This window comes from Vibrio sp. AH4, assembly GCF_030710545.1.
In the GTDB taxonomy this organism is placed as follows: Bacteria; Pseudomonadota; Gammaproteobacteria; order Enterobacterales; family Vibrionaceae; genus Vibrio; species Vibrio metoecus.
Genome location: NZ_JALAIV010000001.1, coordinates 2726991 through 2784661, shown reverse-complemented (window position 1 = coordinate 2784661; position 57671 = coordinate 2726991). Strand labels below are relative to the sequence as shown.

54 protein-coding genes (2 of these 54 cut by a window edge) are annotated in these 57671 nt (G+C 45.9%); 32 read left to right on the top strand and 22 right to left on the bottom strand.

Annotation, left to right across the window (positions count from 1 at the left end; genetic code table 11):
• Positions 1-1785: the 5' portion of a transcription-repair coupling factor gene (gene mfd / locus MKA69_RS12750; RefSeq protein WP_305848174.1), read on the bottom strand. It extends 1683 nt beyond the left edge of the window; 1785 of the gene's 3468 nt are visible here — the first part of the coding sequence; the start codon lies at positions 1783-1785; the stop codon falls past the left edge of the window.
• A gap of 2 nt (positions 1786-1787) precedes the next feature.
• On the bottom strand, positions 1788-2363 hold the full coding sequence (locus tag MKA69_RS12745; RefSeq protein WP_000999600.1) for a PilZ domain-containing protein: 576 nt from the start codon (positions 2361-2363) through the stop codon (positions 1788-1790).
• Positions 2364-2538: 175 nt separating this feature from the next.
• On the opposite strand from MKA69_RS12745, the gene lolC reads away from it, so the two are divergent.
• From lolC to lolE, 3 genes are read left to right on the top strand one after another with little or no spacing between them, the layout of a single operon-like run.
• Positions 2539-3747, top strand: coding sequence for a lipoprotein-releasing ABC transporter permease subunit LolC (gene lolC / locus MKA69_RS12740; RefSeq protein ID WP_000468905.1), 1209 nt, complete (start codon positions 2539-2541; stop codon positions 3745-3747).
• Complete coding sequence (gene lolD / locus MKA69_RS12735) at positions 3740-4426, top strand: lipoprotein-releasing ABC transporter ATP-binding protein LolD (protein ID WP_305848173.1); 687 nt, start codon at positions 3740-3742, stop codon at positions 4424-4426. The genes lolC and lolD overlap by 8 nt, the downstream gene beginning before the upstream one ends.
• A complete protein-coding gene (gene lolE, locus MKA69_RS12730; RefSeq protein ID WP_055030655.1) occupies positions 4427-5671 on the top strand; it encodes a lipoprotein-releasing ABC transporter permease subunit LolE in 1245 nt (414 codons plus the stop codon).
• A 154-nt stretch (positions 5672-5825) separates the two neighbouring features.
• Here lolE and MKA69_RS12725 read toward each other — a convergent pair whose 3' ends face one another.
• A complete protein-coding gene (locus tag MKA69_RS12725) occupies positions 5826-6356 on the bottom strand; it encodes a DUF2062 domain-containing protein (RefSeq protein ID WP_009355280.1) in 531 nt (176 codons plus the stop codon).
• A gap of 8 nt (positions 6357-6364) precedes the next feature.
• Between MKA69_RS12725 and MKA69_RS12720 the strand changes: the two genes are divergently transcribed.
• Genes MKA69_RS12720 through kdsB form a run of 5 tightly spaced genes read left to right on the top strand, consistent with a single transcriptional unit; the run spans position 6365 to position 12315 of the window.
• Positions 6365-8608, top strand: coding sequence for a DNA internalization-related competence protein ComEC/Rec2 (locus tag MKA69_RS12720; protein WP_305848172.1), 2244 nt, complete (start codon positions 6365-6367; stop codon positions 8606-8608).
• Positions 8609-8638: 30 nt separating this feature from the next.
• The gene (gene msbA, locus MKA69_RS12715) at positions 8639-10387 is read left to right on the top strand and encodes a lipid A ABC transporter ATP-binding protein/permease MsbA (protein ID WP_000052162.1); all 1749 of its coding nucleotides are present in this window, start codon (positions 8639-8641) and stop codon (positions 10385-10387) included.
• Between the two features lie 2 nt (positions 10388-10389).
• Entirely contained in the window at positions 10390-11397 is a 1008-nt protein-coding gene (lpxK, locus tag MKA69_RS12710) for a tetraacyldisaccharide 4'-kinase (RefSeq protein WP_305848171.1), read from the top strand.
• Positions 11378-11557 (top strand): Trm112 family protein, encoded by a 180-nt coding sequence (locus tag MKA69_RS12705; RefSeq protein ID WP_000350067.1) that lies wholly within the window; start codon positions 11378-11380, stop codon positions 11555-11557. Before lpxK ends, MKA69_RS12705 begins: the two co-directional genes overlap by 20 nt.
• Positions 11557-12315, top strand: a complete 759-nt coding sequence (gene kdsB / locus MKA69_RS12700) for a 3-deoxy-manno-octulosonate cytidylyltransferase (protein WP_000011323.1) — start codon at positions 11557-11559, stop codon at positions 12313-12315. Before MKA69_RS12705 ends, kdsB begins: the two co-directional genes overlap by 1 nt.
• Positions 12316-12408: 93 nt before the next feature.
• On the opposite strand, the gene MKA69_RS12695 is transcribed toward kdsB, so the two are convergent.
• The 6 genes from MKA69_RS12695 to pflA form a co-directional block, all read right to left on the bottom strand.
• On the bottom strand, positions 12409-13959 hold the full coding sequence (locus MKA69_RS12695) for a SpoVR family protein (protein WP_305848170.1): 1551 nt from the start codon (positions 13957-13959) through the stop codon (positions 12409-12411).
• Positions 13960-13971: 12 nt separating this feature from the next.
• Positions 13972-15243 carry a YeaH/YhbH family protein gene (locus MKA69_RS12690; protein WP_000046687.1) on the bottom strand — a complete coding sequence of 424 codons (1272 nt, stop codon included), beginning with the start codon at positions 15241-15243 and terminating at the stop codon, positions 13972-13974.
• Between the two features lie 146 nt (positions 15244-15389).
• Positions 15390-17324 (bottom strand): PrkA family serine protein kinase, encoded by a 1935-nt coding sequence (locus MKA69_RS12685; RefSeq protein WP_000021519.1) that lies wholly within the window; start codon positions 17322-17324, stop codon positions 15390-15392.
• 242 nt (positions 17325-17566) lie between these two features.
• Positions 17567-18067: a YfbU family protein gene (locus MKA69_RS12680; protein ID WP_055030326.1), complete on the bottom strand. Its 501-nt coding sequence runs from the start codon at positions 18065-18067 to the stop codon at positions 17567-17569.
• Between the two features lie 120 nt (positions 18068-18187).
• Positions 18188-18853 (bottom strand): energy-coupling factor ABC transporter permease, encoded by a 666-nt coding sequence (locus MKA69_RS12675; RefSeq protein ID WP_055030653.1) that lies wholly within the window; start codon positions 18851-18853, stop codon positions 18188-18190.
• A gap of 67 nt (positions 18854-18920) precedes the next feature.
• The gene (gene pflA, locus MKA69_RS12670) at positions 18921-19661 is read right to left on the bottom strand and encodes a pyruvate formate lyase 1-activating protein (RefSeq protein ID WP_000103940.1); all 741 of its coding nucleotides are present in this window, start codon (positions 19659-19661) and stop codon (positions 18921-18923) included.
• Positions 19662-19958: 297 nt separating this feature from the next.
• Here pflA and MKA69_RS12665 point away from each other — a divergent pair, with 297 nt between their 5' ends.
• Positions 19959-21839, top strand: a complete 1881-nt coding sequence (locus MKA69_RS12665; RefSeq protein WP_305848169.1) for a methyl-accepting chemotaxis protein — start codon at positions 19959-19961, stop codon at positions 21837-21839.
• Between the two features lie 15 nt (positions 21840-21854).
• On the opposite strand, the gene MKA69_RS12660 is transcribed toward MKA69_RS12665, so the two are convergent.
• From MKA69_RS12660 to MKA69_RS12650, 3 genes are all read right to left on the bottom strand, one after another.
• Positions 21855-22841, bottom strand: coding sequence for a lipid A deacylase LpxR family protein (locus tag MKA69_RS12660; protein ID WP_000836396.1), 987 nt, complete (start codon positions 22839-22841; stop codon positions 21855-21857).
• A 178-nt stretch (positions 22842-23019) separates the two neighbouring features.
• The gene (gene pflB / locus MKA69_RS12655) at positions 23020-25296 is read right to left on the bottom strand and encodes a formate C-acetyltransferase (protein WP_000840429.1); all 2277 of its coding nucleotides are present in this window, start codon (positions 25294-25296) and stop codon (positions 23020-23022) included.
• A gap of 263 nt (positions 25297-25559) precedes the next feature.
• Positions 25560-27101 (bottom strand): DUF3360 family protein, encoded by a 1542-nt coding sequence (locus MKA69_RS12650; protein ID WP_001286258.1) that lies wholly within the window; start codon positions 27099-27101, stop codon positions 25560-25562.
• A 590-nt stretch (positions 27102-27691) separates the two neighbouring features.
• Here MKA69_RS12650 and MKA69_RS12645 point away from each other — a divergent pair.
• The 4 genes from MKA69_RS12645 to MKA69_RS12630 all read left to right on the top strand — a co-directional run bounded on the left by MKA69_RS12645 (position 27692) and on the right by MKA69_RS12630 (position 30895).
• The gene (locus tag MKA69_RS12645) at positions 27692-28462 is read left to right on the top strand and encodes an ABC transporter ATP-binding protein (RefSeq protein WP_000133008.1); all 771 of its coding nucleotides are present in this window, start codon (positions 27692-27694) and stop codon (positions 28460-28462) included.
• A 123-nt stretch (positions 28463-28585) separates the two neighbouring features.
• Entirely contained in the window at positions 28586-29362 is a 777-nt protein-coding gene (locus MKA69_RS12640) for an ABC transporter substrate-binding protein (protein ID WP_000759082.1), read from the top strand.
• Between the two features lie 112 nt (positions 29363-29474).
• Positions 29475-30215, top strand: coding sequence for an ABC transporter permease (locus tag MKA69_RS12635; protein WP_000933483.1), 741 nt, complete (start codon positions 29475-29477; stop codon positions 30213-30215).
• A gap of 2 nt (positions 30216-30217) precedes the next feature.
• Positions 30218-30895, top strand: a complete 678-nt coding sequence (locus MKA69_RS12630) for an ABC transporter permease (RefSeq protein ID WP_305848168.1) — start codon at positions 30218-30220, stop codon at positions 30893-30895.
• A gap of 56 nt (positions 30896-30951) precedes the next feature.
• On the opposite strand, the gene xthA is transcribed toward MKA69_RS12630, so the two are convergent.
• Positions 30952-31758: an exodeoxyribonuclease III gene (xthA, locus tag MKA69_RS12625; protein WP_055027979.1), complete on the bottom strand. Its 807-nt coding sequence runs from the start codon at positions 31756-31758 to the stop codon at positions 30952-30954.
• Positions 31759-31955: 197 nt separating this feature from the next.
• Between xthA and MKA69_RS12620 the strand changes: the two genes are divergently transcribed.
• Positions 31956-34076 (top strand): methyl-accepting chemotaxis protein, encoded by a 2121-nt coding sequence (locus MKA69_RS12620; RefSeq protein WP_305848167.1) that lies wholly within the window; start codon positions 31956-31958, stop codon positions 34074-34076.
• Here the strand turns inward: MKA69_RS12620 and rsmS are convergent.
• Genes rsmS through dinG form a run of 4 tightly spaced genes read right to left on the bottom strand, consistent with a single transcriptional unit; the run spans position 34073 to position 37706 of the window.
• Positions 34073-34270: a pleiotropic regulatory protein RsmS gene (rsmS, locus tag MKA69_RS12615; protein ID WP_055027978.1), complete on the bottom strand. Its 198-nt coding sequence runs from the start codon at positions 34268-34270 to the stop codon at positions 34073-34075. The two genes, MKA69_RS12620 and rsmS, sit on opposite strands and share 4 nt — an antisense overlap.
• Positions 34271-34819 carry a primosomal replication protein gene (locus tag MKA69_RS12610; RefSeq protein WP_055030319.1) on the bottom strand — a complete coding sequence of 183 codons (549 nt, stop codon included), beginning with the start codon at positions 34817-34819 and terminating at the stop codon, positions 34271-34273.
• Entirely contained in the window at positions 34819-35595 is a 777-nt protein-coding gene (locus tag MKA69_RS12605) for a TSUP family transporter (RefSeq protein ID WP_305848244.1), read from the bottom strand. The genes MKA69_RS12610 and MKA69_RS12605 overlap by 1 nt, the downstream gene beginning before the upstream one ends.
• A gap of 35 nt (positions 35596-35630) precedes the next feature.
• On the bottom strand, positions 35631-37706 hold the full coding sequence (gene dinG, locus MKA69_RS12600) for an ATP-dependent DNA helicase DinG (protein ID WP_055064964.1): 2076 nt from the start codon (positions 37704-37706) through the stop codon (positions 35631-35633).
• A gap of 509 nt (positions 37707-38215) precedes the next feature.
• Here dinG and MKA69_RS12595 point away from each other — a divergent pair.
• Entirely contained in the window at positions 38216-39181 is a 966-nt protein-coding gene (locus tag MKA69_RS12595) for a porin (protein ID WP_055044438.1), read from the top strand.
• 72 nt (positions 39182-39253) lie between these two features.
• Complete coding sequence (locus MKA69_RS12590; protein ID WP_055044439.1) at positions 39254-39886, top strand: DUF2057 family protein; 633 nt, start codon at positions 39254-39256, stop codon at positions 39884-39886.
• A gap of 46 nt (positions 39887-39932) precedes the next feature.
• Here MKA69_RS12590 and MKA69_RS12585 read toward each other — a convergent pair whose 3' ends face one another.
• From MKA69_RS12585 to MKA69_RS12570, 4 genes are all read right to left on the bottom strand, one after another.
• Complete coding sequence (locus MKA69_RS12585) at positions 39933-40394, bottom strand: YchJ family protein (RefSeq protein WP_305848166.1); 462 nt, start codon at positions 40392-40394, stop codon at positions 39933-39935.
• Positions 40395-40456: 62 nt separating this feature from the next.
• Positions 40457-41671 carry an EAL and HDOD domain-containing protein gene (locus MKA69_RS12580; protein WP_000877810.1) on the bottom strand — a complete coding sequence of 405 codons (1215 nt, stop codon included), beginning with the start codon at positions 41669-41671 and terminating at the stop codon, positions 40457-40459.
• Positions 41672-41768: 97 nt separating this feature from the next.
• Positions 41769-42509: a UDP-2,3-diacylglucosamine diphosphatase gene (gene lpxH / locus MKA69_RS12575; protein ID WP_305848165.1), complete on the bottom strand. Its 741-nt coding sequence runs from the start codon at positions 42507-42509 to the stop codon at positions 41769-41771.
• Between the two features lie 40 nt (positions 42510-42549).
• The gene (locus MKA69_RS12570) at positions 42550-43044 is read right to left on the bottom strand and encodes a peptidylprolyl isomerase (protein WP_305848164.1); all 495 of its coding nucleotides are present in this window, start codon (positions 43042-43044) and stop codon (positions 42550-42552) included.
• Positions 43045-43189: 145 nt separating this feature from the next.
• Between MKA69_RS12570 and cysS the strand changes: the two genes are divergently transcribed.
• The 16 genes from cysS (at position 43190) to nadA (ending at position 57307) form a co-directional block, all read left to right on the top strand.
• Positions 43190-44569: a cysteine--tRNA ligase gene (gene cysS / locus MKA69_RS12565; RefSeq protein WP_305848163.1), complete on the top strand. Its 1380-nt coding sequence runs from the start codon at positions 43190-43192 to the stop codon at positions 44567-44569.
• A gap of 97 nt (positions 44570-44666) precedes the next feature.
• Entirely contained in the window at positions 44667-45188 is a 522-nt protein-coding gene (gene ruvC / locus MKA69_RS12560) for a crossover junction endodeoxyribonuclease RuvC (RefSeq protein ID WP_000111365.1), read from the top strand.
• A 97-nt stretch (positions 45189-45285) separates the two neighbouring features.
• The gene (gene ruvA / locus MKA69_RS12555; RefSeq protein ID WP_000580357.1) at positions 45286-45900 is read left to right on the top strand and encodes a Holliday junction branch migration protein RuvA; all 615 of its coding nucleotides are present in this window, start codon (positions 45286-45288) and stop codon (positions 45898-45900) included.
• A gap of 56 nt (positions 45901-45956) precedes the next feature.
• A complete protein-coding gene (gene ruvB / locus MKA69_RS12550) occupies positions 45957-46961 on the top strand; it encodes a Holliday junction branch migration DNA helicase RuvB (protein WP_000568496.1) in 1005 nt (334 codons plus the stop codon).
• 458 nt (positions 46962-47419) lie between these two features.
• Complete coding sequence (cydA, locus tag MKA69_RS12545; RefSeq protein WP_000568059.1) at positions 47420-49006, top strand: cytochrome ubiquinol oxidase subunit I; 1587 nt, start codon at positions 47420-47422, stop codon at positions 49004-49006.
• A gap of 17 nt (positions 49007-49023) precedes the next feature.
• Positions 49024-50160: a cytochrome d ubiquinol oxidase subunit II gene (gene cydB, locus MKA69_RS12540; protein WP_000460770.1), complete on the top strand. Its 1137-nt coding sequence runs from the start codon at positions 49024-49026 to the stop codon at positions 50158-50160.
• A gap of 12 nt (positions 50161-50172) precedes the next feature.
• Positions 50173-50280 carry a cytochrome bd-I oxidase subunit CydX gene (gene cydX / locus MKA69_RS12535; RefSeq protein WP_000270285.1) on the top strand — a complete coding sequence of 36 codons (108 nt, stop codon included), beginning with the start codon at positions 50173-50175 and terminating at the stop codon, positions 50278-50280.
• Positions 50273-50578, top strand: a complete 306-nt coding sequence (gene ybgE / locus MKA69_RS12530) for a cyd operon protein YbgE (protein ID WP_055044443.1) — start codon at positions 50273-50275, stop codon at positions 50576-50578. Before cydX ends, ybgE begins: the two co-directional genes overlap by 8 nt.
• Before the next feature lie 168 nt (positions 50579-50746).
• The gene (ybgC, locus tag MKA69_RS12525) at positions 50747-51154 is read left to right on the top strand and encodes a tol-pal system-associated acyl-CoA thioesterase (RefSeq protein ID WP_001091424.1); all 408 of its coding nucleotides are present in this window, start codon (positions 50747-50749) and stop codon (positions 51152-51154) included.
• On the top strand, positions 51144-51827 hold the full coding sequence (gene tolQ, locus MKA69_RS12520) for a protein TolQ (RefSeq protein WP_000123076.1): 684 nt from the start codon (positions 51144-51146) through the stop codon (positions 51825-51827). The genes ybgC and tolQ overlap by 11 nt, the downstream gene beginning before the upstream one ends.
• 3 nt (positions 51828-51830) lie before the next feature.
• Positions 51831-52274: a protein TolR gene (tolR, locus tag MKA69_RS12515; protein WP_000929540.1), complete on the top strand. Its 444-nt coding sequence runs from the start codon at positions 51831-51833 to the stop codon at positions 52272-52274.
• A gap of 17 nt (positions 52275-52291) precedes the next feature.
• Complete coding sequence (gene tolA / locus MKA69_RS12510; RefSeq protein ID WP_055034664.1) at positions 52292-53362, top strand: cell envelope integrity protein TolA; 1071 nt, start codon at positions 52292-52294, stop codon at positions 53360-53362.
• A gap of 13 nt (positions 53363-53375) precedes the next feature.
• Positions 53376-54728 (top strand): Tol-Pal system beta propeller repeat protein TolB, encoded by a 1353-nt coding sequence (tolB, locus tag MKA69_RS12505; protein ID WP_081022372.1) that lies wholly within the window; start codon positions 53376-53378, stop codon positions 54726-54728.
• A 31-nt stretch (positions 54729-54759) separates the two neighbouring features.
• Positions 54760-55278 (top strand): peptidoglycan-associated lipoprotein Pal, encoded by a 519-nt coding sequence (pal, locus tag MKA69_RS12500; protein ID WP_001176616.1) that lies wholly within the window; start codon positions 54760-54762, stop codon positions 55276-55278.
• Positions 55279-55293: 15 nt separating this feature from the next.
• Complete coding sequence (gene ybgF, locus MKA69_RS12495; RefSeq protein WP_000492448.1) at positions 55294-56067, top strand: tol-pal system protein YbgF; 774 nt, start codon at positions 55294-55296, stop codon at positions 56065-56067.
• 178 nt (positions 56068-56245) lie between these two features.
• Entirely contained in the window at positions 56246-57307 is a 1062-nt protein-coding gene (nadA, locus tag MKA69_RS12490) for a quinolinate synthase NadA (RefSeq protein WP_000018293.1), read from the top strand.
• A gap of 71 nt (positions 57308-57378) precedes the next feature.
• On the opposite strand, the gene MKA69_RS12485 is transcribed toward nadA, so the two are convergent.
• Positions 57379-57671, bottom strand: the 3' portion of a protein-coding gene (locus tag MKA69_RS12485) for a YecA family protein (protein ID WP_305848162.1). It continues 280 nt past the right edge of the window; 293 of the gene's 573 nt are visible here — the last part of the coding sequence; its start codon lies off the right edge, out of view; it ends in the stop codon at positions 57379-57381.

The following is a 57671-nucleotide window of genomic DNA, read 5'->3' as shown; positions in this document are numbered from 1 at the left end:
ATATTGTTCGCGGTCGAGGTGGAATTTAAAGCCCGGTTTGATTTCGCGCTTGGCATACACATCCAATAGCTCTGCTGCGACATCGCGCACTTTTTCAGCCGCTTTACGGCGAGCTTTGACCCACGCCTCGCCACCCAGTTTATGTAATTGGGCGGCTTCTTCTGCACCACCGGAATAACGGCTGATCAGGTTGAGTGACGAAACTGGGACATACAGCTTGGCTTCGTTTTGATACTCCAGCATCACGTATTCGCTGACCATGCCACCCGCTTCGAGAGTTTGTAACCCTAGGTAGCGACCAATCCCGTGATCGATATGTACCACAGGTTGCCCCGGTTTAAGCTCGGCAAGGTTGCGGATCACCGCATCGCTGTTGGTGACGGTTTTGCGATCTTTTTTGCGGCGACGTTGAATCACCCGATCGCCGAGTAAATCGCTTTCACAGATCAGGGCAACTTGGTTGTCGCCATAAATAAATCCGTGCTCTGCTGAGCCGAGTACCAGTGAGAATTTTTCGGCTTGCTGGCAGGCAATGCTGAATTCACTCTGGCTTTGCGGGCGTAACTTGATGCGTTGCAAAAGTTCAAGCAATGCTTCACGGCGGCCTTCAGATTCGACCGAGAAAATGATTTTGCCAACAAATTGCTCACTAAACTGGCGCAGTGCTGCCAAAGGCTCTTTGTTTTGATGCTCAACGGCCAATACGGGTAATGGTTGCACTTGGGCATTTATTCGGCCGGCGCGCAGTTCGATGGGTGAGCTGGTCAGTTGGACTTGCGGCAGAGTTTTAAAGTGGGTAAATAGCTCATCTTTACGCAACCAAAGCTCATTCGGTGGCAGCAGTGGGCGCAGTGGGTCGATATTGCGCTGGTCGTAACGGTAATCGACATCAGCCAAAAATTGGTCGATGGATTTTTCCAACTCGCCCACGACCAAGAGCTGGCTGTTGGAGGGGAGATAGTCAAATAAGGTTTCGCTGTGATCAAAGAACAACGGCTGCCAGTATTCAATCCCCGCTGGCCAAGTGCCTTTGGAGACTTGGCTATAAATCGATTCAGGCTCACGGCGCGCTTCAAAGCGCTGACGCCAACGGTTACGAAACTCTTCAATTGCGGCGGCGGTGGTCGGGAATTCATGTGCCGGCAACAGGCGAATTTCATCCATTTCCGCAATCGAACGTTGGTTCTCCGGATCGAAAGTGCGAATGGTGTCGATTTCATCATCAAAAAAATCAATCCGAAATGGGTCACTGCTGCCCATCGGGAAGAGATCGAGGATCGAACCGCGACTTGCGTATTCACCTGGACCAAAAACCTGATCGACATGGCGATAGCCGCTGTTTTCCAACTGGAGGCGCAGCTTATCGAGCGAGAAAAGATCACCTCGTTTAACAATTAAGGTGTGTTGCAACAAGAAATCACGGGGTGATTGGCGTTGCAGTAAAGTGCTGACTGGCACAATTGTGATGCCACGAGTCAAGCTTGGCAGTTGATACAAGCGCGAAATGCGATCGGAAATGATGTCTTGATGCGGCGAAAAATTATCGTACGGTAGCGTTTCCCAGTCGGGGAAAAGAGCCACTTCACTTTGGCTAAACTGTTCAATTTCGTGCAGCAGTTTGAGTGCCGTTTGCGGGTCCGGTACGGCCAGCAAAGTATGGCTAGTATGGGCATTCGCCAATTCCGCGATCGCTAAGGCCAGACTAGAGCCGTGTAAGTTGCCGATGGCTTTTTTGTCTCCGGCACCTTGCGCCGAAAATAGAGAGAGTAGGGAGTGTGTAGTCATAGTCACGCTTGAGGTTTTTCTCGGTCTAGTGAGCGTTGACGCAGCAGGCGCTGCTGTTGATATAAGGCGGCTTTGATCAGTAAATCCTGATCCACATCGCGCAGCAGATCATACTTCAGTGTTACTAAGGTGTGTTCTGATTGTTGGCTACATTCGATGACGCTGGCGTAGCAGTATATGGCGGCCGCAGGGTATTCCAAAAACAGTTTAACACGGACTTTTTGCCCCAAAGCTAATGGTGATTTGGCCAGATAGGTCAACTGGCTTGCCCCAAAGCGGGTTGTCGCGCTGCGCGAGTGGGGATCGACTTGCTGGGACAACATAAAAGTCAAGAGCAGGTTGAGCTTTGAGTTTTGCGCTTCAAGCAATTGCAGGACACTTTTGAAATCACTGTTTTTCAGCTCCATGCGCGCGCTGTCACTGAGTTGCTCTAGCTGACTAAATTCGCTGGCGACCACAAAAGGCGCTGGGATCTCGGCTTCAAAAATCTCATGAGAAGGGAGGGTGAAAGGGTCCGCCAACGGCTCCACATTGATGGTTAGCGCGTGGTGAACAGTAAAGAATTCTTGGTCATTCATAGAGGGTTCCTTCTCACATCTGTGTTGATTATCGTCATAAGCAGTAACTAATCAAGGTATGTCCTTGTTATCGGTGTGAAATAAACGTCCTCTTACACAGATTTGGCAAAGAAAAGCTACAACCGCGGAGGGATTCTCGCTACATTAACGCCATTCTATTCCTATGGTTGGATTTATGTTTCATCCGATATCGGTTTTTATTGGTTTGCGCTATTTACGCGGTCGTTCTGGTGATCGTTTTAGCCGTTTTGTCTCTTATATGTCGACGGCAGGGATCACGATCGGCGTAATGTCTTTGGTGACCGTGTTATCGGTGATGAACGGTTTTGAGACACAACTGAAATCGCGCATTTTAGGCGTTTTGCCCCAAGCGGTGGTGACGCAAGATGTGGGTAAAACCGCCTTTGCCAATCAACCGCCAGCTTTCATCTCCGCACTGTCTACGCTACGCGCGCCTGAACCTTTGGTGCGCAGTGAGGCGGTAGTACAAAGTGCATCACAATTGGCAGCAGGGTTGTTGATTGGTATTGAACCGCAACAAAATGATCCGATTGAACAACACCTGATTGCTGGACATGTCACGGCTTTACAAGCGGGTGAATACCAACTTTTTCTCGGTCATTTATTGGCGCGCAGTCTCAATGTTACGGTGGGCGATAAAGTGCGTCTGATGGTGACAGAAGCGAGCCAATTCACTCCGTTAGGCCGCTTACCCAGTCAGCGTAACTTTACGGTGGCGGGCATTTTTAACACGGGGTCGGATGTGGATGGGCAACTGATGGTGACTCATCTGCGTGATGCCGCCAAATTACTGCGCTATGACGCACAGACAATTTCAGGTTGGCGACTGTTTTTTGATGACCCGTTTGTGGTCAGCACTCTGGCAAAGCAACCGTTACCAGACGGTTGGCAATGGAGCGACTGGCGTGAGCAACGCGGCGAATTGTTTCAAGCGGTGCGTATGGAAAAGAACATGATGGGATTAATGCTCGGTCTTATCGTGGGGGTTGCTGCGTTTAACATCATTTCGGCGTTGATCATGGTGGTGATGGAAAAGCAGGCCGAAGTGGCAATTTTGAAAACCCAAGGGATGCAGTCACAACAAGTGCTCGCCATTTTTATGGTGCAAGGCGCGAGTAGTGGGGTGATTGGCGCGCTAGTGGGCGGAGGTCTTGGTGTGCTGCTAGCCGCCAATCTCAATAGCCTGATGGAGGCGTTAGGGGTAGCCCTTTTCTCAGTGGGCGGGGCTTTGCCTGTGGTGATCGAGCCACTACAAATTGTTTTAGTTATTGTTCTTGCGATTGTTTTAAGCCTATTGGCAACGCTGTTCCCAGCCTATCGCGCATCTTCTGTTCAACCCGCTGAGGCGTTACGTTATGAATAACCTTTTACGTTGTCATGAGGTTTGCAAAACCTACCAAGAAGGTGAGTTGCAAACTCAGGTTCTTAAAGGGGTGAGCTTTGAGTTAAAGCGGAGTGAGTTGGTATCGATCATTGGCTCTTCTGGCTCAGGAAAAAGCACCCTACTGCATATCTTGGGAGCATTGGATGATGCCAGTGAAGGTCAGGTAGAGTTTCTTGGTCAGCCATTACATGCGCTGAGTTCCAATAAGCAAGCCAAAATTCGCAATCAGCACTTGGGATTTGTTTATCAGTTCCACCATCTGTTAGCGGATTTTTCGGCGTTAGAAAATGTCGCGATGCCTCTGTTGATTGGTGGAATGAATGTAGCAAAAGCGAAAGCGCAAGCCCAAAGCCTGCTTGAGCGAGTTGGCTTAGGTCATCGCTTAGTCCATCGCCCATCAGAGTTGTCTGGTGGTGAGCGGCAGCGTGTCGCCATTGCGCGCGCGTTAGTCAATAAACCCGATTTAGTGTTAGCCGATGAGCCAACGGGCAACCTTGATCATAAGACGGCATTGTCGATTTACGATTTGATGCGTGAGCTGAATCGAGAATCTGGCACGGCATTTTTAGTGGTGACCCATGATGGTGAGTTAGCCGCGAAAATGGATCGCCAGATGCACATGAAAGATGGGCTACTCACCGATATGACGGGGGCCTAAGTGTTTTCCTCTTTAGCTCTGTTTATTGGTGGGCGCTTTAGTCGCGCCAAGCAACGTAACAAGATGGTGTCATTTATCTCGCTTTCCTCGACGATTGGGATTGCTGTGGGCGTGGCGGTGATCATCATTGGTCTTTCGGCCATGAATGGCTTTGAACGTGAATTGCAATCGCGAGTGCTTTCGGTTATCCCGCATGGGGAATTTGAAGGTGTGCGTGGCCCTGTAGAGCGTTGGCCGGACTTAATGGCGCAAGCTGCCCGTCAACCAAACATTATCGCCGCAGCACCTTATGTGAAAATGACGGCGTTGGCAGAGAATGGCACCCAGCTCAAAGCGATTGAAATACGTGGTGTTGATCCGCAACGTGAACAAGCCGTATCTCGTTTATCGCAGTTTATTACCCCGCAAGCCTGGCAACATTTTAATCCTGGTGAACAGCAGGTGATTTTAGGCCAAGGGGTAGCCGATAAACTCAGTGTGCAGGTTGGGGATTTTATTACTCTGATGATCCCAAGTGCGACCAGTGGTGAAAAAGTACAAGCTCCGAAACGGGTACGTGTGAAAGTCAGTGGTTTATTGACACTTAATGGGCAAATTGATCACAGTTTGGCGTTACTGCCACTGGAAGATGCACAAAGCTACGCGAATTTGGGCAGTGGCGTGACAGGCATATCCGTGAAAGTGGCGGATGTTCTGCAAGCGACACAGATCGTACGTGAAGTGGGTAACCAGCTCAATGAATACGTCTATTTGCACAGTTGGCAGCAAAAGTATGGTTTTTTGTACCGCGATATTCAGATGGTTCGTACCATTATGTATCTGGTGATGGTGTTGGTCATTGGTGTGGCGAGCTTTAACATTGTGTCAACGCTGATGATGGCGGTGAAAGATCGTGCTGGTGAAATTGCGATCCTACGCACCATGGGGGCGACGGATGGTCTGATTAAACGCATTTTTGTTTGGCAAGGGGTGTTTTCTGGTGTTCTGGGCAGTATTGTCGGCAGCCTGTTTGGTGTGGTAGTTGCGTTAAATTTAACGCCGCTGATCAAAGGGTTGGAGAAACTGATCGGACATCAATTTTTGTCAGGCGATATCTACTTTGTGGATTTTCTTCCATCACAAGTCGAGTGGTTCGATGTGATGCTAGTTTCGGGCACGGCGATTATATTAAGTCTGCTTGCTACTTGGTATCCGGCGCGGCGTGCCAGTCGCCTGAATCCCGCTCAAGTGCTGAGTAGCAAGTAGCGTTGAGCATTTCGGAGAAACACACCGAGTGCTTACTCCGCATTCAATAAAAAAGGACCTTAGGGTCCTTTTTTCATCTTGAGTCAACATTGTTTGCAAAACGGCGAATGCAGTTGCTCGCAACTTGGTATCAACCGCTTGTCTGTACCGTGTGTTAAGGCTGATTCTCCGGCATCTTACTGGTGCGACGTTTTTGCCAACTGCGAACAACGGAATAGCGCCATAAACCACGAATGCCAAAATACCCAATCAGTGACGCTAACACCGCACAAACTGTGCAACCGAGCAAAAAGGGTGGACCAATGGTGCTCATTTGGTTGAGGAGAAATTCCCACGTCAGCTCAAAGTGGAACGATTGTGTGGGGGTGCCCATCAACCAAGCCCCAAGCTTATAGGTGAAATAGAAAATCACCGGCATGGTGATCGGATTGGTGATCCACACCAGTGCGATTGAAAGCGGTAAGTTAACCCCGAACAAAATAGCTAATCCGGCAGCCATAATCATCTGGCTCGGAAGTGGAACAAACGCCATAAATAAGCCGACAGCAAAAGCACCGGCGGCAGAGCGGCGATTTAGACACCAGAGATTTGGGTTGTACAGCACATTACCAAATACGCGCAGCGCTTTTTGGCGTTTGATCACTTCGTGGTCAGGCATAAACCGCTTAATAAATTTTCTTGGCATACGGGATTATGACTCTCTTGTCGAATTACTGGTCGCTTATCTCTTTTTCGATCACCTTGCTTTCTGCACCGTATTGGCCTTGGATGCCGACATGGGGCTGGGCTTGGTTTTGCCTTATCCTGATTGGCGTGCTCAGTTATTACCGAGCTTGCCGCAAACTCCTTGGCTTCGCGTTGGCCATATTCACTGTCGTGTGCCATGGCAACCTAATGCGAGATCAATCCAACATGCTCTCTCAAGCAGGCTCGGATAGTATCATAAAAGGTCAGGTTGACAGCTTTTTTACGCAAACTCGTTACGCATATGAGGGTTTAGTCTTGATTCATGAGGTGAATGGTCAAACCTTAAACAGACTGATGTGGCCTCGTGTACGCTTAACGGCTCCAGTAGCGTTAAAACCGAATGAGCAGTTCGAATTTACGGTTGTATTTAAGCCCATTGTGGGGCGTCTTAATGAAACGGGCTTTGATTTAGAAGCCCACTCTCTGACTCAATCGGTTCTTGCGCGAGCGGTTGTCAGCCCGAATACGACATACCAGATTGTGCCGCAACATAGCCTACGCTCCGCTTTACTGACGCAGCTTGAGTTACTCACCCAAAACAGCCCTTATCAAGGGTTGATATTAGCGCTGACGTTTGGTGAAAGAAAAGGGATTGGTGAACAAGAATGGCAAGCCTTGCGCAACAGCGGCTTAATTCACTTGGTGGCGATTTCTGGCTTGCATATTGGTATCGCTTTCAGTATTGGGTACTTGTTAGGCAAGGGGCTGATGCGTCTGCATGGCAAATTGTTGTGGTCTCCTTTCGTGGTGGGTGCATTATTAGCCGTGTTATACGCATGGCTCGCGGGGTTCACTATACCAACCCAGCGTGCGCTGATTATGTGCTTGCTGAATGTGGGATTGGTGATCTTGGGGTTTCCTCTTTCAGCATTAAAACGGATCCTGCTGACGTTGTGTGCGGTTTTAGTTTGGTCGCCCTTTGCATCGCTTTCAAACAGTTTTTGGATGTCATTTCTCGCCGTTGCGATTGTGTTGTATCAATTGGCCAATCAAGAGAAGCGTCAGGCTTGGTGGAAAGCGTTATTGTGGGCGCAACTGACTCTTGTCTGTTTAATGGCGCCAGTCACCGCATACTTTTTCGGTGGATTAAGCATGACGTCCGTGGTGTACAATTTACTGTTTATCCCTTGGTTCTCCGTGGTGATTGTTCCCGCTTTGTTTGTGGGTTTGTTTCTCAACGTGACGATGTCGTATTGGGCGACGCTTTATTGGCCTTGGGTGGACTGGACGTTCTATCCCCTCGATTGGGCGCTGCAGTTTGCGGATGTAGGATGGGTGGTGATACCGAAAACCGTACAAGGTTTCGTGGCTGCCTTAGTCGTGATCAGTTTGTTGTACCGAGTGATGAGCTTACGAGCTTGCATTTTGGCATGGTGTATTGCGGTGCTGTGGTGGTGGTTTCCTTCAGTCACCCCTCGGTGGCGCATGGATGTTTTGGATGTCGGGCACGGTTTAGCCATCGTGATTGAGCAAGATAAGCGCGCCATTATCTACGATACGGGGAGCAGTTGGTCGGGAGGCAGTTACGTAGAAAGTCTGATCGAGCCCATTTTGCAACAGCGGGGTATTCGCCGGCTCGATGGGTTGATTCTAAGTCACCTCGATAATGATCATGCCGGAGATTGGCAAAGTTTGGCCAAGCGTTGGCAACCGGAATGGATACGTGCAAGCCAAGTTGATGTGGCGTTTATGCCCTGTATGCGCGGTGAGCGCTGGCAATGGCAGTCATTAGATTTCCAAGTACTATGGCCTCCGAGGCTGGTGAATCGAGCCTACAATCAGCATTCGTGTGTGATTCGCATGACCGATCTCCAAACTAACCATTCCGTGTTGTTATCTGGGGATGTCACCGCCATGGGAGAATGGCTACTTGCTCGTGGAGGTGCGCTTTTATCGAGCGAAGTGATGATAGTGCCTCATCACGGCAGCAAAACTTCATCCACCGCTGAGTTTATTGCGAAAGTCGAACCACGGATGGCGATTGCTTCCCTCGCCAAAGATAACCGCTGGAATTTGCCTAATCCACAAGTGGTGGAGCGTTATCAAAGCCAGCAATCTGATTGGCTAGATACTGGTCACGCGGGACAAATCAGTCTGTTTTTCTATCCAGATCAGTTTGATTGGTTTACTCAGCGTGGAGTTGGCTGGGTGCCATGGTATAGGCAGATGCTGCGTAAAGGAGTAGAATGAGCGCAATTTTGTAATCAGAAAAGCCTTTCTATGTCACTTCACTCTGACGAAACTACTTGGCAGACTTTTAAACGTCTGTGGACTTATATCCGCTTATACAAGGCGGGCCTTACTGTTGCGGTTGTTGCGTTGATTATCAATGCTGTTGCCGATACATATATGATTTCTTTACTAAAACCTTTGTTAGATGAAGGTTTTGGTGAGGCAGAATCCAATTTCCTACGTATTTTGCCTTTCATGATTTTAGGCTTGATGTTTGTGCGCGGGTTAAGTGGATTTGCTTCTTCCTACTGTCTGAGCTGGGTTTCTGGCAATGTCGTGATGCAGATGCGTCGCCGTCTGTTTAATCACTTTATGCACATGCCAGTGCGCTTTTTTGACCAAGAATCCACTGGTGGGTTGTTATCACGCATTACTTACGACTCAGAACAAGTGGCGGGTGCCACTAGCCGTGCTTTGGTCAGTATTGTACGTGAAGGGGCGAGCATCGTTGGTTTACTGGTGCTGATGTTCTGGAACAGCTGGCAACTCTCGTTGGTATTGATTGTGGTTGCGCCCGTAGTTGCGTTTGCGATTGGTTTTGTTTCTAAGCGCTTTCGTAAAATCTCGCGCAATATGCAAACCACCATGGGGCATGTCACATCCTCAGCAGAGCAGATGCTCAAAGGTCACAAAGTGGTATTGAGCTATGGTGGCCAAGAGGTTGAGCGTAAACGCTTTGATCAAGTGAGCAACAACATGCGTCAACAAACCATGAAACTGGTTTCGGCGCAGTCTATCGCGGATCCCGTGATCCAAATGATTGCCTCACTGGCTCTGTTTGCTGTGCTGTTTTTAGCCAGCGTTGACTCGATTCGTGCCGAATTGACACCGGGGACTTTTACCGTGGTGTTCTCCGCTATGTTTGGCTTGATGCGTCCACTTAAAGCATTGACCAGCGTAACGTCGGAATTCCAACGCGGTATGGCGGCATGCCAAACTCTGTTCGGTTTGATGGATCTGGAAACTGAGCGTGACAACGGCAAGTACGAGGCCGATCGCGTCAAAGGTGAAGTGGAAGTGAAAGACGTGACTTTCACCTATCAAGGCAAAGAAAAGCCGGCGTTATCGCATGTCTCGTTCTCGATTCCGCAAGGGAAGACGGTCGCTCTGGTTGGCCGTTCTGGCTCTGGTAAATCGACCATCGCTAATCTGTTTACTCGTTTCTACGATGTTGATAGTGGGGCGATTTGTCTTGATGGACACGATGTGCGCGATTACAAGCTGACCAATTTGCGCCGTCATTTTGCGTTGGTTTCGCAAAACGTGCACCTGTTTAACGACTCTATCGCCAATAACATCGCTTATGCCGCCGAAGGTGAATACACGCGCGAGCAAATTGAGCAAGCCGCTCGCCAAGCGCATGCCATGGAATTTATTGAAAACATGCCGCAAGGTTTGGATACCGTGATTGGTGAGAACGGTACGAGTTTATCTGGCGGTCAACGTCAGCGTGTGGCGATTGCTCGTGCGTTGCTGCGTGATGCTCCAGTGCTGATCCTTGATGAGGCCACTTCAGCATTAGATACTGAATCTGAACGTGCGATCCAAGCGGCATTGAATGAGCTTCAGAAGAACAAAACGGTGCTGGTGATTGCGCACCGCTTGTCGACCATCGAGCAAGCCGATGAGATCCTTGTGGTCGATGAAGGTGAAATTATTGAGCGGGGCCGTCATGCTGACTTGTTGGCACAAGATGGCGCGTATGCTCAACTGCACCGCATCCAATTTGGTGAATAGTGGTGATAGAAAAGATTTGGTTTCACCGCCATCCGTTGGGTTATCTGTTATGGCCACTGTTGTGGCCATTCAGCTGGTTGTTTGGGGTAATTAGCCGCTCACGGCGCAAAGCATATCAAACGGGTGACAAACCCTCCTATAGAGCACCATTACCTGTCGTGGTGGTAGGCAACATTACTGCAGGTGGCAATGGTAAAACGCCGGTTGTGGTTTGGTTGGTGGAAACACTGCAAGCCCTCGGCTATTGCCCTGGGGTGGTATCACGCGGCTATGGAGCTAAAGCGCCAAGCTATCCCTTAGTCGTCAGTGAGCAAACGCCTGCGGAACATTGCGGTGACGAACCGAAGCTGATTTTTCAACGCACGAAAGCACCTGTGGCCGTCGATCCTGTGCGCAGCCATGCGGTAAAAGCGCTGCTTGAGCACGGCGTTAACATTGTGGTTACCGACGATGGTTTGCAGCATTATGCGCTGCAACGAGATATCGAAATCGCGGTAGTAGATGGCGCACGCCGTTTTGGTAACCAACAGTTGATCCCGCTAGGTCCTCTGCGTGAGCCGATCAGTCGGTTAGATGAAGTTGATTTCATTATCACCAATGGTGGCATAGCAGAGTGCAATGAAATCGCGATGCATCTTCAACCCGCTGAGGCGATTAATTTGCACACGGGTGAGCGCTGTGCAGTGAGCAAGCTGACTCGCGTATGCGCGATGGCTGGAATTGGTCACCCTTCCCGTTTTTTTAATACCTTGCGTGAGCTCAATGCAGATTTAGTTCATTGCCAAGGGTTTGCCGATCATCAAGCCTTTGATGCAGCTCAGTTGAATCAACTGGCGCAGCAGGGCGAACATCTGATCATGACAGAAAAAGACGCCGTAAAATGCGCTGAATTTGCCCAGCCCAATTGGTGGTATTTGCCCGTTTCGGCTCAATTTGCTCCAGAAGCGGAGCAGCGTATTGTGGACAAAATTAAAGAGGTAATGGAACAGTATGGATCACCGTCTGCTTGAAATCGTCGCTTGCCCAGTGTGTAAAGGTAAGCTGACTTACGATAAAGATCGCCAAGAGCTGATTTGTAAACTAGATCGTTTGGCGTATCCAATTAAAGAAGGCATTCCCGTGCTTTTAGAGCCGGAAGCTCGCAGCATGAATATGGATGAGGGACGCTAATGTCATTTACTGTCGTGATCCCTGCGCGTTACCAATCCACGCGCTTACCGGGTAAGCCTCTGGCGGACATCGGTGGTAAACCCATGATCCAATGGGTATATGAACAAGCCATGCAAGCCGGTGCTGACCACGTAATTATTGCAACCGATGATGAGCGTGTAGAGCAAGCGGTTCACGCCTTTGGCGGTGTGGTGTGCATGACTTCGTCTGATCATCAATCTGGCACAGAACGTCTGGCGGAAGTGGTGGAGAAAATGGCGATTCCTGCTGATCACATCGTGGTGAATGTGCAAGGTGACGAGCCGTTGATTCCGCCGACAATTATTCGCCAAGTGGCGGATAACTTGGCCGCATGCAGTGCGCCGATGGCGACTTTAGCGGTGGAAATTAAAGATGAAGCCGAAGTGTTTAACCCGAATGCGGTGAAAGTGATCACCGATAAAAACGGTTACGCACTGTACTTCAGCCGCGCCACGATTCCTTGGGATCGAGATAACTTCGCTAAAGCCGATAAGTCTATCGCTCAGCCACTGCTGCGCCATATCGGTATTTATGCTTACCGTGCAGGGTTCATCAACACTTATCTGCATTGGCAACCAAGTCAGCTTGAAAAAATTGAATGCTTAGAACAGCTGCGTGTTCTGTGGCATGGTGAAAAAATCCATGTCGCGGTCGCGTTAGAAGCGCCACCAGCAGGGGTGGATACGCCTGAAGATTTGGAAATGGTGCGCCGCATTGTTACTGAACGTGCACGCTAATTTTTAAATTAAAATTCGTTAAGCAAATCAGAAAAAAGCTCCTGTGAAGGAGCTTTTTTATTAAGTGTTAGGAATGTTGTATTGCAGCCCAAATTAAATTCGGCTTTCAAAATCGCTCTTTTTTGGGCAGGTTGCGAGGATCTCTCTTCTTCCTGTGTCTTTGACCTCCTCCAGTTTGACTTCAAAACCCCATAGACGGTGCATGTGTTTCAACACCTCTTCGTAGCTTGGATCTAACGGAATGCGATCGTGTGGAACATACTGCAACGTCAATGAGCGATCGCCTCGAACATCGACGTTATACACTTGAATATTGGGTTCAAGGTTACTGAGATTGTATTGTGCCGCGAGTTTTTCGCGGATTTGTTGATAACCGAGGTCATCGTGAATAGCACTGATTTCGATGTGATTTTTTCTATAATCATCGCAAATGGCAAACAGCTTAAAATCGCGAATGAGTTTAGGGGATAGGTACTGGCTGATAAAACTTTCATCTTTAAAGTTACGCATCGCAAAGTGAAGGGCATCCAACCAGTTAGATCCCGCGAGCTCAGGAAACCACTCTTTATCCTCCTCAGTCGGCTCTTCACAGATCCGTTTGATATCACGGAACATGGCAAACCCAAGCGCATAAGGGTTGATACCACTGAAATAACGGCTGTTGTAGGGCGGTTGCGCCACAACGCTAGTGTGGCTGTGCAGAAACTCCAGCATGAATTTGTCGCTGATTAATCCCTCATCATAAAGATGATTAAGAATGGTGTAGTGCCAGAAGGTGGCCCATCCTTCGTTCATGACTTGGGTCTGTTTCTGCGGATAAAAATATTGGCTGATTTTACGTACAATGCGCACGATTTCGCGCTGCCAAGGTTCCAGAAGGGGAGCGTGTTTCTCAATAAAGTAGAGGATGTTCTCTTGCGGTTCGCTCGGGAAACGGCGATGTTTTTCCTGCTCAACCGCTTTTTTCGGCACAGTACGCCACAAGGCATTCACTTGAGATTGCAGATAGGCTTCGCGCTCTTCTTGGCGCGCTTTCTCTTCGGCAATCGAGATCTTTTCTGGCCGTTTATAACGGTCAACCCCGTAATTCATTAAGGCATGGCAGGAGTCGAGTAGCTTTTCGACTTCATTCACGCCAAATTTTTGCTCACACTCGGCAATGTAGTTTTTGGCAAACAGCAGGTAATCGATGATCGAGCTGGCATCCGTCCAGGTTTGGAACAGATAGTTACCTTTGAAAAAGGAGTTGTGGCCGTAACAGGCATGTGCCATCACGAGGGCTTGCATGGTTACGGTGTTTTCTTCCATCAGATAGGCGATACAAGGATCGGAGTTAATGACAATCTCATACGCTAACCCCATCTGACCGTGTTTGTAGGTTTGCTCGGTTTGGATGAATTTTTTGCCAAACGACCAATGGTTGTAGTTGATGGGCATGCCGATGCTGGAATAGGCATCCATCATCTGCTCTGAGGTGATGATTTCAATCTGGTTTGGGTAAGTATCCAAACGATAAAACTCAGCAACTCGGCGAATCTCTTGGTGATAGTGTTCGATCAGCTCAAATGTCCAATCTGGGCCATCGGGCAGTCGCTTGTTTTGGGCAGCTTTACGCTTGGGTGCGGCTTTGGCTTTGGTTGTCATCTCTCAGTCTCCCTACGCATTTTCCTTTTGGAACAGCTCCCTAAACACAGGGAAAATGTCTTCGACACTGCGAATGTTCTTCATCGCGAAGTTATCGAAGGATGCCTGTAATTTTTCATATTCGTGCCACAAGGTTTGGTGTGAGCGACGCGTGATTTCGATATAGGCATAGTATTGGCAATAGGGCAGCAGCTTGTTGGAGAGTAACTCTTTGCAGCGCGGTGAATCGTCTGCCCAGTTATCACCATCAGAAGCTTGCGCGCCATAAATATTCCATTCACCCAGTGGGAAACGTGCTTCAATGATTTCATGCATCAGCTTAAGTGCACTGGACACTATGGTGCCGCCCGTTTCTTGCGAGTAGAAGAAGTCGTGTTCATTCACCTCTTTGGCTTGCGTATGATGGCGTATAAACACCACTTCTACGTTTTCATAGGTGCGAGTGAGGAACAGGTAAAGCAGAACATAAAAGCGTTTCGCAATATCCTTGGTCGCCTGATCCATCGAGCCTGATACGTCCATTAGGCAGAACATCACTGCTTGACTGGACGGAATAGGGCGCTTTTCGTAGTTTTTGAAGCGCAAATCAAAGGTGTCGATAAAAGGCACGCTATCAATTTTATTGCGCAGCTCTTCAATCTCTTGCTTGATGCGCATCTCTTCCATGATTTGGGGTGGTTCGCTGCGCTGAATGCGTTCGAGTTCTTCTTCCAACTCACTCATTAAACGGCGTTTACCAGCAGTCATCGCCGTACGGCGTGCTAAGGATTGTTGCAGTGAGCGCACTACAGAAATGTTGGAGGGTACACCCGAGGTTTGGAAACCTGCGCGATGGGTTTTCCATTCGGTGATTTTGTTAACTTGGTTTTTCTTGAGATTCGGCAGTGCTAAATCTTCAAACAAAATATCGAGGTATTCGTCTTTGGAAATTTGGAATACGAAATCATCGCTGCCTTCACCATCGGCACTGGCCTCGCCTTCACCTGAGCCGCCACTGCCTTGACCACCTTTGGGGCGATCGATTTTATCGCCACGAATAAACTGGTCATTGCCCGGATGCACACGTTCACGCACGCCACCTTTGCCTTGATGAAACATCGGCTCTTTAATGTCGCGAGTTGGAATCGAGACATCTTCACCAGATTCCGTATTAGTGATTGAGCGGCGGTTAACGGCATCCGCAACCGACTCTTTAATCTGCTCTTTGTAACGGCGTAAAAAGCGTTGTCGGTTGACGGTGCTTTTGTTTTTGCCGTTTAGCCTTCTGTCGATAAATTGCGCCATGAGCCTCTCCCTAATGACATCACCTCAAACTCGAACGCGAGTTTGTTGAGGGGGTGACCTACAGCCCAACAGTTATTCTGTGGGTGGTAGGTAACACCGCAGGTGGCGGTAGTTGCACTACCGCCGACCATTACACGGCATACACACTATGAGGATTTACGTACTCGCAAATACCACTCAGACAGCAAGCGGACTTGTTTTTCGGTATAGCCTTTTTCCATCATACGAGCGACGAAGTCATCGTGTTTCTTCTGATCGTCGGATGAGGTTTTCGCGTTAAAGGAGATGACCGGAAGCAGATCTTCAGTATTGGAGAACATCTTTTTCTCGATCACAGTGCGCAATTTCTCGTAGCTGGTCCATACAGGGTTTTGGCCATTGTTGTTGGCACGAGCACGCAGTACGAAGTTAACAATTTCATTACGGAAATCTTTTGGATTGCTGATCCCCGCGGTTTTCTCAATTTTCTCCAGTTCACTGTTGAGTGCTGAACGGTCAAACAGTTGGCCTGTCTCTGGGTCACGGTATTCTTGATCTTGAATCCAGAAGTCGGCGTAGGTGACGTAGCGGTCGAAAATGTTCTGACCGTACTCAGAGTAAGACTCTAGGTAAGCGGTTTGGATCTCTTTGCCAATGAATTCGACATAGCGCGGGATTAAATAGCCTTTGAGGAACTCATTGTAGCGATCCGCCGTTTCTTGTGGGAACTGCTCACGCTCGACTTGCTGTTCGATAACGTAGAACAGATGCACTGGGTTCGCGGCAACTTCTGAGTGATCGAAGTTAAACACGCGAGACAGGATTTTGAACGCGAAACGGGTGGAAAGCCCAGACATGCCTTCATCAACCCCGGCGTAGTCACGGTATTCCTGATAGCTTTTGGCTTTCGGATCGGTGTCTTTCAGCGTTTCACCATCATAGACACGCATTTTTGAAAACAGGGAAGAGTTCTCTGGCACTTTTAGGCGTGACAGCACGCTAAATTGTGCCAGTAGTTCGAGTGTGCTTGGAGCACAAGGTGCTTTGGATAGCTCACTGTGATCCAACAGTTTTTGGTAGATTTTGACTTCACCAGAAACACGCAGACAGTAAGGCACTTTGACAATATAAACCCGGTCTAGGAACGCTTCGTTGTTCTTGTTGTTACGGAAAGTTTGCCACTCGGATTCGTTCGAGTGGGCGAGGATCATGCCATCAAACGGTAACGCAGAAAGCCCTTCAGTACCGTTATAGTTACCTTCTTGGGTCGCGGTTAGTAGTGGGTGTAGCACTTTAATCGGTGCTTTGAACATTTCCACGAATTCCATCAAACCTTGGTTGGCGCGGCACAGCGCGCCGGAGTAGCTGTAGGCATCTGGGTCATCTTGTGAAAAATGTTCGAGTTTACGTATGTCGACTTTACCGACCAGAGAGGAAATATCTTGGTTGTTCTCATCGCCCGGTTCGGTTTTGGCTACCGCGATTTGATCCAGAATGGATGGTCGCACTTTCACCACTTTGAACTTGGTAATATCACCACCAAATTCATGCAGGCGTTTAGCTGCCCAAGGGGACATGATGGAGCGTAAGTAACGACGATCAATGCCGTATTCTTGTTTGAGCAATTCACCATCTTCATTGACATCGAATAGGCAGAAGGGGTGATCGTTCACTGGGCTGCGTTGACCATTGGCCGACAATACATAAATCGGCATTTGTTGCATCAAAGCTTTGAGCTTTTCCGCCAGTGATGATTTACCGCCGCCCACAGGGCCGAGTAAATAGAGAATCTGCTTGCGCTCTTCCAAACCTTGTGCGGCATGTTTGAGGTAAGCGACGATCTGTTCTATGGCTTCTTCCATGCCATAAAAATCTTCGAAGGTTTTATAACGAGCAATCACTCGGTTGGAAAAAATACGGCTAAGGCGCGAGTGCTTGGATGTATCAATCATCTCGGGTTCGCCAATGGCCAGCAATAAGCGCTCCGCGGCATTGGCATAAGCACTTTTGTTTTCTTTACACAGAGCCAGAAAGTCCTGAATGGACAGCTCTTCATCCTTGGCGGCTTCATAGCGTGCCTGAAAGTGTTCAAAAATACTCATAGTTGTTTCCCCTTTGAAAATGTCATGACGACATACAACCGCTGTATACAAATCCCTAACAATTTAAGCCTAGTCTGTAATCTACTCTTTTGCTTAAGAATTATGGTTTTATTTCAAAATCGTGATTTCGAATGAGTCAGATAGTTGGGATGGCGAAGAGCAGTCTGTATGGTGGGAAAAGAGCCAAATAAAAAGCTGGCATTAAAGCCAGCTTAAGAGAATAAAAGGGATGAAAAAGCGAATTAAGCGTTCATGATTTGGCGCAATTCATTGGCCGACAGATGGTACTGACGTGGGCAATTGCGCCAAGTGGTCAGCATGCGGCGGTACTTCACCAACATTGGCATTTGGCTGTTGAAATGGTGCTCGCCCTTATCAAATTGTGGGTAGAGGCCTTCAGAGTCGACTAAGAAGCGTACGTAGTTCACCAATTGTGCTTCGGTGGCCATATCGAAACCAAGGAAAGTCAAACGGCGTTGGTCAACATCTTTGCGCGCCGCGTCATCCAACATGCGATTGGATTCTTGCATCGCGTGGTACATCTCCATAATGTCGATGATTTCACGGCATTCCGTTTCAGGCAGGCAGCCAAACTCGCGGTTCAGTTCACGCATTTGTAGCTCGTAGCCGCGCTCAACAATCGTTTGCAAGCGCTTGTATTTATTTGCGTTGTTTGGGTCAAGTTGCGACATAAGGAAATATTGGTTCGATAAGATCAAACGCTGAGCGTTGGTCATTTCCATGTAAAGCCTCACTTCAAATCAGAGTTATTATTTTGCTGATTTAAGGTTAACAGCATTGGTACAGAGTGAAACATGATCTCAACACGGTTTTAATAGTGAAAGCACAAAAAAACAGCATACTTAATGGCGATGATAGTGGTTATACAAATAATCACGATCGGAAAATACGCGCAGCCACTCGGGGCGGAACACCGCCAAAATGGCGAGTGCCATGCCATTGAGTAGACCTTCAGGAAAGGCAAGTAGAGGGATAAAAATCAGGTAGTTATCCATGATCGTTTTCCAATCATAAGTCCCCATTTCCCAAACATACAGCGAGTTTAGCAACAGATGCAAACTGCCGGTAACGCCGGCATTAAAAAAGCCAGCCACAAAAATAAATACGAAGATGTTTCTCGGTAGGTAGTGATAGCTTAAGGCAAATACCGAGTAACTGATCAATATAGGCAGCAAGCTAGAAAGCAGCAGATACTCTGGCAAAGCGGCGAGGCTTATTTTGCCAAACAATGCTAGGGCAGCGGTGATAGGGATAGTGATAATAAACGCACTGCGCCAACCGTACATCATGGTCAATGTGGTTAAGGCGAGAAAATGAATGGTGAGCCCTTCTTTAACACTGGCTTGTGCTGACCAGAGTAGAAATAGCCCCAACATCACAAAGTAGGTGAGATGTTGGAAAGTTCTATCATCACGAAATTTTGGCCACAGTGCGTGCTGGCTATCTTTTTTCACCAAAAGTAAAACGGCAAAAATAATAATGGTTGAAGCGAGCTGTGCTAATTCCAATCGAGTTACCTAAAAAAATACCAACCGAAGTGGTTGGTATTTTTTACGATAACGCCGCGAGGTTGAATCAGTATTTTACGTTTGAGTGATACTGCTCAAGGATTGCTACGATTTTATCCATGGTTTCTTTGCTTGGGGGATTCACACCTTCCAAGGGGTACTCTTCACCCATGGCTTCCCATTTATGAGCACCAAGTTTGTGATAAGGCAGCAGTTCGATCTTCTCGATGTTTTCCATGTCTTTGATGAACTCACCTAACTGATGTGCTGAGGCTTCATCATCGGTGTAACCTGGAACCACCACATAACGTAGCCAAGTCTTTTGGCCAATTTGATGTAGGTAGCGGGCAAAGTCGAGAGTGCGCTTGTTGGAGACACCGATCAGATCTTGGTGAATCTCGTCATCCATCTGTTTGATATCGAGCATGACCAGATCTGTCACTTCTAGCACTTCGTCAATCACAGGTGTGAACTTACGAATGTAGCCATTGGTATCTAAACATGTGTGGATGCCTTCGGCTTTCGCTGCGCGGAAAAAATCACGCACAAACTCCGGCTGCAGCATGGCTTCACCACCAGAACAGGTGATACCACCACCGGAAGCATTCATAAAGTGACGATAAGACTTCGCTTCTTTGATGATTTCTTCAACCGTCACTTCACGGCCTGTGTGAGTGTCCCAAGTGTCGCGGTTATGACAATACTTACAGCGGAACAGGCACCCTTGTAGGAATACAATAAAGCGGATTCCAGGGCCATCAACAGTGCCACAAGATTCGAAAGAGTGGATTCGACCAATGGTAGACATGAGCGCTTCTCAGTTATGTAATTTGGGCGTTATTTTATTACAAATAGCAGGGATTAAATAGGTTTATCTCTTGGCTAATTTACTCTATAGCTAGCCGCGACAAGGGCTCACGCGGGTTGAGGCAAGTTTCTGGTCATGGCGTTCTATGTAGCGAAGGATCAATTTGAATGAAAAGTGGGTAAGTCTTGCATCCTAGGTCTAAACTTTTCCTATCAATCATAAAGAGTATCTGTTGTCAGTAAGTAAACTGGTGAAGTGAACAGTGCAGTGATGCAGTATGAAAAAGGAAGTGAAAAGATGGATGTAATACAACTTTCACAAAAACAAAAGATCACCTTATTTATTGTTGTTCTTTGTTTAGGTTTTATTGGGTTGTCCCTATTTACCGCGCGAAGCTTATCCAAAATGAATTTGCAGTACCAACAAAGTGGGGGCGTGACGACAGGCTCTGCGGCTTTATTCGCTACCCAAGCGCAGCTGTTTGAATTGGCCTCTGAACGTGAACATCTCGATTCGAGTAAAGTTGCAGATATAAAAACACGATTAAATGAGCTCACCCAAAAAGTTGAGCGCAATAAAAATTTCTTAATCAACAATGATTTTGCCAACGAGGGAGATGCATTACAGCAGGCGGTACAAGCCTTTATCAGCGATATGCAACCTTGGCTGCAGATAAAAGGCGAACTGGGCTTTAATGTGGATGATGGCAAGTTAGCCCTATTGAAAAGTTTAGCCGTCACCATCGAAAAGAAAATTGATGAAACAGGGATGGTGACCATCAATTCTGATTTCCAAGCCATGGTTAAGACGCAGCAAAATTACTTACTGCAACCGAATGAGCAAAATTTGAAGTTGTTTAATCGAGCGCTAGCGGGCTTTATCAGCACATCACAGTCTTACGCGATGCTGGATCTTTACAAAGCGGAAATTGAACAGTTCAAAGCCACATTTTTACGTGTTAGTGAACTTTCTCAGCAGGTCAAAGAGATTGAGCAAAAGCTGTTAAGTAGCGAAGCGAAAGCACAGGATGTGATTGAATCCACGTCGCATCGCCTTGAAAGTGTCAGTGAAAGTTATCAAACCTTAGCAGAGCAAGCGGGTGAGCACACTTTACTCTCCATTCTGGTAGCTTGTGTGATTCTGGCGGTATTAACGATATTGCTATTTATGATGGTTAGCATGTCTTTAACTAAAGCGCTCAGCCAGATCAAACGGGTACTGGAAAAATTATCATCGGGAGATTTATCACAGCGGCTCACTCTTTCGGCCAATAAGAATGATGAATTCAATCAGTTGGGTTTTGCCGTCAATAAAAGCTGTGAAAACCTCGGCGGATTGGTGCACGTAGTGCAAGACCGCAGTATTGCGTTATCCGGTGATGCGATCGCTTTAAATCAAGCGATCGATAATCTAGTCAGTAGTCAGTCTGAAGTTATGGATCAAACACATCGCCTTGCGTCAGCCACCGAAGAGGTTAGCTTGACGACTCAGCAAGTGTCACACTCGCTCGAAGTGGTTGCCAATGTCAGCAAAGCTTCGACGTTGGCGGCTGAAGAGGGAAGCAAAATTATAGGTGTGGCAATTGGCTCGCTACGTGAAGTCGGAAATATTTTGCAATCGGCAGCTGGGCATATTCAACAATTGGAGCAAGCCTCTGCCAAAGTCGACTCGGTCATGGACATTATTAATGGTATTGCTGAACAAACTAACTTATTGGCCTTGAATGCGGCGATTGAGGCGGCACGCGCGGGAGAACAGGGACGAGGGTTCGCGGTTGTTGCTGATGAAGTTCGTAGTTTGGCCGTCAGAACGGTGAATGCGGTGAGCGAAATTTCTGGCACCATCGAAACCATGAAAAAAGAGAGTGCGGAAGTGATCTTGTTCATGAATCAATCAGAGCAGACCATGGAAGAGGGGCAAAGCAAAGGGAATGAAGCGATGCAGGCGCTAGCAAGGATTACGCAAGGAACCAACGAGGCTGCATCACAAACCGAGATGATTTTCTCTTCGATTAAAGAGCTCTCAGAAACAAGCCATGCTATGGCGAAGAATATGACTCAGATTTTGAGTGCCATGCGGGCGTTGGAGTCATATAACAATCAGCTGCGCATGACCAGTGGAGAAGTGGAAATGCGCGCTGAGAGTTTAGAAAACGATTGTCAACGTTTCACGCTGTAGCCACGTGCGTTGAACTTAGAAGAAAGCATAGAGAGCAACGTTACCTGTACCGCTGATGGTTTCCTTATCTTCTTTGAATTCGGAGCTGTTAGCGGTAAAGGTTAAGCTGGCACCAAAGCTGCGTGCATACATAGCAAACCCAACCACTGCGGTCGCTTGCCATGGTTCAACATGCACTTGGTAATACTCAGCAGGGTGATCTAACCCGTCTAATGGGCGGTCACCTTCGATAGTAATATCGTTAAACCGGTAACGACCTTCAATGCCAGTGAACACAAACCAGCCTTGATCCGAGGCCCCGATCATGCCCGGTGTGAACGGATTTTCAACCGAGATTTGTGCTGCGCCAAAGTTGTTCTCTAAATCAGTTCCCCACCGTAGCATCAACCCAGAAGAGAGATCGCTGCGAAAATTCCCAGCGTTGACTTCGGTGATGTTCGCTAGTTCTAACGCAGTGCCACCGATGGCTTGATAGCGGCCCCAGTTGAAATGCGAGCGGTAACCTAGGCTGCCAACAAATTTATCGTCGACTTGGTATGCCCAACCGTTCGGTTTATCCGATTTTGTAATATTGTGCACAATTTTTTGCGCATCCTCAGATAAGGCGCTTTCGCCCGTCATCCCTAAGGTCAGATTGAAACGCTGTGCTTGCTGTGGATGTAGACTCAGGTAATTGAATTCAGTGTGTAAATAACCAGCATAAGGGCGTTCATTCGGCTGTGGTTTGGTCAATTCAATATCTGAAGGCGTCCACATTTTATGGCCGAGGGTGAATTCCCATTTATCCAAACTGGGCGCTCCCCATACAGATAAACTCAGCGGTTTTGCAAGCCAATAAGGCGTAATGGCTCCTGAGGTATAACTAAGGAAAAGGCCATTGGTGTAGTTTTGATCCACCCCGAATACACCGTCATTATCGATGCTTAGGGTAAAAGTCGGTGTTTGTGCTGCGGCGACGTAAGTGCTGATGAACAGCAAAGGCAAATAGCGAATCGATTTCATGGTTAGTGAACTATGTCTCGGAGATATAAAGAAAAGCCAATGGATCATGCGCCATTGCTGAGAATAAACCTAGTAGAGAAAAGCACAAATGTGCTGTGATATACAGAAAAAAGTGTAGCTGAGTGTGAAAAACAAAAAAGCCCCGTCGAAACGGGGCTTTGAAGAGACTCGCTAAATCTTATAGAGATTCAGTGAAAGTACGAGCGATAACGTCTTGTTGCTGTTCAGCAGTCAGAGAGTTAAAGCGTACTGCGTATCCAGATACACGGATAGTCAGTTGTGGGTACTTCTCTGGGTGCTTAACTGCATCTAGCAGAGTGTCACGGTTCAGAACGTTAACGTTCAGGTGTTGACCACCCTCAATGCCAGCTTCGTGGTGGAAGTAACCATCCATCAGACCTGCCAGGTTAGCGCGTTGTGAACCTTCATCTTTACCCAGTGCATTTGGCACGATAGAGAAGGTATAAGAGATACCGTCTTTCGCGTGAGCAAATGGCAGTTTGCCTACTGAAGTCAGAGAAGCTACCGCACCTTTCTCGTCACGACCGTGCATTGGGTTTGCACCTGGTGCGAATGGAGCACCTGCACGACGACCGTCTGGTGTGTTACCTGTCTTCTTACCGTATACCACGTTTGAAGTGATAGTCAGGATAGACTGAGTTGGCACTGCATCACGGTAAGTTTTCAGTGAACGGATCTTGTTCATGAAACGCTCAACCAGTTCACAAGCGATGTCGTCAACACGTGCATCGTTGTTACCGAATTTAGGGTAGTCGCCTTCGATAGTGAAATCGACTGCTACACCGTCTTCGTCACGAACAGGTTTTACTTTCGCGTACTTGATTGCAGACAGAGAGTCAGCGGCAACAGACAGACCTGCGATACCACACGCCATAGTACGACGTACATCACGGTCATGCAGAGCCATCAGAGCAGCTTCGTAGCTGTACTTGTCATGCATGAAGTGGATGCTGTTCAGAGCAGTGACGTATTGAGTCGCCAACCAACCCATGAAGTGATCCAGCTTGCCCCATACATCGTCGAAGTCCAGAACTTCGTCCATGATCTTAGGCATTTTTGGACCCACTTGGATTTTCAGTTTCTCATCCACACCGCCGTTGATTACGTACAGCAGAGTTTTTGCAAGGTTTGCACGAGCACCGAAGAACTGCATGTGTTTACCGATCACCATTGGTGATACACAACATGCGATAGCGTAGTCATCAGACTCGAAGTCTGGACGCATCAGGTCATCGTTTTCGTACTGGATAGAAGAAGTATCGATAGATACTTTCGCACAGAACTTCTTGAAGCCTTCTGGCAGTTGCTCAGACCACAGAACAGTGATGTTTGGCTCTGGAGATGGACCCATGGTGTACAGTGAGTTCAGGAAGCGGAAGTTAGTACGTGTTACCAGCGTACGACCGTCCAGACCCATACCACCCATAGATTCAGTTGCCCAAATTGGGTCGCCAGAGAACAGCTCATCGTATTCAGGAGTACGTAGGAAGCGAACCATACGCAGCTTCATTACGAAGTGGTCGATCATTTCCTGAGCTTCTACTTCAGTGATCTTGCCAGCTTTCATGTCGCGGTCAATGTACACGTCTAGGAAAGTAGAAGTACGACCAAGAGACATTGCAGCACCGTTTTGAGACTTAACTGCCGCTAGGTAGCCGAAGTAAGTCCATTGGATTGCTTCTTGTGCGGTTTCTGCTGGGCGAGAAATATCGTAACCGTATTTCGCAGCCATCACTTTCATTTGACCTAGTGCACGGTGTTGCTCTGCAATTTCTTCACGCAGTTGCATGGTCATTTGCAGATCTTCGCCGTTTTCGAATCTTTCCTGTAGAGACTTGAACTGAGCCAGTTTGTCTTTCATTAAGAAGTCGATACCGTACAGTGCCACACGACGGTAGTCACCGATGATACGACCACGGCCGTAAGCATCTGGAAGACCAGTCAGAACGCCTGATTTACGACAAGCCAGAATTTCTGGAGTGTAGATGTCGAATACACCAGCGTTGTGTGTTTTGCGGTATTCAGAGTAGATTTTTGAAACTTGAGGATCCAGTTCACGGCCGTAGGCTTTACATGAACCTTCCACCATACGGATACCACCGTTAGGGATGATTGCACGTTTCAGAGGAGCATCAGTTTGTAGACCAACGATTTTTTCTAGGTCTTTGTTGATGTAGCCAGCGTCGTGAGCTGTGATGGTAGAGATAAGAGAAGTGTCGAAATCAACAGGAGCGTGAGTTGAGTTTTCCTGTCTGATACCTTCCATTACTTTGTCCCAAAGCTTGTTGGTTGCTTCAGTACCTTCAGAAACTAGGAAAGATTCGTCGCCTTCGTACGGTGTGTAGTTCTTTTGAATAAAATCACGAACGTTAACTTCGTTTTGCCAGTCACCTGCCGCAAAACCTTCCCAAGCTTTAGCAAATTGCTCTGCCATGACATACCTACCTTTATGAGTAGAAAAAACACGTACTGTCTTCGCCGTTGAGCCAGCTATCCCCGAGGGGAGCAGTACACTCTTCAATAACGATATCCAAATTCAATCTGTCACTGTTTGAATATGGATATCACTATTAGTTCCTTTAATGTCGTTACTCTACGCTAAAAAAATTTCGTAAACCTTAAACTAAATCAATAAAAGTTAAAAATTTAAAATAAAGTTTGGGTAGCGCAGTTGCGCTACCCAATCAAGAATGGTGATTACAACCAAGCTTGTAGACCATATTGGCTTTCCAACATGCCAACAGCAAGCATAGCAATCAAACAGATGATTAGCACGCCGCCAGGGATCACAACTTTATCTACGAAGGACAATTTTGCTGCGCGCTCTTTGTCTCCGATAAGGCCGTTGTTATCCAGAAGCATTGTTAGAGCCCATGCCAGTACAGGGTTCACGACTGCTGAACCAAAGATACAGATACCTGCGGCTTGTGAATCCTTGGTGTTTTTGATCATTTGCATGCCAGCTTCTAGCAGTGGTAGGAATACACCCACTAACAGAGCACAACGCATAACCGGTGGCCATACCGCAGCATCCATTGGGAAACCGAGGATCGCAATCGTCATCACGAGACAGCCGAGGATGATCGCACCGCCTGGAATTGGGCGTTTGGCAATCGCCGCTGGGATCATGTATGTACCCCAAGATGATGTGATGTTACCACCACCCAATGCGGTACCCACCATTTGGCGGATAGAACACATGGTCATGGTGTCATCCACATCCATCAGCACTTTTTCAGTACGTCTTGGATAGTTCAGCTCTTGGAAGATTCGGTGGCCAAGGAAGTCTGGTGACCACATGGCAACTGCCAGAATGGCGAATGGCAGTGATGCAATGAAGTGTTGCAATGTTGGCATACCCAACATCCAACCTTGCTCAGTGCTACCCCACCAGTAAACAGGGTTCAGATTTGGCAAGCCCATTTGGGTCTCAAACTTCAGATCGAAGCCTGCGCCTAAAGCCAGCGCAATAATTAACCCCGTAAAGGCACACACCGGAATGGCTAACCAGCGTAGGTTAAACTTAGCGAGCAGAGCATAAATCACAATGTTTACACCCAGTACAACTAAACCTATGTACCCCATACTGCCCGCGGCGATATCAGCAGATTGTAAGCCGACGGCCCACTCCTGTATCGACGTGATTTGGCTCATAGTGCCGGTGAAACCGAGGAAGATGAGCAAACCACCTGCGGTGCCCTCAGAGGTGAGGTTCACCAGCTTGGAGCCGCCTTTGAAGTAACTGAGTAGCAGGCCGAATACCCCAAGAAGAATTGCAAGAGCGAGAGGGTGAGCACCGGCGAGAGCGATAGAACCAATCAAAGGGATCATTGGTCCGTGGTTGCCTGCTAAGTTTGCACGTGGGTTTAAGAAACCAGACGCAATTACACAGAAAAACAGGGCAGGGAAGAGCATTTCTACACGAGCGACTTCAATCGCAAACTCTTTACCCAGTGTAATGTGATCCCAAGCTTGAGTCAGGCCATCAGCCCAAGACATCATTACTGCGGAATACATTGAGATAATGCCGATGGTACCCGCAAGAGCAGGAACTAAATCTTCTAACTCAAAGCGAAAATCTCGCCCAGGTAAGTTGAGACCAAAACGGCGTGGCTTCATGATTTGTAGTTCATGATCCAGATATTCTGAGCGAGTCGCAAACTCAGACGCTGGACGATGAAGCTCCCGGTAGCTTTTCGTCTCAATGTCTGAGCGCTCTTTGTTCATAACGTCTGACATATGATTCCTCATATTTGTAAAAGTAAGTAATTCAGTTGTGAATACTGTTTCATTGCATGAATGAATAAGGTGTTAAAGCGTTTCTGAGATCAGTCAAATAAATCATCTCTAACACAAATACTGATCATTATAATGACCTTATATTTGCGGCGAGTTTAACGTGCTTATCAATAATGTCGATTGATCTTGATCACTTTACGAATAAATATGAAATAAAACTACACATGCCTAGAGATATCAGGCACATAGGTGATTTTTGCTTTGAAATATTTTTTCATCTTGCGTGTTTTATTACACTTTAATCGGATAAAAATGGCTTAAAAAAACTGAGGGAATGATGGGTCTCATCAACCCAAGTCTATTCAGTGTGTGATGATGTTAAAAAAATATTAATAAATATTTTCTGGTGAAATGATTATTTATCGGCCTTTTCAAGATTTATTCACTCATTAGTGCATTAAACTGCAAATTAAATAACTTTTCAGTCATATTTTTCGGGTTAATAATTTGTTGCGCTTGCCTTGGTTGAGTGTTAGCTTGTTTCAAAAATGAACAGTGAAGTTCATCGATAAAACAGGGAGCGTTAGCGCATGACGGATGTACCCGCGCTTGAGATAAAAAACCTACACAAAACTTTTGGACAGAATGAAGTGCTGAAAGGGATCTCCCTTCAGGCACACAAAGGCGACGTGATCTCTATCATCGGCTCGTCTGGCTCTGGAAAAAGTACCTTTCTACGTTGTATTAACTTGCTAGAGACCCCTACGTCCGGTGAGATTTGGGTTAAAGGTGAGTTGATCCAAATGAAAACCTCACGCCAAGGCATCGTTCAACCCGCCAAAGAGAAACAAGTGCAGCGTATTCGTTCACGCTTAGCGATGGTGTTTCAAAGTTTCAATTTATGGTCACACATGACTGTGTTGGAAAATGTAATAGAGGCTCCCGTACATGTTTTGGGGGTGCCAAAAGCTCAAGCAATCGAACTTGCTGAGCGTTTATTACATAAAGTTGGGCTTTACGAGCGTAAAGATTACTACCCTGGACACCTTTCTGGTGGTCAGCAACAGCGTGCTGCTATTGCCCGGGCTCTTGCCGTTGAGCCTGAAGTGATGTTGTTTGATGAACCCACCTCGGCGCTAGACCCCGAATTAGTGGGTGAAGTGCTAGGGGTAATGCGTGACCTAGCAGAAGAAGGGCGCACTATGCTGGTGGTAACGCATGAGATGGCTTTTGCTCGTGATGTCTCAAATCATGTGATGTTCTTACATCAAGGCAAAGTCGAAGAGCAAGGTAACCCAGAAAAACTGTTTAAAAATCCCGATTCAGAGCGATTAAAGCAGTTTATTTCATCTATTTATTAACGTAGGTGAAAGCAGCTTGATGCAAAGAGTTAACGACACGTGTTGCTCGTCACTCTCGGATAAACATTCTTTTTAATTATTACTAAACACAACATAAAGACAAACAATCACAGGAGTATGGATATGAAAAAGTGGTTAGTTGCGACGGCATTAATCGCCACAACAATCAGTGGTGTCACGCAAGCTAAAGAATGGAAGACGGTGCGTTTTGGCATCGAGGGGGCATACCCTCCTTTTAGTTGGACGGAATCCGATGGTTCACTGAAAGGGTTTGATGTCGATATGGCCAACGCGTTGTGCACAGAGATGAATGTCGAGTGTAAGATCGTGCCACAAGACTGGGATGGTATTATTCCATCACTGCTGGCACGTAAATACGATGCGATCATCGCGGCCATGTCAATTACTGAAGAACGCAAAAAGAAAGTGGACTTTACTGGTAAATATGCGTTGATCCCCAATAAATTCATTGCCAAAAAAGGTGCCAACTTGGCCTTTACCAAAGAAGGTTTGAAGGGAGTGAAGATTGGTGTGCAACGAGCGACCACTCACGATAAATACATCTCCGATAACTATGGTGATTCTGTCGATATCGTGCGTTATGGCTCATTCGATGAAGCCTATCTCGATCTCGCAAACGGTCGAATTGCGGCAGTATTGGGTGATGCATCAGCACTGGAAGAAGGGGTGTTGAACAAAGCGGGTGGCGATGCCTATGAGTTTGTTGGCCCATCATTGACAGATCCTAAGTGGTTTGGCGAGGGGATGGGGATCGCAGTACGTAAGCAAGATAAAGACTTGACGGAAAAGCTGAATGCCGCCATTACAGCGCTGCGTGAAAAGGGGATTTATCAGCAAATTGAAGCGAAGTACTTCAAATATGATGTTTACGGTGATTAATTCGCGATTTAATCCCAATCTATGGGATAGCTATTAACTTCCTGTATCCGGGCTGTTGGCCACTCGTTCCTGATGTCACCAATAGCCCGATCTTTACCCATAGGGAACGAGTATGCTGAATTTACAAGGTTATGAAGCTTCGATTGCCAAAGGGGCTTTGGTCACAATTGAAGTTGCACTGCTCTCACTATTGCTCGCGGTCATTTTGGGAATGCTCGGTGCCTTAGCGAAAATGGCGCCTTATCGTTGGGCTCGCTGGATCGCCACACTCTACACCACCATTATTCGTGGTATCCCTGATTTAGTTTTGATGATGCTGATTTTCTTCGGCGGACAGATCTTCCTGAATAATGGGCTCAGTAGTATTAATGAGTTCCTTAATCAATGGTTCACACAGAGTGATCCTAATCACGAATGGGTATCGTACCTACCTGATTATATTGATGTTAGCCCATTTGTTGCGGGTGTATTGACCATAGGTTTTATTTTTGGTGCGTATATGGCGGAAACATTTCGTGGTGCGATTCTCGCAGTGGATAAGGGTGAGTTAGAGGCTGCGAAAGCTTACGGAATGAGTTCTGCGATGAGTTTTCGGCGCATTTTATTACCGCAAATGATTCGTCACGCGATCCCCGGGTTTGGCAACAATTGGTTGGTGTTACTCAAAACCACGGCTTTGGTCTCGATTATCGGTTTGGAAGATATGGTACGCATCAGTTCACTGGCGGCTGGCTCAACCAAAATGCCGTTTACCTTTTATATGGCTGTTGCGGTTATCTTTTTGTTTTTTACCAGTGTATCCACGGGCTTACTCAAATTGGTAGAACGTAAGTTCAGTATTCATACGAGGTAGACATGGACTTTTCTCTTATTATTGAAAGTTTACCCGTTTACTTAAGCGGCCTATGGACTACGGTATGGCTGGTTAGCCTCTCATTAGTGATCGGTTTGATGTGGGCCATTCCGCTAGCGATTGCGAGAAATAGCAAGCAGCCGTGGTTGAGCTATCCTGCATGGGGATACATCTACTTTCTGCGTGGGACACCGCTGTTGGTTCAGTTGTACCTCATCTATTATGGTATGGACCAGTTTTTTCCAGTGAAAGGAACGCTTTGGGAGCATGCGTGGTTTTGTGCTTTGGTGGCGTTCATTCTAAACACTTCCGCCTATACGGCAGAAATTGTTCGTGGCGCAATGAATGGCTTACCTAAAGGCGAGGTTGAAGCAGCAAAGGCTTATGGAATGAGCAGTTGGCAGACCTATAAGCGAATTATTTTACCCAGTGCACTACGGCGAGCATTACCTGCATACAGTAATGAAGTCATTTTTATGCTGCATGGGAGTGCGGTGGCTGGCATTGTGACCATTATGGACTTAACGGGAGCCGCACGTTTAGTGAACTCGCGCTACTATGCGCCATTTGAGGCTTTTTTGAGTGCAGGGCTGTTTTATATGTCGCTGACGTTTATCATTCTTTGGTGTTTTAAACAGGCAGAAAAGCGTTTTCTTGCCTATTTAAAACCACGGAGCTAATGGAAGCCCCCATCTTGGGATGGGGGAGTCTAACTCACACCGCGACATGGTGGGAATTAGTTAAACGTTGCCCAGATGGGGGCGTGATCCGACGGTTTATCAATACCACGAAGTTCATAGTCAATTCCCGCTTCTTGGCAAGTTTCAGCCAGAGATGGGGTGGCCAGAATCACGTCAATTCGTAGACCACGATTGTCTTCAAATCCGCGAGAACGGTAGTCAAACCACGAAAATTGATCGTTCACATTGGGGTGGAGTTGACGGAAAGTATCAACCAATCCCCAATCGAGCAGAGTTTGTAACCACTCACGCTCTTCAGGTTGGAATGAGCACTTTCCGGTTTGCAACCAGCGTTTACGGTTGGCTTCGCCGATACCGATATCCAGATCGATCGGACTGATATTGATATCCCCCATGACCACTAAGCGTTCCGTATTACTGCGGTGCTCACGCAGATAAGTCATAAGGTCACGGTAAAACTGGCGCTTGTAAGGGAACTTGGTTTCGTGCTCTACGTTATCGCCTTGTGGGAAATAACCGTTAAGAACCGTGGTTTTGTTACCTTCTTGATCGGCAAACGTTGCCATAATCATTCGTTTTTGGTGCTCTTCGTTATCGGTTGGGAAGCCCTTGATGACTTCCAACGGCGTCTGTTTACACAAAATAGCCACGCCATAATGCGCTTTTTGACCGTGGAAATAGACTTGATAGCCCATAGCTTCGACTTCTTCACGAGGAAAGGCGTCATCATGGACTTTGATTTCTTGTAGGCCAATGACATCGGGCTGATGTTTGTCGATGATAGCTTGCAGTTGATGCAATCTGGCTCTGAGTCCATTGATATTGAAACTGATGATTTTCATTGCGCTTCCTTTTGGTTGGCTGAGGTGTGATGTTATCACCTAAGTTTGGGATCTCAAGTCAGAAGCGTTATTGGTTCAATAGTGAATCGAACTGGTAAATCAAAAGTAATAAAAATGTTGTTAAAAATGGAGCTTGGACTTATTTTTAGTCTTATCTCTTTATTCTCATGTCTCAATCGCAAACATAAGGATGTTGTATGCGCCAAATTTCAGTTCAGTGGAAAATTACGCTACTTTCTGGGCTTTGTCTGGTATTTACGTCTCTCGCTTTGATTGGTTTTTCAATCTACAACGCGCGTGTGAGCCAGCAAACCGCTAAACAGCAAAGTGCCGAATCTGTGATTGATAAATCTCAGCAACTCTTACAAACCGGCGCATTATTGAATGCAACCGAAATTTCAGAATATCTTAGCGAAGCGATTTATCGAGCTGAAATGCTTGCCTCAAATGCTTTGTTTTTAAAAAACAATTCAGAAGAAAATTTCGGTGAAAGTGAGGTGTTACGTACTTCGTTAGACGAGATGGTGCGGAAATCCGTTTTGGGGTTTGACACCATTGAGGGCGCTTATTTGGTGTTTCGGCCAAATATGCTCGATAACGAAGACTCGAATTACGTCAATGCTGATTATGTTGGCTCGAATGATACAGGGCAGTTTGCGGCCTATTGGACTAAAGCGGCAAATGGACAAAACGTCGTTTCTCGTGTGCTCACCCAAGCCCAACTGGTTCAAGAATCAGACAAAGAACGTTTTGCTTGCCCAATTACCAGTGCTGCTGCCTGTATTAGTTCTCCAAGAGTGGTTGAGCTGGATACGGGGAGTCATCTTGCGGCTTCGCTTTCTGTGCCGATTCTGATTGACGGTGTTGCCATTGGTTTTTATGGGATTGATTTAACGCTTGCACCGCTAGTTCCGATTGCTCAAAAGTCGGATCGAAACCTGTTTGAAGGTGAGGGTAAGGTTTCGATAGTCAGCCTTAATAATCTATTAGTCGCGAGTGACGATCCTAAATTGACATTGGGTAGCGCATTTCAAAGTGAACACTTAGCCCGTGCGGAGGTGGATTCTCTGTTGCAGGCTGGAGAGGTAAAAACGCAATGGAGTGAGGATGGGCAGTGGTTAGTGGTGTTCGCCCCTATTACTGTCGCGAATCAAAACTGGGGTGTGATTTTTGAAATGCCGCGCGGTAGCGTAATGCAAGATGCCGACCAATTAGATGTACTGCTGACCAAACAACTTGAGCGAGGGATTCGTAGCGAGTTGGTGGTTGGTACGTCCTTGGTACTGATTGGGTTGGGTGTGGTGGCGCTTATGGCGATGCGCTTAGTGAAACCCATTCGTGCGGTCGCGTATCGATTACAAGATATCTCCTCAGGGGAGGGGGATTTGACGCAGCGCTTAAACGTCACATCAACCGATGAAATTGGTCAACTGGCGCAAGGTTTCAATCTGTTTATGGACAAGCTACAACCGATTATTCGCCGTGTAGTCGATAACACTGGGCAGGTTGTGGCAACCACCGAACATGCGAAAGCCACCGTAGCCTCAACTCGCTATAGTAGCGAAGCGCAATTTAAGGAAGTGGATAGTGTAGCCACCGCCGCAGAAGAGATGACGCAGACCTCGGCCCATGTGGTGGAAAATGCGCAGCGTGCGGTGAGCGCTGCGAATGAAGCGCAGCAGGCTGCACAGACGGGCGATCAAGTGATCCGACACTCGCAAGCACAGATGAACCAATTGGTTGAACGAATGAACCTCACCGTTCCTGTGGTTGAAGAATTGGCTCGCAATAATGCTGGGATCGTAGAAATTTTGAGTGTGATTGAAGGTATTTCTGAACAAACCAACCTACTGGCATTAAATGCAGCGATTGAAGCGGCGCGTGCAGGGGATCAAGGCCGAGGATTTGCCGTTGTTGCCGATGAAGTCCGTAATCTTGCTAGCCGTACTCAAGCCTCGGTCGGAGAGATCCGAACTGTCATTAATCAAGTTGAGCTTGGCACTCAGGAAGTGGTCAATGCGATACAAGGCAGTAATCAAACAGCACAGGTGACAGCAGAGCAAGTCGCCGATGCGGTGACACAGCTTAATCGAGTGTTTTCCGCAATCCATGCGATTAATGAGATGAGTCACCAAATAGTACAAGCCGCTCAGGATCAACAATCTGTATCGTCTCAAGTCACTGAGAGTGTGGTAAACATTCGCGACTTGAGTGCGAAGATCTTAAAAGAGAGTGAGGAATCTGAAAAAGTGGGTGAGCAGATCGCCCATCTCTCTTTGGAACAACGTAATTTAGTGGCTCAATTTAAAGTTGACTAGTCGTGTTTTGAGTGGTTCTGGGTATCTAGAGCTGCTATCGAAGTAAGCTTCTGCTCGAAGTCGCGTTTGACGATCTCAAGCGCGGCCAGCGCAATATGTGGCTGGATGGCGTGAGATTCTAATAAATAGATGAGATCAACTGCGAGTTTGATCTCATCGGGGGCTTCATTGAGTGGAATCGAGGTGCTCGGCATTTATGCTTTTCTCTCTTGAGCGGTAATTCGCTTTTCTATTTTAATTTTAGCTTCTCGGCAGCGGTTGAGTCGTTGCTCTGATTGCAGCAGTGCCTGTTGAGCCGCTGTTTTATCGGTGACGGAGGCTTGTTCAAGTAACATGGCTTTATCACGAACCAAATCCATCAATCGACGTTCCCAGTCTTGATGCTGAGCAAGCTCTTGATAGAGTTCATTGATTGGCTTTTTGAAGTAAGTGTATGGTTTAGGCTCTTTACGCCGCACATTTTGAGTGGAGAGCTCGCGGGTTAATGCTGCGATCTGTGCCAATAATCGTTCAGAAAGATATTCCGCTCGCAGCGCCGTTAATCGTCCACTCTCTTTTTCACGAATTAATGCTTGTAGTGTTGAATGGGTTTCCTCAACACAAGGGGTTAATAATTTTCCGTGGCAGTGAAAAAGGACTTCGTCAAATAACGGTCGATGATGCTCACCCCGTTGACGATCAATCTGTGCTGCTGAGTGTTTCAGCTCGGTCAAAATGTCATGAAATTTCGCGTAACTAGCCATTATCCTATCCACCATGCATCGTAGGCTAACTTTCCTGCTAATAAGGTCACCACTAAAACAAACAGAGGCCGAATAAAGGGAGCTCCAAAGCGAATCGCGGAATGCGCTCCCACAAAAGCGCCTGCCATCAAACAAAGTCCCATGGTTAAGCCGAGTAGCCAATCAATATGACCGAGTATCGCAAAGGTGACCAAGGAAGTCAGGTTGCTGGTTAAGTTCATTGCTTTGGCGAGCCCTGAAGCAAACAAGATATTAAAACGGTACAGCGCCATTGAGCTGACGGTCCAGAATGCTCCTGTTCCTGGTCCCGCTAAACCATCATAAAAACCGAGCCCCAGACCCTGAAAGATTTGTTTACGGTGTAATTTCGGGCAGGGTTTAGGTGTCGTGTTCTGCTCAGAATTCTGAGGACGATGCCATACGCTGTACAAGGCTGCTGCAAGGATGACCAGCGGTAGCACTTTACGTAACCACTCTGTACTAATGGCATCGACGGCCAATGTTCCGACGATCGCCCCGATCAAGGTGGCGATAAAGGCTCGTTTCCAGCATGTGGGAGTAAACAGCTTTTGGCGATAGTATGTCCACGCTGCCGTTGAAGAGGCAAAGGTAGCCGCAAGTTTGTTGGTACCCAATGCAAGGTGAGGAGGTAAGCCTAGCGACAGGAGCGCTGGAACAGTCAACATTCCACCACCGCCTGCGACAGCATCAATAAATCCAGCAATAAAAGCAACAAGAGCCAGCACCATTATTGTGGTGGGTTCTATCCATTCCATCAAAAGCGCAATCCTAAGTCAGTTAATCTTTATAATCAGTATTCAATGGTGCGCTTAAAAGGCGGTAAGGCATCGAGCAATGCTTTACCGTACCGTTTAGATACGACTCGCCGATCAAGGATGACCACTCTACCAGAATCCCGCTCTTTACGCAGTAAGCGCCCAACAGACTGAATGAGTTTTTTACTGGCCTCTGGAACGGTAATCTGCATAAAAGGATTACCACCTAGCTCTTGAATATATTCGGCATGTGCTTGTTCAACCGGAGAGGTTGGAACTGCAAACGGGATTTTGGTGATGATCAGATTTTCGAGGAGTTCACCCGGCAGATCCAATCCTTCCGAGAAGCTACCAGTGCCAAATAAAACACTCGTCTTTTGCTTATCAATGAGTTTTTTATGTTTATTTAGGATTTCAGTGCGAGACTTTTCACCTTGGACTTGCAGTGCCCAACCACGTTTAGTGAATTCGGTTTGCAGCGATTGTGCTACCTCTCGCATTTGCCAGTAGGAAGCAAATAAAACCAGGTTTGCTTTGTCTGCTTGTAAGTAGCACAACACTTTTTGTGCTAAATAGGCGGTATAACCTTCAGCTTGCGGCTCCATTTCCATTTTAGGGATCAACAGTTCACCCTGAGTTGGGTAGTCAAATGGTGAAGCTAAAGCTAAGAATTGCACCCCATCTTCCGGTTTGTCACTGATTCCTGCTTGCCGACAAAAAAAACTAAATGAATTTAATGCTCGTAAGGTGGCGGAGACTAAAATCGAGCCAACGCAGCGGCTCCAAATTTGCTGGTCCAGTTGCCATCCGATTTCAAGAGGAGAGACACTCACGAGATAGTCGCCTTCCCGCTCTTGGCTGATTTCAAGCCAGCGTGCTAATGGCGCTCCTTTGTCTTTATTGGGCTTTGCCATCAGTTGCCAAACTTGGGTAAGGTTTTCTAAACGTTGAATATAAAAACTCAGTTCACCTAATGCAGGCTCGGCAATTCGGGTGGCGAGTTCACCCTCTTTCACTTTCTCGGCAATTAAATCGGCTATTTTGCTGACCGATTGCATAGTTTTTTGCGCGGATTTACTGAGAGTTTGTGATTCGTCCGCTAACCATTGCGGCAGTTCGCCATGTTCAAATCGATAGATGCCATCAACAAAATTCTCAGCCACAAACTGTTTGGGCAACTGGCTTAATGTTGGAATTAAATACTGTATCGCCTCGCGTGCTTCTTCAGCGAAACGTTCAGCTCGTTTTTCATCACCGAGAGCGGCGAATTTTGATAGTGATTGATTCAGCTTTTCTAGCCAACTGGCGGCTCCTTTTAAAGTAGCGGCAGCCGAAGCGTGGTCACGAGCTACGAGGGGTAAGTGGTGTGCTTCATCAAAGATGTAAATCGTTTCTTCCGGATTTGAGAGAATCACACCACCGCCCAAGTCTGCATCTGCCATCACTAGGCTATGGTTAGCAATAATTACATCGACTTTATCAAGTTCTGAGCGAGCTTTTTGAAAAGGACAATGGCGATGAGCACTGAAACCGCCATTACAGCTGTGCTTATCACTCACGATGAGCGACCAAAGCTCGTCGGCAATAGGTGTTGCCCAAGAGTCGCGATCCCCATCCCATTTGCCTTGAGTGAGCGCAGTATAAAGCTCCGTTAGTAATTCGATCTCTTGTGGTTTCGGTTTGCTTTCAAATAGCGCGATCTGAGAATCATCCGCACCAGTAGCCGCGGCTAGTCGCTCTGCGCAGCAATAGCGTTGGCGTCCCTTGGCCAGAATAAAAGAAAAAGTTTGGTCGGTGATGCGGCGATATAGCGGCAAATCTTTATTCATTAACTGTTCTTGTAACGCAACGGTTGCCGTTGAAATGACCACCTTACGCCGATTGATGACAGCAACGGGGATAACCGCCATTAAATAGGAAAGTGATTTGCCTATGCCTGTTCCCGCTTCCGCCACTAACATTCGGGTCGATTTATGGTAAGTCCCACAAAGTGTTTTCGCCATTTCTGCCACTAAGAAGTTTTGAGCGCGGCGAGGAATAAAGTTTTCCAGTTGATTTTGTAGATTTTGATAACTATTGCGAATGGAATCTTGGATGTTTTTTGTGAGCATAAGGGTGTCCAAAGTGCGTTGGCGCGATGGTAGCACAGATCACTGAGTGATACCTAGTTCACGAAATCGTATGCTTTTAATAGAAATCTAGATCTTGTTCACAAATAAAAACTGAACCTTCAGGAACTTAAATTTATTTTGTTTTACAAAAAATATATACCTTTAAATGTTGGGTTTATATTTTATTAAATGCTGATTTTTATCTTTATCTTGCCTGTTCTTGGTTTATTATTCTTTATTTTTCCACTTTGGTAACGGTGTGTTTTTGCCTGTTTTTGTTACGAAGTGAGCCGAAAAAAATTATGAAAATCATGTAATTTATTGATTTTATTGATTTTATGTTTTTTTTCTTTGTTTTTTTTATGGTATTTGACATACAGAATATTCTTTTGCAATCTTAACCACGAATCTAATGGCGGTGGTGACCAAACAAAGAGTTGGAATACCATCATCAAAAAACAGGGAACCGGATAAGGAATTCCCAAATTAAGAAAAGGCAGTGGATTAACATGAAAAAAACTCTATTAGCACTCGCAGTTGCTGGCTTAGCTACTTCTGCACAAGCATCTGTTCAGTTGTACAAAGGTGATACATCTTCAGTTTCGGTTAAGGGTGAAATCGCTACTTACTTATATACAAAAGATGTTGACCATAAAGATCCAGCTAAAGCTGATGAAAAGACAGATGCAGATGTAAATGCATGGGCAAAAGTACAATTCGATTTCTCTCATCAAGTAACAGATACACTAGTTGCTGGTGGTACGTTTGAAATTCAAAGCGGTACTGGATATGACGGTAATAACAATGATGCCGAATTCGATGACGTAGCAGCATATCTTAAAGGTGATTTCGGTACTCTTGGTTTGGGTGAAATTGGCGATGTTTCTGATTCAAACAATGCAGTATCGAAAACAGATATTCTAAATGAATTAGACACTGGTTATTTACCTGTTAGTGCTAGTGATAGCAAAGGTCATGGTGTTTCATATACTAAAAAGTTTGATGCTTTGACTTTTGTTGTTGATGCTTACACTGAGTCTTCTAAAGACAAAGACAATCAATACGGTGTTAGCTTGGATTACGCCGCAGATATTTTCTCAGTTGGTGCTATGTACCAATACTGGGGTGAAGAAAAAGGTGTTTACAAAGATAAATCATCTGCAGCGTTGTCTGCTGACGTTAAGTTAGGTAGCTTTACCCTTGCAACAGCTTATAACGTTGTACAGGCTGATAAAGTTGAAGACGAAAAGAATTTAACTGTTTCTGCAATTTATGCTGCAACTGATGCTGTCTCATTGTACGGTGTTGCTGGATTCCAAGACGATGGTTCTTCAAAAGACGGTAAAGGATTTGTTTTGGGTGCATCATATGCAGCATCTAATCTTTTGACTGTGTTCACAGAAGTTTCTTCTCTTGATGATCATGATACAAAAGATACAACAGAAATCTTACTTGGTGCTTACTTCGATTTTTAATAAGTAAACACTAGTCAATCAATTTCTAAGCCAGTACATTGTGTACTGGCTTTTTTCTTGGATCCTACCTGTATGAAACTTTTGAATTACCTTAGTATTTTGTTTTTATTTGCGTTAAGCAACTCAGTGGGTGCTATAGAGTATCGTTTGGCGCAAGGTGTCGAACTAAAAGTTATTAATGGTGAAAAAGTAGAAAATGATGAATCTCCGGATTTTAAAGCTGGTATGAATCAGCTCGTGGTTAAATATTCTGGTCGAGTCAGGAAAAACTCAAAGTCGGAATATTTGTCTACGATGCCTTATATTGTTCTGGTTCGTCTTGAAAAAGAAGATACTTTATCGATATCGCTTATTTCAGATGATTACAAAGATCTCGTTGACAAGCAAAATAAAGGAGAACCAATCTTCATAGTAAAGAAAAATGGTGAGTTTGTTGATGATCAAAATTTATTGCTAGCAAAAACTAATGGTCTTTTCCCATACTCTAATCTTGTTGATTTAGTTAAAGAATACAATAATGAAAAGGGCATCATTGTCGATTCTGGAACGCTTAGAGATCTTAAGGAGGAGTTGAGCACGTTAAATCTTGGAAATAATATAAAAAATGATGACTCTGAAGCCACGTTGCAACTTAAAATTTGGTATTCAAAAGCCACGGAGGAAGAGCGTATAAAATTCTTAGAATGGGCTGAGTTAGCAAAATAAGAACATGTAATAGAGTAAAGCCTATATTGAAAGGCTTTACTCCATGTTATTTACCGCAGCACTTTTTGAATTTCTTCCCACTGCCACAAGCACAAGGATCGTTGCGACCCTGCTTGGGTAGCGCTTCTGGAAATTCACCATCAATGTAGTACCAACGTCCGTCTTCGTTGAGAAATCGGGAACGTTCTTCAAGACAGTATTCTTGACCTTGCTGTGCAAGGAATGCTCTGAAGTGAACATAGCCTTCATCATTTCCTCGTCCCATTTCTGCAGAAATCACCTCAAGCCGAAGCCAGTCGCTCTGTACCGATTCTTGAATTGCTTCTCGCTCCTCTTCTGCGTGACAAGATGGATGGTAGGTGTTCACGACAAAGTCAGTGTTTTTTAGGATGTGAGCACTAAAACGCGCCCGCATTATTTGTTCGGGCGTGGTTGCATTTTGAAAGTTTTGATGGATAGGTTCACAACACTGCGAATAGGGTTCAGTATTTCCACAATAACAAGTCATAGGAAGGTGATAATGATGAGTATGTGGTTAGAGTCTATCGTTCACTTATCTCAATTACCAGCTTAGGTCTGCACACCGAGAAGGTCAGCAGTCCATTTTACCGCCTCAATATAACATTCTGTAGGCGCTTCATTGGGTAAGTTGAGGGCTTGGGCTATAGCAATTACTTCTCCCCAATCTGCCATTTCATAGGCTTTATTCAAGGCTAATATTTGCCCGAGAGTTCCACTGCCTTGAGTCAAAGCCAGTTTAACTTCTTCTTGTATAGGCATTTCACTGACAATCGAATCCAGTGGCTGATCGAGAAGGCTATCCAGTAATGAAAACATCCCCGTTAGAAAGCCTGCTCCTGGTGCAATTTTCGTATTAACTCTTTCACTGAGCATTTCACAAAATCGCGCTCGGAGGATTGCGAGGTTATAAAGATAATCTGGTTTTGAGTCTTGGGTTGAGGCGATGGCTACTAAGGAGATAAATTTTCTCAGCTTTTGTTGTCCTAAATAGACTAAAGCCTGGCGAAATGAGTGAATTTTGGAACTTACCGTGGCTGAGGAGTTCACAAATGTGAGCAATTTGTATGATAAAGAAAGATCTTTCGCCACAATGCTTTCAATTTCGCGAAAGTCCACTTCTGGTTTTGCGACTTCTTTTAGCAAATTAACAATAGTAAGAAAGGAGGGTTGTAATGCTTTACGTTGGATGATTTCAGGTTTACTAAAAAAGTAACCTTGAAAGTAGTGAAAGCCAGCTTGTTTCGCGAGCTCAAATTCTTCATAAGTCTCCACTTTTTCGGCAAGAAATTCGATCTTGGTCGAAAGAAGTTTATCCATGAATAGTTTAGCTCTAGGGATAGGCACTAAACGGATATCAAACTTAATGATCGAGATGTAAGGTAGGAAAGCTTTCCATTCATTGCTTGGGATGAAATCATCGAGTGCGATTTTATAACCCAGTTGTGCCATTTTCTTTATGGCTTCGAGCAGTTCACGGGTTGGTGGGCAATCTTCCAGAATCTCTACGACTAAACTTTTCACAGGAAATAGTGTAGGCACCATATTCAGTAGGCTTTGATATGGGAAGTTCACAAAGCCAAGATGTTCACCAAGAGTGCTGTAATGCGCTGTTAGGAAATGGTCGGACAGGAGGCGACTTGTCGCCTCTTCAGGGTCAATATCAGGAAAGGTATTTTTGGGGCCATCTCGGAATAGCAGTTCATAGCCGATTGTGCTTTTATCTCGGTCTAAAATGGGCTGCCTAGCTACATATGAGTACTTCAAAGTGTTACCTATCCTTGGTTATTGTTGTGTGTCTTATCAATAGCTCAAAATTATACTGCGATACTCAATGGGTAAAAACACATTTATGAGTATGCATTCAATCATTTTGACTAAGCGATTTAGACAATAATTCGTAACCTGTTAGTTTAGAATAGACCAACACCGAACTTTGGCTATACCAATCGCCTAAAACAATTCGTGTTTTGGGAGTGAGGGCATCATCCATAATGGGATGAATAGCAGGCCGATGAGTATGACCATGAATCATCAAGTCAACCTGATGATATTGCATGACTTTCAGCACTTCACTTGGTGTAACATCCATGATTATCATGGACTTATGTTGTTTCTCATCTCGAATGTCGGTTTGTACTTTGCGTACAATACGTTGACGTAGAGAGAATGGGAGGCATCCAAATAAGCGTTGGAGCCAAGGCTGATGCACTTTGGCTCGGAAGGCTAAATAGCGCGTATCCTGCGTGCAGAGAGTGTCACCATGCAATATGACGGCTTTTTGTCCGTATAAGTCAATCACTGCCTCTTCAGGTAATAGTTGAATACCAGTTTCCTGAGCAAAGGTTTTTCCGACCAAAAAATCGCGATTGCCTTGTGTGAAGTAGCACGGCACTCCTTGTTGCGTTAGCCGGCGAAACTCCGCTTTGATTTGTTGCGCAAATGGCGTGGGGTCATCATCACCAATCCAGAAATCAAACAGGTCACCAAGGACATAGAGCGCATCGGCATTGGGTGCTTCTTCACGCATGAAATGGATGAAACTGCTTGTGATATCAGGTCGGTTAGGGGATAGGTGGAGATCAGAAATAAATAATGTATGCATCTTTCACAACAAAAGGAGCGCCTAAGCGCTCCTAATTAATTTAAGCTTCGATGGTGATGCTAGTGATCATCACTTCGTCTAGTGGCACATCTTGATGCATGCCATAAGAACCTGTGCTAACACCTTTGATCTTGTTGACGATATCCATGCCTTCAACCACTTCACCAAACACACAGTAACCCCAACCGTCACGGCTTTCAGAACGGAAGTCGAGGAAAGTGTTGTTATTCACGTTAATGAAGAATTGTGAACTGGCTGAGTGTGGGTCCATAGTACGCGCCATCGCAATGGTACCTACTTTATTGCTCAGACCGTTGTTTGCTTCGTTACGGATTGGATCGCGAGTTTCTTTCTCACGTAGACCTGAAGTCATACCGCCACCTTGAATCATGAAGCCGTCAATCACGCGGTGGAAAAGAGTGTTGTCGTAGAAGCCTTCACGGCAGTATTGCTCAAAGTTTGCGCTAGTTTCAGGCGCTTTTTCAAAGTTGAGCTGGATTTTGATGTCACCAAAATTGGTATGCAGGGTGATCATGAGTTTTACCTTCGCATTTATCAATGGAGAGCAAGAGTTTAGCCTAACTTTTTCTGCATTCAAAACATCAAATGGATGACCTGACAATCTTTGAGTTGTTATACTGTCCGCCGTTTATAATTTTGATGGTAATCAGATAGAGATCATGTTGAAGATTTATAACTCACTCACAAGACAGAAAGAGGAATTTAAGCCAATCGTTGCCGGTAAAGTGGGCATGTATGTGTGTGGAGTCACTATTTATGATCTCTGTCATATCGGACATGGACGGACGTTCGTCTCTTTTGATGTCGTAGCGCGTTACCTTCGTTACCTCGGTTATGATTTAACTTTTGTCCGTAACATTACTGATATCGATGACAAGATCATCAAACGTGCCGCTGAAAATGCAGAGACGTGCGAATCATTAACCGAGCGGTTGATTCAGGAAATGTATGCGGATTTTGATGCGCTGAACATCAAGCGCCCAGATGTAGAACCACGTGCAACCGCCTACATCGAAGAGATCATCGCTCTCGTTGAGCGCCTGATTGAGCGTGGTTTTGCTTATGTAGCAGATAATGGCGATGTGATGTTTGAAGTCGGCAAATATGATGAATATGGCAAGCTTTCAAAGCAAGACCTTGATCAGCTTCAAGCCGGCGCGCGCGTGGATGTCGAAGCGGCCAAGCGTAGCCCATTGGACTTCGTGTTGTGGAAAATGTCTAAACCGGGCGAACCCACATGGGAATCACCATGGGGACCGGGGCGTCCTGGCTGGCATATCGAATGTTCCGCGATGAACTCGTCCATTTTGGGTAACCATTTCGATATTCACGGTGGGGGCTCAGATTTGCAATTCCCTCATCATGAAAACGAAATCGCACAATCTTGCTGTGCTCATGGTACCCAATACGTCAACACATGGATGCACAGTGGCATGGTGATGGTCGATAAAGAGAAAATGTCTAAATCATTAGGCAACTTCTTCACTATTCGCGATGTGCTTGGTCACTATGATGCGGAAACTGTTCGCTATTTCTTGATGTCTGGCCATTACAGAAGCCAACTGAACTACAGTGAAGAAAACCTTAACCAAGCCCGATCTTCGTTAGAGCGTCTTTATAATGCACTGCGTGGACTCGATCGCAGCGTGCCTGCTGCCGGTGGTGAAGAGTACCTAAGTCGCTTCACTGCAGCGATGAATGATGACTTCAATACTCCTGAAGCTTACTCAGTGCTGTTTGATATGGCACGTGAGATTAATCGACTCAAAAGTGAAGATTTGACCAATGCCAGTGCTTTGGGCAGCTTGATGCGCGAGTTGGCTGACGTTATTGGTATACTTCACCAAGAACCAGAGAGTTTCTTCCAAGGTAGCGCGGAAGATGAAGACGCGGAGCAAATTGAAGCATTAATCAAGCTACGCAATGATTCTCGTGCGGCGAAAGATTGGGCGAAAGCTGATATGGCACGCGATAAGTTGAATGAAATGGGCATTGTTCTTGAAGATGGCCCTAACGGCACAACGTGGCGCCGCAAGTAACCAACGACAAAACAAAGAGAGTGGGCGAAAGCCCACTCTCTTTTTGCAGGCTCGCTCTCGTAGCGCGTTAAGATACATTAAATAAGGCAAACAGATTATGTCTGTCATTTTAGGGATAGATCCCGGTTCGCGAGTGACTGGGTATGGGGTGATTCGGCAGCAAGGGCGACACCTCATCTATCTAGGTAGTGGTTGTATTCGAACCTCTGAGCAAGAATTGCCCTTACGCCTCAAACAAATTTATGCGGGAGTGAGTGAAATCATCACCCAATTCCAGCCAGATGTATTTGCTATTGAACAAGTGTTCATGGCAAAAAATGCTGATTCAGCATTAAAGCTTGGTCAAGCGAGAGGCAGTGCGATTGTGGCAGCAGTAAATGCAGAGCTTCCGGTTTATGAATACGCGGCAAGATTAGTTAAACAAGCAGTCGTCGGTACTGGCGCTGCAGATAAAAGCCAAGTTCAACATATGGTACAGCAGATGCTTAAACTGCCGGGAAAACCGCAATCAGATGCCGCAGATGCTTTGGGGGTGGCAATTTGTCATGCCAATACCAACAAAACGCTGATTGCTCTTGCTGGTCAGGCAACGAGCGCCCGTAAAGGCCGTTATCGTTAAGCTGAGTTTGATTACACGAGCATTTTACTGGCTATCCATCCAGTTATTGATTATCATCCGGAACATCTTTCTTTCCCCCAATAATAAGGAAACACAAGTGATTGGACGTCTTCGCGGTACGCTGATTGAAAAACTACCTCCTCAGATTTTGATTGAGGTAGGTGGAATTGGTTACGAAGTACAAATGCCGATGAGCTGTATTTATGAACTGCCGAATATTGGGGAAGAAGCCATCATTTATACCCACTTTGTGGTTCGAGAAGATGCACAGCTACTTTATGGCTTTAATACCGTTAGTGAACGCGCTCTGTTTCGTGAAGTGATTAAAGCCAATGGTGTAGGGCCGAAAATGGGGCTTGCGATTTTATCTGGAATGACGGCCAATCAGTTTGTTTCTTGTGTGGAAAAAGAAGACATATCTACACTGATCAAACTGCCGGGTGTTGGTAAGAAAACCGCGGAAAGGTTGGTTGTTGAAATGAAAGACCGCCTAAAAGGGTGGGGCGCTGGCGATCTCTTTACCCCAGCGACAGATGCAGCCCCTATCGATTCGGTGCCAATGATGGCACAAAATGCCCAAGAGGAAGCCGTGAGTGCTCTTCTGGCACTTGGTTATAAACCACCACAAGCTTCAAAAGTCGTTTCTCAGGTTGCGAAAGCCGGAATGAGTTGTGAGGAATTGATCCGTGAAGCACTTAAATCAATGGTGTAAATTCAATATAAGCCCGTGTAATGAGTGCTCTTACTCACTAGGTCAATAGAGATTATATGATAGAAGCCGATCGCTTAATTGCCCCTGTTAACCACAGCTTCAAAGATGAAGAAGTGATTGATAGGGCGATTCGTCCTAAAAAACTTGCCGATTATCAGGGGCAAGACCACGTGCGTGATCAGATGGAAATATTCATCATGGCGGCACAACAGCGTCAAGAGGCATTGGATCACTTACTGATTTTTGGTCCCCCAGGTCTTGGTAAAACAACGCTAGCAAATATTGTAGCGAATGAGATGGGCGTTAATATCCGTACCACTTCAGGTCCGGTATTAGAAAAAGCCGGTGATCTGGCCGCATTATTGACGAATCTTGAAGAAAACGACGTTCTTTTTATTGACGAAATTCATCGCCTTAGCCCAATGGTAGAAGAAGTGCTTTATCCGGCAATGGAAGACTACCAGTTGGATATCATGATTGGTGAGGGGCCTGCTGCACGTTCAATCAAAATTGATCTTCCGCCGTTTACGCTCATTGGAGCAACAACCCGCGCAGGTTCGTTGACATCACCATTGCGAGATCGCTTTGGAATTGTACAGCGCTTGGAGTATTACAACGTTGCTGACTTGCAAAACATTGTCCAGCGTAGTGCGCACTGTCTTGGGCTTTCGATGGATGGTGAAGGTGCGCTTGAAGTCGCTCGCCGGGCTCGTGGTACGCCACGTATAGCCAATCGATTGTTACGCCGAGTAAGAGATTATGCGGAAGTCAAAGGTAATGGACACATTTGTGCGGAAACTGCTGATAAAGCGTTGAACATGCTTGATGTTGATCACCAAGGGTTTGACTATATGGATAGAAAACTTCTGCTGGCTATTATGGAAAAATTTTCAGGTGGGCCTGTTGGTCTGGATAACCTGTCTGCAGCAATCGGCGAAGAAAAAGATACGATAGAAGACGTGCTTGAGCCATTTCTTATTCAACAAGGCTACTTACAACGCACTCCACGTGGCCGAATAGCCACAGATCGAGCATATTTACATTTTGGTCTTGAAAAATAATGTTACAAGTCTCACTCAGCTTGCTGGGCGAGACTTTCTTTTTTGATAGAGATCTCATTTCTTATATTTCCTCCCTGAGCGCAATTGTTGGCTTTTACTAGCATTATGTTAATGCATTGGTCGCTTTCATTCTGGTTACATTGTTTTTTTTACGACTGGATAACACAAATGGCCAGCATCTTTTGATTTGGATCATTTTGTTTGTTTGTTGACCATTTTTCGGTGGCAAAACTTGATGTAGATCAAGGCGTAATTCTCCTATAAACCTTTTGAAACAAGTAGGTTTTGGCATTAGTATTAGACCTAGCTATATTAGCTGTAACTTAACAATTAACTAACCATACTGGTACATAGTTGCAACAACAAATGCTTTTTGTAGCAAGCTCTTATAGATTTTTTAACATTGCAGTTGTTGCCCTATGGCGAACGTGTCATTCAGCCGACACAAAGGAGTTATCATGATCGATGTCGTTGATTTATCGCGGTTGCAGTTTGCACTGACTGCGATGTATCACTTCCTGTTTGTTCCCTTGACTCTAGGGATGGCTTTTCTACTGGCTATCATGGAGTCGCTCTATGTCATGACCGACAAGCAGATTTACAAGGACATGACGAAGTTCTGGGGTAAGTTGTTTGGGATTAACTTTGCTCTAGGTGTGGCGACAGGCCTTACCATGGAGTTCCAGTTTGGTACTAACTGGTCCTATTACTCTCATTATGTAGGTGACATTTTTGGTGCTCCATTGGCGATTGAAGCACTGGTAGCCTTCTTCCTTGAATCTACATTTGTGGGTCTATTTTTCTTCGGATGGGATAGACTTTCTAAGCGACAACACTTAGTTGTAACTTGGCTGGTGGCATTAGGCTCTAACTTTTCGGCATTGTGGATCTTAGTTGCTAACGGTTGGATGCAAAACCCAGTTGGTTCAGAGTTTAATTTTGAAACGATGCGCATGGAAATGGTGAGTTTTGCAGAAGTTGTGCTTAACCCTGTTGCGCAAGTGAAGTTTGTTCACACGGTTGCTGCAGGCTACACCACAGGTGCGATGTTCATTTTAGGTATTAGTAGCTACTACTTGCTTAAAGGTCGTGATATTGCCTTTGCTCGTCGCTCATTTGCGATTGCTGCCTCATTTGGTATGGCTGCTGTGCTGTCTGTTATTGTTTTGGGCGATGAATCAGGTTACGAGTTGGGTGAAGTTCAACGCGTGAAACTGGCGGCTATTGAATCTGAATGGCATACCGAACCTGCTCCTGCTGCGTTTACTTTGTTTGGTATTCCAAACCAAGAAAAGATGCATACCGACTATGCGATTAAGATTCCGTTCGCTCTGGGTATAATTGCAACCCGTTCACTTGATGAACAAGTGGTTGGCTTGCGTGATCTGCGTGATGAACACGTAGAGCGTATCCGTACGGGTATGTACGCCTATGATCTTCTTGAGCGTCTGCGTGCAGGTGAGAAAACACCAGAAAATATCGCTGCATTCGACGAAGTGAAACATGATCTTGGCTACGGTCTTCTTCTGAAGCGCTATACCGACAAAGTGACAGATGCGACTGAAGAGCAAATCCAAGCGGCGGCGGATGATTCGATTCCCACAGTATGGCCTCTATTCTGGTCATTCCGTGTCATGGTTGCTTGTGGTTTGATTATGCTAGTGGTCTTTGGTGCTGCCTTTATCCAAACCTGTCGTCAGAAAATTGAGCAGAAAAAATGGGTACTTAAAGCGGCACTATTTAGTATTCCACTGCCTTGGATCGCTGTTGAAACAGGTTGGTTTGTTGCTGAATACGGTCGTCAACCATGGGCGGTTGGTGAAATTCTTCCTGTGAACGTTGCGGCTTCAGCATTGAGCGCAGGTGAAATTATCACTTCCATGCTAGCCATTCTTGCTCTCTACACAGCGTTTTTGATTGCTGAAGTGTACTTGATGGTGAAATTTGCGCGTAAAGGTCCAAGCAGCCTGAAAACCGGACGATACCACTTTGAACAAGGCTCTGAGTCTGTTCAAGATCAAGTCAACCGCCAAGTTGAAGCATAAGGCAAGGAGATACAACCATGTTTGATTACGAGATCTTACGACTCATTTGGTGGGTGCTGATTGGTGTACTCCTAGTGGGTTTTGCTATCACCGATGGTTTTGATATGGGCGTCGGTGCCTTAGTTCCTGTTATTGGTAAAACCGATACTGAACGTCGAGTGATGATTAACTCGATTGCACCACACTGGGATGGTAACCAAGTGTGGTTAATTACCGCAGGTGGTGCTCTGTTTGCCGCATGGCCATTAGTCTATGCCACATCATTCTCTGGCTTTTATCTAGCGATGATTGTGACACTGGCTGCACTTTGGCTGCGTCCGATTGGTTTGGACTACCGTTCAAAAATTGAAAGCACTAAATGGCGCAATAACTGGGATTTGGCTATTTCAGCTTCCGGCTTTATTCCACCAGTAATCTTTGGTGTTGCGTTTGGTAATTTACTGCAAGGTGTACCATTCCAACTGAGTGATTTCTTGATGCCGACTTACCATGGTTCATTCTTTGGTTTGCTCAATCCATTTGCTCTGTTGTGTGGTTTAGTTAGCTTGTTCATGACCTTGCTACAAGGTTCTGCATGGTTACAGATGAAAACCACAGCCAATGTGCATCAACGTGCTCGTACAGTTTCACAGTTGACTGGCCTACTGACAGCGGTGTGCTTCGTGGCAGCAGGTTTCTGGATCCAACATATTGATGGTTATGTACTTGTCGGTGCTATTGATGGCAATGCGGCATCGAACCCACTGAATAAAGAAGTCGTTCGTGAAGCTGGTGCTTGGCTGCGTAATTTTGAACAAGTGCCAGTATTGTGGTTAGCTCCAGCGCTTGGCGTATTCATGCCATTGCTTGCTGTACTTGCATCACGCATTGATAAAGGTGGTTTAGCATTCTTAGCTTCAAGTCTAGGTAACGCAGGCGTTATCTTTACGGCCGGCTTTGCGATGTTCCCATTCATTATGCCTTCAAGCTTGAATCCATCGCATAGTCTGACCATGTGGGACTCTACATCAAGTATGTTGACACTTGAATTAATGACAGTGGTTGCGGTTGTTATGGTGCCAATTATTTTGGGTTACACCATTTGGAGTTACTACAAAATGTTTGGCCGTCTGGATGATAAATTCATCGAAGACAATAAGAATTCACTGTACTAAGGAGCTGTTATTATGTGGTATTTCGCATGGATTCTTGGCGTATTGCTCGCTTGTGCTTTCGGAATCATTAATGCTCTTTGGTTAGAGCACACAGAAATGATGGATAAAGATAGTGAGTAATTGGTCTGAAAAGATCCCTCTCTATCATCAAATAATCGATAAGGCCTTGTTTAAGGCCTTATCTTTATTGCTCGGGTTTTATAATACAGCCATGGTGATGTGGGATCCGAATAGTTATGCTGATAGAGTCGGTGGTTTTAACGCAGTGATTGCACCTCTGATGATCTGGGCTATTTGTGCCAGTATGATATTTGGTATTGGTTTCAAACCACGTTACTGGTTATGGCAGATCATTTTTAGCCCTTATATTTCGATGACGATATTAGGTTATCTCACCGTGATTCAGTTCATAAACTAGATGGTTTAATAGGATTGATGACCTTTTAATCAGATTGGCGCTGTGATTTTGAGGCAGCGCCAATTTTTTATCATTAGATAAGAAAACTTTGTACGCTCTTGTACTATCTTGAGCGAGTTGCGCTATAGTAGCAGCCATTCCTCGGTATATGAGATTTTTACCCAAACCATGAACACTTTTCGTTGGCCAGTCACGGTGTATTACGAAGATACTGACGCTGGTGGAGTGGTTTATCACGCAAACTATCTAAAATTCTTTGAAAGAGCTCGTACTGAAATGCTGAGAGCTGTTGGTGTTAACCAACAAGTTCTACTAGAACAAGGTACAGGCTTTGTAGTCAGACATATGGAAATTGATTTTCTTAAAGGGGCAAGATTAGATGACCACCTTGAAGTAATCACCACCGTGTCCGAATTAAGAAAAGCTTCCTTAACCTTCTGTCAGGAACTCGTTAATCCTGAGGGTCGAGTGTTGTCTAAAGCAACGGTTAAGGTAGCATGTATTGACAATGAGAATATGAGGCCAAAGGCGTTGCCTCAATTAATCAGTTTGGAGTTTAACTGCAGTGACTGCTGATATTTCATTTCTTGACCTTTTTTTACAAGCGAGCTTCCTCGTAAAAATGGTAATGCTCACGCTGCTAGGTATGTCTGTTGCCTCATGGGCGGCAATCATCAAGCGCAGTAAAATCATCTCTGCGGCAGAGCGTGAGGCCGATACATTTGAAGACCGTTTTTGGTCTGGTATCGATCTAGGTGCTCTCTATCAAGATGTCAAAAAACGTAAAGATGATATTTATGGCATAGAAGAAATCTTTTATGCCGGTTTTACCGAATTCGCTCGTTTACGCAAAACTAACCCAAGTGCGCCAGATTTCGTTATGGAAGGCACAGGGCGAGCAATGCGTGTAGCCGTCGCTCGCGAAGTCGACTCGCTTGAAACCAGTTTGCCATTTCTAGCAACAGTCGGTTCTATCAGCCCATATATCGGTCTATTTGGTACAGTGTGGGGTATTATGCATGCCTTTATTGCATTGGGTGAAGTGAAGCAAGCAACACTTGCCATGGTTGCACCAGGCATTGCTGAAGCGCTGATTGCTACCGCGATTGGTCTTTTCGCTGCAATTCCTGCCGTCATGGCCTATAACCGTTTAAGTAATAAAGTCAGTAAGCTTGAGCATAATTACGCTACTTTCTCGGAAGAGTTCCATACTATTCTTCATCGTCAAGCGATGGCAGGTAGAGAGTAACATATGGCTGGCTATCAACCTAAAAAGCGGGAGATGAAAGCAGAAATTAACGTAGTTCCCTATATCGACGTTATGCTCGTTCTGCTAATTATCTTCATGGTAACGTCTCCCTTTGTTACACAAGGGGTTGATGTAGAGTTACCAAAAACACACTCCGCAAAATCGGCACAAGAAATGGCGGGTGATAACAGTGATTCCAGCTTTATCATTGTCGAGGTTGATAAAGAGGGTAATGTTGGTTTGAGCGTCAATGATGAAGAAGTTCAACGAGGTCTATCGCTTCAAGATGTGATAGTCCGAGTGAAAGCTGAATTATCGCTTAAACCTAATTCACCTGTTGCAGTGGGGGGTGATGCTGCCACACCGTATGCAGAAATCGTTTTGGTATTGGACGAGTTGAGTCAAGCTGGCATTCCCAAAGTAGGGCTACTCACGGACCTTAAGTAACAGGTTTAACACTGAGCATGAAAGAGAATAAGTCCAGAAAAAGTAATGATGCTAAATCGATAACTATTTCGCTGGCTATGCATGGAGCTTTGGTGGTGATTCTGCTTTGGGGCGCCGATTTCACCATGTCTGATCCAGAACCGACAGGACAGATGATTGAAGCGGTGGTGATCGATCCTCAATTGGTGCGTCAACAAGCTCAACAGATCCGCAGCCAGCGTGAAGAAGCGGCGAAGAAAGAGCAAGATCGATTGGATAAGTTACGCCGTGAAAGCGAGCAGCTTGAGAAGAATCGACAAGCCGAAGAGGAACGCATTCGCCAATTGAAAGAGCAGCAAGCTAAAGAAGCCAAAGCTGCGCGTGAGGCAGAAAAGTTACGAGAGCAGAAAGAGCAAGAGCGATTAGCCTCTGAACAAAAAGCACGTGAAGAAAAAGATCGTGCGGCAAAAGCCGAGGCTGAACGCAAAGTTAAAGAAGAAGCCGCCAAAAAAGCAGAGCAAGAACGCGTAGCGAAAGAAGCCGCTGCAGCGAAAGCTGAACAACAACGTATTGAACGTGAAAAAGAAGCTAAACAGGCAGAAGAAAAGGCAAAGCGTGAGAAAGAAATTGCTGCCAAAGCGGAGCAAGATCGTTTAGCCAAAGAAAAGGCTGCGAAAGACGCCGCCGAGAAAGCGAAGAAAGAAAAAGAAAAGGCCGCTAAAGCGGAAGCGGATCGCAAAGCCCAAGAGGCAGCTCTGAATGATATCTTTGGTAGCTTGAGCGATGAAAACCAACAAAATAATGCTGCAAAACAACAGTTTGTGACTTCTGAAGTGGGCCGTTATGGCGCAATTTATACACAATTGATTAAGCAAAATTTGTTGGTAGAAGACAGCTTTCGTGGAAAGCAATGTAGGGTCAACTTACGGCTGATTCCAACAGGAACTGGCGCCTTACTTGGCAGTCTAAGTATTCTTGATGGTGATAGCCGTTTATGTGCGGCAGCTAAGAGAGCAATCGCACAAGTCGGTACATTTCCGCTACCTAAGGATCAGCCAGACGTAGTGGAAAAACTGAAAAATATTAATTTAACCGTAGCACCTGAATAAGGAAGGAAGGCTTGTGTTTAAGCGATTAGTTTTTATTTTGATGCTCATCGGCACTAGCATGACAAGTGTCGCTAATGCTGCATTAGAACTAGTGATCACTGACGGTATTGATTCGGCACGTCCAATAGCGATTATTCCCTTTAAATGGGAAGGTGGGACTAAGTTACCAGAAGATATTTCTGGAGTGATTGCCTCAGACTTGCAGCGCAGTGGTAAATTTAGCCCTGTGCCAACCAGTAAAATGCCGCAGACACCCTATAGCGAAGAGCAAGTGAACTTTGGTAAATGGACGTCATTGGGTGTTGACTCGCTATTGACGGGTACCATTGCACAAAACGCCGAAGGCAGCTATGTGATCAGCTACCAGTTGGTAGATATTGTACGTGGTCAACTTACTCAAGGGCAGAGCAAAGCACTCTCTTCAGATGGTCAACTGGTACTTTCCAAAGATCACGTCTTGTTTAATAAAGTTGCTACAGTGCCAGCTTCACGTATGCGTGAATATGCTCATCGTATCGCAGATTTGGTTTATGAAGAACTCACAGGTGAACGAGGCGCGTTTCTAACACGTATCGCTTACGTTGTGGTCAATGATAAAGATCCATATCCTTATCAATTGAGAATCTCCGACTACGACGGTTATAACGAACGTCTAGTTTTGCGCTCAAAGCAGCCGCTTATGTCACCAGCTTGGTCTCCTGATGGTCAGACGCTTGCCTACGTCAGTTTCCAAAACGGACAAGCCGAAATTTACATGATGAACATCTATTCTGGGCAACGTGACAAGCTGACGTCATTCCCACGTCATAATGGTGCACCCAGATTCTCACCAGATGGTAAAACACTAGCGCTGGTTTTATCAAAAACTGGTAATTTACAGGTCTACACGATGGACTTAGCTACACGTCGCTTAAAAGAAGTAACGGATGGCCGAGCCAATAACACCGAACCATTCTGGCACCCAGATGGTAAATCATTAATTTTCACCTCAGATCGGGGTGGTAAACCACAGATTTATCAAGTAAATTTATCCGACGGCGCAACCAAGCGTATAACTTGGCAAGGCAGTCAAAATCTGGGTGGGCAAATTACACCAGATGGTAAATTCTTGGTGATGGTGAATCGTAGTGATTCCGGCTTCAATCTCGCGAAGCAGGATTTAGAAACAGGGGCAATGCAGATTCTAACAAAAACCTTGTTAGATGAGTCCCCAAGTATTGCGCCGAATGGTGGTATGGTGATTTACAGCTCCATCTACAATAAGGCCAACGTCTTGTCGATGGTTTCCATTGATGGGCGCTTTAAAGCAAGATTACCGGCAACCAATGGACGTGTTCGTGCGCCAGCCTGGTCACCGTTTTTATAACAAGTAACTGTTTAATAGAAAGGAATATAAAATGCAACTGAACAAAGTTCTTAAAGGGCTATTGATTGCGCTACCAGTTTTAGCCGTTACCGCTTGTAGTTCAAGCGATGACGCAGCGAACTCAGGTTCTCAAACTAACCAAGCAGCAGTTTCTACTGTTGACTCAAATGGTCTGAATGCACAAGGTCAACTGACTGAGCAAGAACTGAAAGAACAAGCTCTGCGTGAAAACCAAACTATTTACTTCGCATTCGACAACGCAACTATCGCGAGCGATTACGAAGCAATGCTGGCTGCACACGCTGCTTACCTAGTGAAAAACCCAAGCCTGAAAGTGACTGTTGAAGGTCATGCTGATGAGCGTGGTACTCCAGAGTACAACATCGCACTGGGCGAGCGTCGTGCTCAAGCAGTATCTAAGTACCTAGAAGCTCTAGGTGTTCAAGCTGGCCAAATCTCTATCGTTAGCTACGGTGAAGAGAAGCCTCTAGTACTAGGTCAATCAGAAGAAGCGTACGCGAAAAACCGTCGTGCAGTTCTGGTTTACTAATTGAGGTGATGCCTCATGTTCAGTAACTTAAAGCACCTTGTCATGCTGATGTTACTGGCAAGTGCAGCGAGCTATGCGCTCGCTGCACCCGCTCCAGTATCTGATTTAGGTAGCAACGGATCCAGTGGTTCTGCGAGTGGTTCGCGGAATTCTGAAATTGAACGGCTAGAACGTTTACTCGAAAGCCGTAATCTCATGCAGTTGCAAATGCAAAAGCAACTCGATGATATGGCACTTGAAGTCAATGAGTTACGGGGCCAAATTGAAAAAAACAACTACGATATGCAACAGATGTTGCAACGTCAACGTGAGTTGTTTGTAGAACTTGATCGCCTACGTGGTGAACTCAAAACGCCTTCTGCTGCAAGCCAACTTCCGGTGAGTGGTAGTGATGATGCTGCACAAGGTACTTTTAGTAGCGATGCGAATGAGCAAGCTGCTTATCAGAATGCCGTTGATCTGATCCTTAAAAAGCGTGATTACGCAGGTGCAATTGCTGCATTCCAGAAGTTTCAGACTGACTATCCCAATTCAACCTTTTCCGCTAATGCAAGTTACTGGTTAGGTCAGCTCTATTTTGCTAAGAAAGATGACAAAGAAGCGGCGAAAAGCTTTATTGCCGTTGTTTCTCAGAAAGATTCAAATAAGCGGGCTGACGCATTGGTTAAGTTGGGCGATATTGCGAAACGTAATAACAATGCCGAACAGGCGCGGAAATTTTATCAACAAGCCATCGACGAATATCCGGATAGCGCTTCTGCTAAAATTGCCAAAGAAAGTCTTAAATAGTACTTCAATACAAGAGCTGCATTAGCAGCTCTTGTTCGTTTTACACTGATATTATGTTCAGTCACCCGTCCTTTTAATCGCTATTAGTCTCTCAACCATTGATGCCATTCGATTTTGCTTGAAACTTTATTTAGGGTGTACAATGCGCCGTCTAAGGAAGTTGTGTAGAGCAAAAGCAATGAGCCATATACTCGATACTATTAATACAGTTTATCCATTTCCCCCTAAACCAACGCCTCTTACGTCGGAGGAAAAGCAAAGCTATATTGCGGAGATAAAGCAGCTTCTGGTTGCAAAAAATGCAGTATTGATTGCCCATTACTATACCGACCCTGAAATTCAGGCGCTGGCCGAAGCGACAGGTGGATTTGTGGGGGATTCACTGGAAATGGCCAAATTTGGTAACCGTCATCCGGCAACGACTCTTATTATTGCGGGGGTCCGTTTTATGGGGGAGTCGGCGAAAATCCTGACTCCAGAAAAATGCATTTTGATGCCGACGCTTGAAGCTGAATGTTCATTGGATTTAGGTTGTCCTGCCGATAAGTTCACGGAATTTTGTGATGCGCATCCTGATCACACTGTCGTGGTGTATGCCAATACTTCTGCCGCTGTTAAGGCACGCGCTGACTGGGTGGTGACCTCTAGCATTGCGCTAGAAATAGTTGAACATCTTGATGCGGAAGGAAAGCCGATTATTTGGGGGCCAGACCGTCACCTCGGTTCTTACATTGAGAAGAAAACGGGCGCTGAAATGTTGCTTTGGCAAGGCGAATGTGTGGTTCACGATGAGTTTTCTGCTGATGCATTGCGCAAAATGAAAGCACTCCACCCCGATGCTGCCATTCTAGTACACCCTGAGTCACCATCGAGTGTGGTTGAGCTGGCGGATGCGGTCGGTTCTACAAGCCAATTGATTAAAGCCGCAAAAACATTGCCCCAACAGAAGATGATTGTGGCCACGGATAAAGGCATCTTCTTTAAAATGCAGCAAATGGTTCCGGAAAAAGAACTGATTGAAGCTCCAACAGCAGGGGCTGGGGCAACTTGTCGTAGCTGTGCTCACTGTCCTTGGATGGCGATGAATGGCTTGCAAGCGATTGCGCAAGCGCTGCGTGAGGGAGGAAAAGAACATGAGATTTTTGTTGATGAGGCTTTAAGAATTAAGTCTTTGATCCCATTGAATCGCATGTTGGATTTTGCAGAACAGCTTAATTTGAAAGTGAAAGGTAACGCGTAAGTTACTTTGGAGCAAAATGCCCATCACGTTAGATGGGCATTTTCTTATGGCATGAATCTGAAGATTTAAGCTTATTGGGCTTCTGCTAAATTGACGCCACGTTGTGTGATGCCACATAACATGACTGGAATCGCGTGGTAAATCTCGGCGAATTGTTCTAATCCTGTAAAGCCTTGCTCATAAAGTGTGACGATGGAAGTTTCCGGATCATAGAGCATGCTGAATGAAAGCAGTACACCACCTAACAAAGTATTGTCAGAGCTCTGTTCTGGCATCAGAACTTCCCAATCGTCGCGGGCTAGCTGCCAGCCTTGCAGCATACCTTCACAGAAATCACGAACCTCTTGATTGACGATCTCTTCAT

Excerpts from the sequence above, each read along its gene's own strand:
- nadA (WP_000018293.1), top strand. The coding sequence starts at position 56,246 with ATGAGCCATATACTCGATACTATTAATACAGTTTATCCATTTCCCCCT.
- MKA69_RS12590 (WP_055044439.1), top strand. The coding sequence starts at position 39,254 with ATGAAACTTTTGAATTACCTTAGTATTTTGTTTTTATTTGCGTTAAGC.
- MKA69_RS12665 (WP_305848169.1), top strand. The coding sequence starts at position 19,959 with ATGGATGTAATACAACTTTCACAAAAACAAAAGATCACCTTATTTATT.
- MKA69_RS12635 (WP_000933483.1), top strand. The coding sequence starts at position 29,475 with ATGCTGAATTTACAAGGTTATGAAGCTTCGATTGCCAAAGGGGCTTTG.
- MKA69_RS12680 (WP_055030326.1), bottom strand. The coding sequence starts at position 18,067 with ATGGAAATGACCAACGCTCAGCGTTTGATCTTATCGAACCAATATTTC.
- pal (WP_001176616.1), top strand. The coding sequence starts at position 54,760 with ATGCAACTGAACAAAGTTCTTAAAGGGCTATTGATTGCGCTACCAGTT.
- MKA69_RS12660 (WP_000836396.1), bottom strand. The coding sequence starts at position 22,841 with ATGAAATCGATTCGCTATTTGCCTTTGCTGTTCATCAGCACTTACGTC.
- pflB (WP_000840429.1), bottom strand. The coding sequence starts at position 25,296 with ATGGCAGAGCAATTTGCTAAAGCTTGGGAAGGTTTTGCGGCAGGTGAC.
- ruvC (WP_000111365.1), top strand. The coding sequence starts at position 44,667 with ATGTCTGTCATTTTAGGGATAGATCCCGGTTCGCGAGTGACTGGGTAT.
- lpxH (WP_305848165.1), bottom strand. The coding sequence starts at position 42,509 with ATGCATACATTATTTATTTCTGATCTCCACCTATCCCCTAACCGACCT.
- MKA69_RS12720 (WP_305848172.1), top strand. The coding sequence starts at position 6,365 with ATGACTCTCTTGTCGAATTACTGGTCGCTTATCTCTTTTTCGATCACC.
- ruvB (WP_000568496.1), top strand. The coding sequence starts at position 45,957 with ATGATAGAAGCCGATCGCTTAATTGCCCCTGTTAACCACAGCTTCAAA.
- lolD (WP_305848173.1), top strand. The coding sequence starts at position 3,740 with ATGAATAACCTTTTACGTTGTCATGAGGTTTGCAAAACCTACCAAGAA.
- MKA69_RS12640 (WP_000759082.1), top strand. The coding sequence starts at position 28,586 with ATGAAAAAGTGGTTAGTTGCGACGGCATTAATCGCCACAACAATCAGT.
- MKA69_RS12630 (WP_305848168.1), top strand. The coding sequence starts at position 30,218 with ATGGACTTTTCTCTTATTATTGAAAGTTTACCCGTTTACTTAAGCGGC.
- MKA69_RS12690 (WP_000046687.1), bottom strand. The coding sequence starts at position 15,243 with ATGGCGCAATTTATCGACAGAAGGCTAAACGGCAAAAACAAAAGCACC.
- MKA69_RS12705 (WP_000350067.1), top strand. The coding sequence starts at position 11,378 with ATGGATCACCGTCTGCTTGAAATCGTCGCTTGCCCAGTGTGTAAAGGT.
- MKA69_RS12620 (WP_305848167.1), top strand. The coding sequence starts at position 31,956 with ATGCGCCAAATTTCAGTTCAGTGGAAAATTACGCTACTTTCTGGGCTT.
- MKA69_RS12745 (WP_000999600.1), bottom strand. The coding sequence starts at position 2,363 with ATGAATGACCAAGAATTCTTTACTGTTCACCACGCGCTAACCATCAAT.
- pflA (WP_000103940.1), bottom strand. The coding sequence starts at position 19,661 with ATGTCTACCATTGGTCGAATCCACTCTTTCGAATCTTGTGGCACTGTT.
- ybgC (WP_001091424.1), top strand. The coding sequence starts at position 50,747 with ATGAACACTTTTCGTTGGCCAGTCACGGTGTATTACGAAGATACTGAC.
- MKA69_RS12645 (WP_000133008.1), top strand. The coding sequence starts at position 27,692 with ATGACGGATGTACCCGCGCTTGAGATAAAAAACCTACACAAAACTTTT.
- MKA69_RS12570 (WP_305848164.1), bottom strand. The coding sequence starts at position 43,044 with ATGATCACCCTGCATACCAATTTTGGTGACATCAAAATCCAGCTCAAC.
- ybgF (WP_000492448.1), top strand. The coding sequence starts at position 55,294 with ATGTTCAGTAACTTAAAGCACCTTGTCATGCTGATGTTACTGGCAAGT.
- tolR (WP_000929540.1), top strand. The coding sequence starts at position 51,831 with ATGGCTGGCTATCAACCTAAAAAGCGGGAGATGAAAGCAGAAATTAAC.
- lolC (WP_000468905.1), top strand. The coding sequence starts at position 2,539 with ATGTTTCATCCGATATCGGTTTTTATTGGTTTGCGCTATTTACGCGGT.
- MKA69_RS12695 (WP_305848170.1), bottom strand. The coding sequence starts at position 13,959 with ATGACAACCAAAGCCAAAGCCGCACCCAAGCGTAAAGCTGCCCAAAAC.
- kdsB (WP_000011323.1), top strand. The coding sequence starts at position 11,557 with ATGTCATTTACTGTCGTGATCCCTGCGCGTTACCAATCCACGCGCTTA.
- cysS (WP_305848163.1), top strand. The coding sequence starts at position 43,190 with ATGTTGAAGATTTATAACTCACTCACAAGACAGAAAGAGGAATTTAAG.
- MKA69_RS12610 (WP_055030319.1), bottom strand. The coding sequence starts at position 34,819 with ATGGCTAGTTACGCGAAATTTCATGACATTTTGACCGAGCTGAAACAC.
- MKA69_RS12595 (WP_055044438.1), top strand. The coding sequence starts at position 38,216 with ATGAAAAAAACTCTATTAGCACTCGCAGTTGCTGGCTTAGCTACTTCT.
- dinG (WP_055064964.1), bottom strand. The coding sequence starts at position 37,706 with ATGCTCACAAAAAACATCCAAGATTCCATTCGCAATAGTTATCAAAAT.
- MKA69_RS12685 (WP_000021519.1), bottom strand. The coding sequence starts at position 17,324 with ATGAGTATTTTTGAACACTTTCAGGCACGCTATGAAGCCGCCAAGGAT.
- cydB (WP_000460770.1), top strand. The coding sequence starts at position 49,024 with ATGTTTGATTACGAGATCTTACGACTCATTTGGTGGGTGCTGATTGGT.
- cydA (WP_000568059.1), top strand. The coding sequence starts at position 47,420 with ATGATCGATGTCGTTGATTTATCGCGGTTGCAGTTTGCACTGACTGCG.
- MKA69_RS12725 (WP_009355280.1), bottom strand. The coding sequence starts at position 6,356 with ATGCCAAGAAAATTTATTAAGCGGTTTATGCCTGACCACGAAGTGATC.
- cydX (WP_000270285.1), top strand. The coding sequence starts at position 50,173 with ATGTGGTATTTCGCATGGATTCTTGGCGTATTGCTCGCTTGTGCTTTC.
- MKA69_RS12585 (WP_305848166.1), bottom strand. The coding sequence starts at position 40,394 with ATGACTTGTTATTGTGGAAATACTGAACCCTATTCGCAGTGTTGTGAA.
- rsmS (WP_055027978.1), bottom strand. The coding sequence starts at position 34,270 with ATGCCGAGCACCTCGATTCCACTCAATGAAGCCCCCGATGAGATCAAA.
- tolA (WP_055034664.1), top strand. The coding sequence starts at position 52,292 with ATGAAAGAGAATAAGTCCAGAAAAAGTAATGATGCTAAATCGATAACT.
- MKA69_RS12650 (WP_001286258.1), bottom strand. The coding sequence starts at position 27,101 with ATGTCAGACGTTATGAACAAAGAGCGCTCAGACATTGAGACGAAAAGC.
- xthA (WP_055027979.1), bottom strand. The coding sequence starts at position 31,758 with ATGAAAATCATCAGTTTCAATATCAATGGACTCAGAGCCAGATTGCAT.
- MKA69_RS12605 (WP_305848244.1), bottom strand. The coding sequence starts at position 35,595 with ATGGAATGGATAGAACCCACCACAATAATGGTGCTGGCTCTTGTTGCT.
- msbA (WP_000052162.1), top strand. The coding sequence starts at position 8,639 with ATGTCACTTCACTCTGACGAAACTACTTGGCAGACTTTTAAACGTCTG.